The following is a 42,336-nucleotide window of genomic DNA, read 5'->3' on the forward strand; positions in this document are numbered from 1 at the left end:
CAGGGCGCGGCGCCCGCGCCCGAGGCCTCGCAGCCCGCGGCGGCGCCGCAGCAGGACCCGCCTGCCCAGCCCGCGGCCCCGGCGCAGCAGCAGCCACAGCAGCAGCAGCCGACGAACCCGCTGCAGCAGTTCCTGCCCAGGCTGGGCCGCTGAGGGCCAGGGATGCAGCGTTTCTGGTCACGGGCGGAGGCAGCGGAGATCGAAGAGGGCGCGTGCTGCGTCCTGCTCGACGGCAGGCCGATGCGGCTTCCTTCCGGCGCGCGGCTGGCCGTTCCCTCCCGACGGATCGCAGAGGCGCTCGCCGCGGAGTGGCAAGCGGCGGGCGGCGAGAAGGGGAGGGAGTTCAGCCTCGAGCAGCTGCCGCTGACGCGCCTCGTCGGCACGGCGATCGACCGTATCGCGCCCGACCCGGCGCTCGCGGTCGCGACCGTCGCGCGCTACGGCGAGACCGACCTTCTGTGCTACCGGGCAGACTTCCCGCCAAAGCTCGCCCAGCGCCAGGCGGCTTCCTGGCAACCGCTTCTCGACTGGGCTGCGCTCGCCCTCGATGCGCCGCTGTCGGTGACCTCAGGGGTGGTCGCCGTCGCCCAGCCCCAGGCCGCCCTTGCGTCGCTCGCGCGTGCGGTGGCCGCGCACGAGCCTGTCGCGCTCTCCGCACTGGGGCAGATCGTGCAGTCCACCGGCTCGCTCGTGCTCGGCCTTGCCGTCTCGCACCGGCGGATCGACCCCGACGAGGCGCACGCGCTCGCCGTGCTCGACGAGACCTTCCAGGAGGAGGAGTGGGGCGAGGATGCCGAGGCGGCCGCGCGGCGCGCCGCGATCCGGGCCGACATCCTCCGCGCCGCCGAGCTTCTCGCTCTCGCGAGGGAGACGGCGTGAGCGAGGCGCGGCGGTTCATCGTGTCGGGACGCGTGCAGGGCGTGGGCTTCCGAGCCTTCGTCGTCGATGCCGCGCGGCGCGGCGGCGTCGCCGGCTGGGTCAGGAACCTGCCGGACGGGCGCGTCGAGGTGTTCGCCGAAGGCCCTGCCGGGGCGATCGAGACGCTCGCAGAGGCCTGCCGGCGCGGGCCGATGCTCGCGCGCGTGGATGCGGTCGCGCAGCACGAGGCCTCGGCGGAGGGGCGGGAAGGGTTCCGTCAGGTGGCGGACGGATGATCGCCTTCCTGAGGATGCTGCTCGGTTCGGGCTGCGTCGTCCTCGGGACCGTCATGATCGCCGTGGCGCTCCGGCAGTACCGGCGCGAGATGACGTGGCGTCGCACGCTCGCCACCGTGCGCAGGCGGCCGGGCGTCGCCGATGCCGAGCTTTCCTATATCGACGAGCTGGGGCGCGAGCGCCTTGCCCAGCACTGGGGGGTGCGCAGCACCGTGGCGTCCGGCGCCCGGGTGCCCGTTCTCGTGCACCGCACGCGGCCAGAGCGCGTGGCGATGCCCTTCGGCGGCGGCGTGCTCGCCGTGCTCGTGTTCGCCGGCATGCTCGTCGGGCTCCTCGGCCTGCTCATGCTCGCCAACGCCTTCTGGAGCTAGGCTCCCCCGAACGCCTCGGCGAAGGACGCCATCAGCGCGGAATCGACCTCCTCCATCGAGGCGGCGATGCCTTCGTTCCAGAGGCTCGTCACGCCATGCTCGCGCACGCCGCAGGGCACGATGCCATCGAAATGATCGAGGTCGGGGTCCACGTTCAGAGCGAAGCCGTGCCAGGTGATCCAGCGCGTCACGCGCACGCCGATGGCGCCGATCTTGGCGTCGCGCCCGGGCTGGCGCCTGTCCGCCACCCAGAGGCCGACGCGGCCCTCGCGGGTGCCCGCGCGGATGCCGAGCCGGTCGAGCGCGGCGACCAGCCAGGCCTCGAGCCCGTGTACGTAGGCCCGGATGTCCTGCCCGCGCTGGCGCAGGTCCAGCATCACGTAGCCGACGCGCTGGCCGGGCCCATGATAGGTCCACTGCCCGCCGCGGCCTGCCCGGTAGGTCGGGAAGCCGCGGGGGTTGAACAGGTCCTCCGCCCGCGCGCTGGTGCCGGCGGTGAAGAGGGGCGGATGCTCGAGCAGCCAGATGCGCTCGCCCGCCTCGCCGGCCGCCATGGCGGCGACGTGCCGCTCCATCTCCGCCATCGCCTCGGGGTAGGCGACGGGCGCGTCCGAGACCTGCCAGGAAGGCGGGCCGAGCGCGATTGCCGAGGGAGACAGCATCGGTTATATCCCCCGCCCTGGCTGGGTGCGCGGTCGTGGCGGAACTGGTAGACGCGCAAGCTTGAGGTGCTTGTGGGGGAAACCCCGTGGAAGTTCGAGTCTTCTCGACCGCACCAGCCTGATCCTTCCTCTCATGCACTCCGGATCGCCGCGGCCAAGGCCGGGGCCGCTCCCGCGCCCAGCCGGCGCAGGAGGGCAAGCGTATCGGGCACGGTGAGGCCGAGCAGCACGATCCGCCCTTCCTCCATCACCGCGACGCTGCCGGAGGTCGCGCTCGGCGCTCCGGGGAGATAGACCGTCGCGAAGCCGCCTTCCAGGCGTTCGACGACGAAGCCGATCTGGAATGCGTCGTCGTAGCGGAGCAGGGCGGGCACGAAGCTTCCCTCCTTCTCCAGCCCGACGAACCCTTCGGCCGTGCTCTTGATCAGCCCGTAGGCCGGAAAGCGCGAGAGGATGCGTTCCTCGAGCGTGTCGGCCAGGCGGTTGGCGAGCCGGCCGCGGGCCAGCAGGCCGGCGACGAAGCAGAGGATGAACAACGCGAGGATCGACCCGCCGGTGGCCGCGATCGCCGCCGAGACGCCGGGCAAGGGCAGCATTCCCGCGACAGGCCGCACCAGCTTCACCGCGATGGCCAGCGCCTGCTGGATGACGACGACGGCGAGCACGACCGGCACGAGGAACAGCACCCCGCCGATCACCGTGGTCTTCACGAAGGACATCACCGCGCGCATCCCGCTCTCCCCCTGTCCAGGGGGCAAGTCTGCTCCCGGGACGAGAGCCGGCGCCAGTTGCCTATCCGCTCCGGCCCGTGCATCTCTGCGGTGACGCTCGACCACGGGGAAGGGAGAACGATGGACCGCGAGGATTTCCGCAAGGCGGCGCTCGACTACCACCGGCTCCCGCGGCCCGGGAAGCTCTCGGTCGAGGCGACCAAGCGGCTTTCCTCCAACCGCGACCTGTCGCTCGCCTACTCGCCAGGCGTGGCCGTCGCCTGCGAGGCGATCGTGGCCGACCCGGCGACGGCATTCGACTACACCGCCCGCGGCAACCTCGTCGCCGTCATCACCAACGGCACGGCCGTGCTCGGCCTCGGCGCGATCGGCCCGCTCGCCGGCAAGCCGGTGATGGAGGGCAAGGCGGTGCTCTTCAAGAAGTTCGCCGGCATCGACGTGTTCGACATCGAGGTCGACGCCAACGACCCGGACAAGTTCATCGAGGTCGTCGCCGCGCTCGAGCCGACCTTCGGCGGCATAAACCTCGAGGACATCAAGGCGCCCGAGTGCTTCGTCATCGAGGCGAAGCTCCGCGAACGGATGAAGATCCCCGTCTTCCACGATGACCAGCACGGCACGGCCATCATCGTCGCCGCCGCCATCCGCAACGCGCTCGTGGTGCAGGGCAAGCGCATGGAGGAGGCGCGCCTCGTCACCTCCGGCGCCGGTGCCGCCGCGCTCGCCTGCCTCGACCTCCTCGTCGCGATGGGCATGAAGCGGGAGAACATCACCGTCACCGACATCAAGGGGGTGGTGTTCCAGGGGCGGAACGAGCTGATGGATCCGTGGAAGGAGAAGTGGGCGCGCGACACCGAGGCGCGGACGCTCCCCGAGGTCCTGCCCGGAGCCGACATCTTCCTCGGCCTCTCCGCCCCGCGCGTGCTGAAGCCCGAGTGGCTCGCGACGATGGCGCCGAACCCGCTGATCATGGCGCTCGCGAACCCCGAGCCGGAGATCACGCCCGAGCTCGCCAAGGAGGCGCGGCCGGACGCGATCGTCGCGACGGGACGAAGCGACTATCCGAACCAGGTCAACAACGTCCTCTGCTTCCCGTTCATCTTCCGTGGCGCGCTCGATGTCGGCGCGACGACGATCAACGACGAGATGAAGATCGCCGCCGCCGACGCGATCGCCGCGCTCGCGCGCGAGGAGGCCTCCGAGGTCGTGCAGGCCGCCTATGGCGGCCAGGCGCCCTCCTTCGGACCCGACACGATCATCCCCAAGCCGTTCGACCCGCGGCTGATCCTCCGCATCGCCCCGGCTGTGGCGAAGGCGGCGATGGAAACGGGGGTGGCGACGCGGCCGATCGAGGATTTCGAGGCCTACAAGGCGCGCCTTGCCGGCTTCTCCTATCGCTCGGGCCAGCTCATGCGGCCGGTGTTCGAGGCAGCCCGGGCCCATCCGGCCAAGGTGGCCTATGGCGAGGGAGAGGACGATCGGGTGCTGCGCGCGGCGCAGATCGCGGTCGACGAAGGCATCGCCCATCCCGTCGTCGTCGGTCGCCGCGCGATCATCGAGGGCAAGATCGCCGCCATGGGCCTGCGCATGAAGCTCGGCGAGCAGGTGACGATCCTCGATCCGTCCGAGGACACCACCGTGTTCGACCCGCTGGCGGAGGCCTACCACGCGCTCGTCGAGCGGAAGGGAACGCCGCCGGAGAGTGCGGTAACGCGGGTGCGCACGCGCACCACGGTGGCGGCCGCGATGCTTCTCGCCACCGGCCAGGTCGACGCCGCGATCGTCGGCGCCACGGGCCAGTGGATGCGCCACTGGGAGCTCGTGCGCGACATCATCCCCCGCCGCAAGGGCGTTGGCCGCGCCTATGCGCTTTCGGCACTGATCGTCCAGTCCGGCACGCTCTTCATCGCCGACACGCACGTGAACCCCGACCCGACGGTGGAGCAGGTCTGCGAGATGACGGGCCTCGCCGCAGAGGCGGTACGCCGTTTCGGTGTCGAGCCGAAGATCGCGCTCGTGTCGCACTCCAATTTCGGCTCCTCCGGCACGCCGTCCGCGCGGAAGATGCGCGCGGCCCTGCCGATGATCCGCGCGCATTTCCCCGAGCTCGAGGTGGAAGGCGAGATGCATGCCGATGCCGCCCTGGTCGAGGCGACGCGGTCGCGCATCTTCCCGCGATCGGCGCTCAAGGGCAGCGCCAACCTGCTCGTGATGCCGACGCTCGATGCAGCGAACATTTCCTTCGAGCTTCTCAAGGCCGCAGCGGATGGCCTCGCCGTCGGCCCGATGCTGCTCGGCCTGGCGCGCCCCATGCACGTCGTGACGCCCTCGATCACCGCGCGCGGAATCCTCAACGTCACTGCGCTCGCGGTCCTGGAGGCGGCCGCGCACGGCGGTGGCTGAGCAGCGTCCAACGACCCCTCTGGTCATCGATTGCGACCCCGGGGCGGACGACGCGCTTGCCCTGCTGATGGCGCTTGCCGCGCCGTCTCTCGACCTCCGCGCCGTGACGGTGGTCGCCGGCAACGCGCCCGTGGATGTGTGCGCCGCGAACGCGCGGCGGGTGCTCGACCTTGCCGGCCGGGGCGACATCGCCGTCCATCGCGGCGCGGCGGCGCCGCTCGGCGGCGGGCGGGTCGAGGATGCGGTGGTGCACGGGGAGGACGGGCTCTCGGGCCTTGCCCTTCCGAAGCCCTCGCGCGGGCCGGACGGCACGGATGCAACCGCGGCGCTCGCGGCAGCGATGCCGGCCACCGTCGCCGCGATCGGGCCGCTGACCAACATCGCCGTCGCGCGCGAGGCGGGGCTCGCCCCGCCACGCCTCGTCGTGCTCGGCGGCGCGATCGGCGCGGGCAACACGCGGTCCGGCGCCGAGTACAATCTCGCCGTCGATCCGCTTGCTGCGGCTCTCGTCCTCGCCGGGCCGGTGACGCTCGTGCCGCTCGACATCGCCCGCGCCGCGCTCGCCACGCCCGAGCGTGTCGCCATGCTTGCCGCCACCGGCGCGGTCGGGAGGCGGATCGCGCCGATGCTCGCGGCCTATGCGGCGGCAGACAGGCGCCAGCACGGGCTCGTGGGCGGCATGCTTCCCGACGCGCACGCCATCGCCGCCCTGGTCGAGCCCGGCCTCTACACCTGGCGCCGGGCGGCGATCGAGGTTGACGGCGCCGGGCGCACGGGGTTCGACTGGCAGGCAAGGGAGGAGACGGCGGAGGTCGCCGTCGCGGTCGATGCCGAAGGGTTCTTCGCGCTGGTTGCGTGGCTTCTTGGCATGCTTTGAACAGGGGGGAGACACCCCCACATGAAGGCGTATGGGACGGGACAGCCAGCTACCTGACAAGGCCAAGCGCGCGGACGTGAACGCGTTCCTCCGCCGCGTCGAGACCATGCCGGCGGTGCGCGCGGGCACCGGGCGGCGCGGGCGGCTTCTTTTCGCGGTCGATGCCACCGCAAGCCGGCAGCCGACCTGGGACCGCGCCTGCTTTCTCACGGGCGCGATGTTCGACGCGACGCGCGGCCTTGGCGGGCTTTCCATGAGCCTCTGCTACTACCGCGGCTATGGCGAGTTCGCCGCAACGCCCTGGCTCTCCGACACCGACGACCTGACGCGGCGGATGACGGGCGTTTCCTGCCTCGGCGGGCAGACGCAGATCGCCCGCGTGCTCCGCCATGCCGCGGCAGAGACGCGGAAGGATCGGGTGAACGCACTCGTCTTCGTCGGCGATGCCGTGGAGGAGGACATCGACGCGCTTGCCCATCTCGCGGGCGAGCTCGGCATGCTCGGCTGCCCCGGCTTCTTCTTCCACGAGGGCGGGGAGCCCATGGCTGCCCGCACCTTCCGCGAGCTCGCGCGCCTCTCGGGCGGCGCCTACGCGCCGTTCGATCTCTCCTCGGCCGACATGCTGCGCGACCTGCTCACCGCCGTCGCCGTCTATGCAGCGGGCGGGCGCGAGGCGCTGGCGCGGCTGCCCTCCGCGGGTGCGGGGCGCGCCGCGACGCTCCTGACGCACCAGCTCCCCGGACGCCGGTGACCCGCGACCGATGACCTGGCGCCCATGACCTGGCTTCTCGTCGGCCTCGGCGCGCTCGGGCTCATCTTCTACGCCGCCTCCGCCTTCGCCAATGCGCGGATCGAGGCCCTGAAATCGGCCCTCAAGTGGGTGGGCATCACCCTCGGCGGTGCGCTCGCGCTGTTCCTTCTCGTCACCGGGCGGGGCGGCCAGGCGCTGATGCTCGCCGTCGTGCTCGGCCCCCTCGCCATCCGGTTCTGGAACCAGGCCAAGGCCGCACGCACCTTCTCGCGCGGCGGCCGGCCAGGCGAGGGCCAGGCGAGCGAGGTGGCCACCGCGTTCCTGCGCATGCGGCTCGACCATGACACCGGAACGATGAGCGGCACGGTCCTGGCTGGCGAGTTCCGCGGCCGCGAGCTCGCCGAACTCGCCTTGCCCGACCTGATCGCGCTGTGGCTCGCGCTCCGCGCAGAGGACCCCGAAAGCGTGCCGCTCCTCGAGGCCTGGATGGACCGCCGCTTCGGCGAAGCCTGGCGAGGTGCCGCGGCGGACGCTGCCGGCGATTCGGAGGAGGGACCCCGCGCGGCAGGCGGCCCTCTCACCCGCGCCGAAGCATTTGCCATTCTCGGCCTTCGCGAGGGGGCGACCGAGGAGCAGATCCGCGACGCCCATCGCCGCCTGATGCGGGCCGCGCACCCCGACAAGGGCGGGTCGGACTGGCTTGCCGCCCGGATCAACGAGGCCCGCGATGTGCTGCTCGGGTGATGGTCCTGCCGCCCACGGCGCTGAACGATCGGGCCGCTGAGGCGTTAACCGCTCGTCGGTTGCGGTGGCGGGGCCCGTATGGCAGGAACCGCGTCACATCCCGACACTGCCGCGCCTTCGCCGGCAGGGTTCAGCCAGACAGAAGGGTAATGAGATGAAGAGCTTGCGCAAGGCCGTGCTTCCGGTCGCCGGTCTCGGCACGCGCTTCCTCCCCGCGACCAAGGCGATGGCCAAGGAGATGCTGCCGGTCGTCGACAAGCCGCTGATCCAGTATGCCGTCGAGGAGGCGCGGGCGGCCGGCATCGAGCAGTTCTGCTTCGTCACCGGCCGCGGCAAGGTCTCGCTGGTCGAGCATTTCGACGTCGCCTTCGAACTCGAGGCGACGCTGAAGGAGCGCGGCAAGCTCGACACGCTGAAGCAGCTCGAGGGCGCCTCCGCCATCCCCGGCTCGATCGTCTCGGTGCGCCAGCAGGTACCGCTCGGCCTCGGCCACGCCATCTGGTGCGCCCGGGCCTTCATCGGCGACGACCCCTTCGCCATCATGCTTCCCGACGACCTGGTGCTGGCCGAGACGTCCTGGGTGAAGCAGCTCGCCGATGCGTACACCGAGACTGGGGGCAACGTCGTCGCGGTCGAGGAAGTGCCGCGCGAGCACACGAACCGCTACGGCATCCTGAAGGTCGGGAAGGACGATGGCCGGATGGCCGAGGTGCTCGGCCTCGTCGAGAAGCCGAAGCCGGAGGAGGCGCCGTCGAACCTCTCCATCGTCGGCCGCTACGTGCTGATGCCGGAGGTGATCGCGGAACTCGCGCGCTTCGAGAAGGGCGCGGGCGGCGAGATCCAGCTCACCGACGGCATGGCCAGGCTGATCGGGCGGCAGCCCTTCCACGGGCTCCGCTGCACCGGCCGCCGGTTCGATTGCGGGGACAAGGCGGGGTATCTGGAGGCGCAGCTCGCCTTCGCCCTCTCGCGGCCCGACATGGCCGACAAGGTGCGGGCCTTCCTGCCGAACTACCGCTGAGGCACGGGCGATGCGGATCGCGATGATCGGCGGCGGCTATGTCGGCCTCGTCTCCGGTGCCTGCTTCGCCGAGTTCGGCATCGACGTCGCGGTGGTGGAAGCCGATCCCGCCAAGCTCGCCGCGCTGCGGGCCGCGAAGATGCCGATCTACGAGCCCGGGCTCGAGAAGCTCGTGGCGGAGAACGTCGCCGCCGGGCGGCTCTCCTTCGGCGACGACATCGCCGCCGCCGTGAAAGGGGCGGAGGCGGTGTTCATCGCCGTCGGCACGCCGACGCGGCGCGGCGACGGCCACGCCGACCTCACCTACGTCTATGCCGCCGCGGAGCAGGTGGCCAAGGCGATGACCGACTATGCCGTGATCGTCACGAAATCGACCGTTCCGGTCGGCACGGGTCGGCGCGTCGCCGAGATCGTGCGCGCGACGCGGCCAGACCTCGAATTCGACATCGCCTCCAACCCCGAGTTCCTGCGCGAGGGCAACGCCATCGGCGATTTCATGCGCCCCGACCGGGTGGTGATCGGCGCCGACAGCGACCGTGCGCGCGAGGTGATGAAGCGTCTCTACCGTCCGCTCTATCTCATCGAGACGCCGATCGTGTTCACCGGGCTCGAGACGGCCGAGCTCATCAAGTACGCCGCCAACGCGTTCCTCGCGATGAAGGTCACCTTCATCAACGAGATGGCCGACCTTGCCGAGAAGGTGGGGGCCGACGTGCACGACATCGCCCGCGGCATCGGCCTCGACGGGCGGATCGGGCGCAAGTTCCTGCATGCCGGGCCGGGCTTCGGCGGCTCGTGCTTCCCGAAGGACACGCTCGCGCTGGTGCGCACCGCGCAGGACCACCAGGCGCCGACACGGCTGATCGAGACGGTCGTCGCGGTGAATGACGCGCGCAAGGCGCTGATGGCCTCGCGCGTGGTCGCGGCCTGCGGCGGGTCGGTGCGCGGCAAGCGCATCGCCGTGCTCGGCCTTACCTTCAAGCCAGAGACGGACGACATGCGCGACGCGCCGTCGCTCACCATCGTGCCGCGGCTTGTCGAGGACGGCGCCATCGTCTCTGCCTACGACCCCGAGGGCATGGAGCAGGCGAAGCCGCTGATGCCCGGTTCGATCCGCTGGTGCAAGGACGCGATGGACGCGGCGAAGGATGCCGACGCGCTCGTCCTGATCACAGAATGGAACGAGTTCCGCGCCATCTCGCCCGCGCGGCTGAAGGCCGCGATGGCAGGCGATGTCGTCGTCGACCTCCGCAACGTGTGGGACCCCGCGGCGATGCGCCAGGCGGGGTTCCGCTACTCCTCGATCGGCCGGCCCTGAGCCGCCCCCGGACCTGAGCTTTCGAAAGGATTGCGCATGGCCTTCTCGCACCGCTTCGACCCGACGAGCCTTCGCGAGTACGACATCCGCGGCATCGTCGGCCGCACGCTCTCGGAGAAGGACGCCTTCGCCATCGGCCGCGCCTTCGGCTCGATCGTCGCGCGCAAGGGCGGCAAGCTCGTCGCTGTCGGGCGTGACGGGCGCGTCTCCGGCCCCGCGCTCGAGCAGGCGCTTGTCGACGGGCTGAAGGCCTGCGGGCTCAAGGTCCTGCGCATGGGCGTGGGCCCGACCCCGATGCTCTACTACCTCGGTGTCGCGCGGAACTGCGACGGCGCGGTGCAGGTGACGGGAAGCCACAACCCGCCCGACTACAACGGCTTCAAGATGGTGCTCGGCGGCAAGCCGTTCTTCGGCGCGCAGATCCAGGAGATCGGCCGCATGGCGGCCGCGGGCGACGTGGTGGCGGAGGCCGCGGGAAGCGACGAGACGGTCGACATCGCCGCGGAGTACGTCGCGCGGCTGATCAAGGACTGGGACGGCGGCGACCGTGCGCTGAAGGTCGTGTGGGACAACGGCAACGGCGCGGCCGGGGACGTGCTCAGGCAGCTCGTCGCGAAGCTTCCCGGCAAGCACGAGATTCTGTTCCCCGAGATCGACGGCCGCTTCCCCAACCACCACCCCGACCCGACGGTGCTGAAGAACCTCGAGGCCCTCGTCGCGCGCGTGAAGGAGACCGGCGCCGATCTCGGCATCGCCTTCGACGGCGACGCCGACCGCATCGGCGTGGTCGACGACGAGGGGCACATGCTCTTCGGCGACCAGCTCCTGATCGTTCTCGCCCGCGACGTGCTGAAGGCGCATCCCGGCGCGACGATCATCAGCGACGTGAAGGCGAGCCAGGTTCTGTTCGACGCGATCGGCGAGGCGGGCGGCAAGCCGCTCATGTGGAAGACAGGGCACTCGCTGATCAAGGCGAAGATGGCCGAGACGGGCTGCCCGCTCGCAGGCGAGATGAGCGGCCACGTGTTCTTCGCGGACAAGTGGTACGGCTTCGACGACGCGCTCTATGCCGGCGTGCGCCTGCTCGGCATCGTCGCGCGGATGGAGGGCAGGCTGTCTGCCGTGCGCAAGGCGCTGCCGGCCGTGCTGAACACGCCCGAGCTTCGCTTCGAGTGCGACGACACGCGGAAGTTCGACGTGGTGCGCGAGGTCGCCGCCCGGCTCAAGTCGGCGCAGGCGAAGGTGTCCGACGTCGACGGCGTGCGCGTCTCCACTCCCGATGGCTGGTGGCTCCTCCGCGCCTCGAACACCCAGGCCGTGCTCGTCGCCCGCGCCGAGGCGACGACGGGCGAGGCGGGGCTCGAGAGGCTGAAGGCGGCGCTCGGCGAGCAGCTCAAGGCCTCGGGCGTGGCGCTCGACTTCGAGAGGGCCGCCTCCGGGCATTGAGCCAGGGCGCGCCGCCAGGGCGCGCGTCCAGGGGGCGCGGCATGCGCGTCTTCCTCTACGGCTCGCTGATGGACCCGGCCGTGTTCGCCCGCCGTGCAGGCACGGCCGAGCCGCTCGCCTCCGCCCGCCCCGGCCTTCTCGAGGGATGGCGGCGTGTGACGCTGCGGGGAACCCCGTTCCCAACGCTGTTGCGCGCCGCAGGAGAGGCGGTCGACGGCCTCGTCGCCGACATCCCGCCGGCGTTGCTTCCACCGCTGCACGCATACGAAGGCGCGCTCTACCGGTTCCTGCGCGTCAGGGTGTTGAGCGAGGGCCAGTACCTCGCCGCCCGCGCGTGGATTTCGCGGCCGGACAGGGCTGACGCGCGCCGCCCATGGTCCCCACGCCCGACGAGCGAGCTCTGATCACGAGTTCGTGACATCGCCTTGCATGGCTGTCATGCAGGGGCCTCATAGTCGCGGTCCAAGGCTGCAACGAACATCTGGGAGCACTTCATGCGCATTGCCGCAACGGCCGCGTTCGCCCTCGCCCTCGGCCTCGCTGCACCCGCCGCCGTCGCGCAGGCGAGCTGGGAGCCGACCAGGCCCGTGCAGTTCATCGTGCCCGCCGGAACCGGCGGCGGGGCCGACCAGATGGCCCGCGTGATCCAGGGCATCGTCTCCAAGCACAACCTGATGCGGCAGCCGATCGTCGTCGTGAACAAGGCCGGCGGCGCTGGCGCGGAGGCGTTCCTCGAGACCAAGGCGGCGCGGGGCAACCCGCACATCCTGCTCATCACGCTCTCGAACCTGTTCACCACGCCGCTTGCGACCGGCATCCCCTTCCGCTGGACCGACCTCACCCCGGTCGCGATGCTCGCGCTCGACGAGTTCATCCTCTGGGTGAACGCCGAGGCGCCGTACACGACCGTTCCCGCCTTCCTCGACGCCGCGCGGGCGAACCGGCTCCGCATCGGCGGTACCGGCTCGAGGCAGGAGGACCAGATCATCGCCGCAGCCATCACCAAGGCGACGGGCGTGAACTTCACCTACATCCCCTACCAGGGCGGCGGTGCCGTCGCGGTCGCGCTCGTCGGCAAGCATGTCGAGGCGACGGTGAACAACCCGATCGAGGCGGTGACGCATTGGCGCGCCGGCGCGCTGCGCCCGCTCTGCGTGTTCGACGGCAGGCGCCTGCCGGTGACCGAGAAGATGACGGAGACGCAGGCCTGGAGCGACATCTCGACCTGCGCGGAAAGCGGCCTCGATGTCGAATACCTGATGCTGCGCGGCATCTTCATGGCCCCGGGCGTGAGCCAGGCACAGGTGGCCTACTACATCGGGCTGCTCGAGCGCGTGCGGGCGACGCCGGAGTGGCAGGAGCTGATGCGCCAGGGCGCCTTCAACACCACCACGCTCACCGGCGAGGAGTTCAAGGCCTGGCTCACCCGCGAGGAGGAGCGTCACCGCACGCTGATGACGGAGGCCGGCTTCGTGGCCTCGCGCTGAGCGCGGGGCAGCGATGGCGCGCCGCTTCACGGGCATCGGCCTCCGCACCGCCGAGGTCGGCCTTGCGCTTCTCTTCGCCGCGGTCGCCGCGCTCGCGATCGCCGATGCGCTGGATATCGGCGCGGGCTGGAGCGAGGACGGCCCGCGCTCGGGTTACTTCCCGTTCTGGATCGGGCTGATCCTGCTCGCCGCGTCGCTGTGGCAGCTCGTCGGCGCGCTCGGGATTCCGCGGCGCCTCGGCTTCGCCACACGCGAGGAGCTCGGCCGCGTCGCCTCGGTGCTGGTCCCGGCGGCGCTGCAGGTCGCGGCGATGCCGTTCGTGGGCCTCTACGTGTCCTCGGCGCTCCTGATCACCTGGTTCATGACGCGGCTCGGAAGCTTCGCCATTCCCGTCGCCGCGGCCACGGGCGTCGCGGTGGCGATCGTCGCGTTCGTCGTGTTCGAGATCTGGTTCCTCGTCGCACTTCCGAAGGGGCCGATTGAACAGTGGCTCGGCTACTGAGCGTGGTGCAGCGGGGGCTTTGATGGATCAGTTCGGGCTGCTGCTCGGCGGCTTCGCGGTCGCGCTCGACCCGTGGAACCTGGCGCTGATGGTGATCGGCATCGTGCTCGGCGTCGTCATCGGCGTGCTGCCCGGGCTCGGCGGTGCGAACGGCGTCGCGATCCTGCTGCCGCTTACCTTCTCGCTGTCGCCGGTCAGCGCGATCATCCTGCTGTCCTGCATCTACTGGGGCGCGCTGTTCGGCGGCGCGATCACCTCGATCCTGTTCAACATCCCGGGCGAGCCGTGGTCGGTCGCGACCACGTTCGACGGCTACCCGATGGCGCAGCAGGGCCGCGCGGCGGAGGCGCTGACGGCTGCCTTCACCTCCTCCTTCGTCGGCGCCTTCGTGGCGATCGTGATGATCACCTTCGTCGCGCCGCTCGTCGCCGGCTTCGCGCTGCGCTTCGGCCCGCCGGAGTTCTTCGCGGTGATGTTCCTCGCCTTCGCAAGCTTCATCGGCATGGGCACCGGCTCGCCGCTGAAGACGCTGATGGCGACGATGGCGGGGTTCCTTCTCGCCTGCGTCGGCCTCGACAGCGTCACCGGCACGCTCCGCCTCACATTCGGAACGACCGAGCTGATCCGCGGCTTCGACTTCCTCGTCGCGGTGATCGGGCTGTTCGGCATCGGCGAGATCCTCACCTCGATCGAGGAGGGGCTCGCCTTCCGCGGCGCGAATGCGCGCATCGACCTCTCGGTGGTGCGCCGCACCTGGGCGGAACTGCCGCGCCACTGGGCGCTGTCGCTCCGCTCCTCGCTGATCGGCTGCTGGATGGGAGTGACGCCCGCGGGCGCGACGCCCGCCTCGTTCATGAGCTACGGCGTGGCGCGGCGCCTGGCGAAGCCGGGCGAGGTGCCGTTCGGCAAGGGGCGCATCGAGGGCGTGATCGCGCCGGAGACGGCGGCGCACGCTGCCGGAACGAGCGCGCTTCTGCCGATGCTCGCGCTTGGCGTTCCCGGCTCGCCCACCGCTGCCGTGCTGCTCGGCGGGCTGATGATGTGGGGGCTGCAGCCGGGGCCGATGCTGTTCGTCGAGCAGGCCGATTTCGTCTGGGGCCTGATCGCCTCGATGTATCTCGGCAACATCGTCGGGCTCGTTCTCGTGCTGGTCGCCGTGCCGTGGTTCGCTGCGATCCTGCGCGTTCCCTTCGCGGTGATCGCGGCGCTGATCCTCGTGATCTGCTCGATCGGCGCCTACACGGTGAACAACGCCTGGTTCGACGTGGTCGTGATGCTCTGCTTCGGCGTGCTCGGCTACGCGATGAAGAAGCTCGACTACCCGCTCGCGCCGCTCGTGCTCGCCCTCGTGCTCGGCAACCGCACCGAGCAGGCCTTCCGGCAGTCGATGCTCTCCTCGCAGGGCGATCTCGGCGTGTTCTGGTCGAACTGGCTGGTCGGCTCGATCATGACGGTGGGACTCATGCTCCTGTTCTGGCCGGTGATCAGCCGCGTGCGCGGCGCAATCTCGGTGCAGCTCGCCCGACGGGAAGGGTGAGGCTGGGGGCGTTCTTCAACACGCAGGAAGGCGGCAACGGCTCTGGCGTGCAGCTCAGCGTCACGGTCGAGGTGGATTTCGTCTCGCAGGGCGTGGTGATCGGCACCGTCGGCGCGGGGACTGACCCGAACAACGGGTTCCTCGGCTTCCGCAGCGACACGGCGTTCGACACGGTCACGATCCGGTCGGTGTCGCCTGGCAGCGACACCTACCTGCTCGACAACATGCGCTACGCGGTGCCCGAGCCGGGCACGCTCGCGCTTCTCGGCGCGGGGCTGTTCGGCCTCGGGCTCGCGCGGCGGCGCCTGCGCGGCTGAGCAACCACAGCCTGGCTTTCGGCAGGCGGCCCGTCCGGCACCGGACGGGCCGCTTCCATGTCCGGCCCCCGGCGGGTCAGGTCCGGAAGTCGGGCTCCTCACTCGTCAGCGTGCGCACCACCGCCGTCATCAACGTGCGGCCGTAATTGGTGAAGCGCTTCGGCTCCGAGGCCTTGATCAGCTTCGGGTCGATCGGCGCGAGCTTCGCCCCGCCCGCCTCGGCCAGAAGCTGCATCTTGCAGGTGTCCTCGAGATAGATGAGCCGCAGCAGCGCCTCGCCGACCGTGGTGCCGACGACGATGGGCCCGTGGTTCTGCATCATCAGCACCGTCGCATCGCCGATCACGCCGGCGAGGCGGGCGCCTTCTGCCGGGGTGAGCGCGGCGCCGTCGAAGGCGCGGTCATAGGCGATCTTGTCGTAGAAGCTCATCGCGGAGAGGTAGCTCTTCGCGATCTCGCCGCCCTCGCGCATGCAGATGGCGGTGGCGTGGTGCATGTGCGTGTGCAGCACCGCGGTGGCCTGCGGCAGGGCAGCGTGGATCGGCGCGTGGATGCAGAACGCCGTGAGCTCGACCGTGTTGCCGTTGGTCGAGAGGATGGTGCCCTTGTGGTCTGCCAGAACGAGGGAGGAGGCCGTGACCTCCGACCAGAAATACCCTTCCGGGTTGATCAGCATCAGGTCCGGCCGGCCGGGCACGGCGACCGAGAAGTGGTTGCACACGCCGGACTGGAAGCCGAGGCGCGAGGCCCAGCGGCACGCGGCGGCGAGCTCGATCTTCGCCTGGGTGATGGCGTCCGTATCCGGGGCGACGTGGGTGTCCATGGGCTCCTCCCTCCCTGTTCGCGGGGGAGGCTAGCGGAAGCCGGCCGCGCGCGCGATCCTCCCCCTCCCGCCACGTTCGAGGTCACCGATGCTCCAGACACCGCCCGCGCTCCCCGGCATGCCCGAGGACGAGATCGACACGCCCGCCCTGGTGCTCGACCTCGATGCCTTCGAGCACAACCTCGACACGATGAAGGCGCTGCTCGCGCCGACCGGCGCGAAGCTGCGCGCGCACGCCAAGACCCACAAATCCGCGACCGTCGCCCGGCTTCAGGCGAGCCGCGGCGGCGCGGTGGGCCAATGCGTGCAGAAGGTCGGCGAGGCGGAAGCGCTGGCTTGGGGCGGCATAGGCGACATCATCGTCACCAACCAGGTCGTCGGCCGCTCGAAGCTGCAGCGGCTGTTCGGGCTCACCAAGCTCGCGCGCGTCTCGGTGTGCGTCGACGATGCCTCGCAGGTCGCGATGCTCGAGGAGGTGGCCGAGGCGGCGGGCGGGCGCATCGAGACGCTCGTCGAGATCGATGTCGGCATGGCACGTTGCGGCGTCGAGCCGGGGCCGTCGGCCGTGGCGCTCGCGGAACGGATCGCCGGCTCGAAGCACCTCGTCTTCGGGGGCCTGCAGGCCTATCACGGCCGCGCGCAGCACCTCCGCAAGCCCGAGGAGCGCGAGGCGGCGATCGCTGCCTCTGCGGACGGCACGCGGCGGACGGTGGAGCAGCTTCGCCAGCGCGGGCTCGAGTGCCGCGTCGTCGGCGGCGCCGGCACGGGCACGTTCGAGCTCGAAGCGGCCACGGGCGTATGGAACGAGATCCAGGCCGGCTCCTACGCCTTCATGGATGCCGACTATGCGCGGAACCTCGATGCGGCCGGCAAGCCGATGAGCACGTTCCGGCATGCGCTGTTCGTGCTCGCGACCGTGATGAGCGCGCCGAAGCCCGGCCTCGCCGTGCTCGATGTCGGGCACAAGGGGGTCGCGGTCGATTGCGGGATGCCACTCGTGTGGGGCATGCCGGATGTTGCCTATGTCGGCGCCTCGGACGAGCACGGCAAGCTCACCTGGGACGGCGGCGCGCGCAGCCTGAAGCTCGGCCAGAAGCTCCGGCTCATCCCCGGCCACTGCGACCCGACGGTCGATCGCTACGACTGGTATGTCGGCCTAAGGGGCGGGCGCGTTGAGTGCGTGTTCCCGGTCGATGCGCGCGGCGCGATGCGCTGAAGGCGCAGGACCTGGACGAGGGCCCCTAGCCGCGCGTCCGGGCGCTCGAGGCGACGTTGCTCGGCGCGATCGTCAGGCAAGGCTGCCGGCGCTTCTTCCGGTCCGCACAGGCCTCGCGCGCCTCGGCCGCGGTAAGGTTCGTCACCTGGGCGCGGAACAGCGTGCCGCGGCGGCCGCGCGTCGGCTGGATCTCCGTCTCCGCCCGCGCGATGCCGAGCGCGCGCTCTGCGCTGCGGGCCGCGGTGAGCGCCTGGTTTCGCGTCGAGAACGCGCCGACCTGCACGGCCCAGTTCGTCGCACCGCCCCCGCGCGCCCGCGTCGTCGCCTGCTCGGTGCGCTGCATCGCCGCCCGGTCCTGGCTTGGCGTGGAAGCGTTGGCGCGGGAGATCAGCGAGATGCCCTCGTTGCGCGAGGCGACGGCGGTGCCGCCCGCGACGCCGAAGGCATCGTCGAGAAGCGCGACCATGTGCCGGTCACGTTCCGGGCCCGAGGAGCCGCCGAACACGACGGCGACGATCCGCCGCCCGTCGCGCTGGGCGGAGGCGAGCAGGTTGAAGCCGCTCGCGCGGATGTAGCCGGTCTTGATCCCGTCCGCTCCGTCATAGCCCGAGAGGATCCGGTTGTTGTGGTTGACGTGGACCTTCCCGCGGAAGCGGAACCGGTCGGTCGAGAAGTAGCGGTAGTCGCTCGGGTGATCGAGGATCAGCCGCCGGCCGAGTGTCGCCATGTCGCGCGCCGTGGTGACCTGCTGCACGTCAGGCAGGCCGGACGCGTTGCGGAACACCGTGTCGCGCATGCCGATCTGGCGCGCCTTGAGCGTCATCGCCCGGGCGAAGTTCGCTTCCGACCCGGCCAGGTGCTCGGCGATCGCGATCGCGATGTCGTTGGCAGACTTGGTGATGATGGCGAGCACCGCGTGCTCGAGCGTCAGCCGCGAGCCGGGCGGCATGCCGATCTTCGAGGGCGGGGCGGCGGCTGCGTTGCCCGAGATCGTCACCTGGTCGGACCAGCGGGCGCGGCCGTCGGAGACGGCATCGAACACCAGGAATGCGGTCATCACCTTCGTGAGGGAGGCGGGGTGGCGCTCCTCGTCGGCATCGACGGCAGAGAGCACGCGGCCGGAGGCGGCTTCGATCACGATCGAGGAATAGCGCTCGCTGCCGATCTGGGCCCGGGACTCGCCTGACACCAGAATTGCAACCAGGGCGATAAGGAAACCTGGAACGATTGAACGCAGGGTTGCAACACGCCCGGGCATCCTGCCTGCCACCATCGTTCCACGCCCTTCCATTGCGCCCGGCGCATGGCCGGCCAGACCCCGGACCCTAGGCGCGCCTGTGCGCCATGTCCACCGGAAAAAACATAAAACGCAGATGGTTAACGCTTGATTCTCTGCCCCTGTGTCCGCTCCGGCAGGCCGGGAGACCAAATTGTGCAGTGCAACAAAATGCTTGACGAAAGCGAACGAAACCGCCATGTTCCGGTCGTGCTGCAGCGCAACATGAAGGCGCCGAAGCAACGGTATCATGCAATGGCGTGCGGGACACCGGCCGCCGAGGAAGGAGTAAGTACATGAGCACGAAGTCCGCCAAGGCAACTGCCGCGATCGAGTCCGGCGTCGAGACGATGGACAGCCTGGTGAAGCAGGGCACCGACGCCGCGACGAAGGGCTTCGAGCAGGCCCAGGCCGCGATGAAGCAGCAGATCGAGGAAGCCCAGAAGCAGGCCGCCTCGGTGCAGAAGACCCTCGAGGAGGCGCTCGCCTTCGGCAAGGGTAACCTCGACGCGTTCGTCCAGTCCTCGACGATCCTCACCGAGGGCATGCAGGAGCTCGCCCGCTCGACGATGGCCTTCCAGCAGGCCGCCTTCGCCGAGACGATCGAGAACGCCAAGGCGCTCGCCGGCGTGAAGTCGGTCCGCGAGGCGTTCGACCTGCAGGCGACGATCGCCAAGGCCTCGACGGAGAAGCTCGTCGCCGAGACGACGAAGTTCTCCGAGAGCTCCGCGAAGCTCGCCGAGAAGGCCTTCGCCCCGGTGATCGAGCGCGTGAACCTCGCGGTGAAGACGTTCGGCAAGCCGATCGCCGCCTGATCCGGCTGAGCGATCGAGAGGCAATCCCTGCCGGCGTTTCCGGCAGGGCACGTGAAGGGGCCCGGGGGATCACTCCCGGGCCCCTTTTCATTGACCCTTTTTGTTCTCGCCCCCTCACGGGCAAGAGATTTACCCTCGCTGAACCCCGCCAGGGCAGGATTGCTGCCATGATGGCTTGGCGGTCGATTCCGGAGGCGCATTCTGCGGCACACCCTTTCGCCGGGCTTGCCGCTTCCGATATCATCCCTGTGCGGCGGCGCGGCATCGTGCCCCCTGCCGGCACAAGCGAAGGCGCAGCGCGGCACCGAGGCGATGAGCGATACGGACAAGCGGGGCAACCAGGGCGGCGAGAACACACCCAGTACGGGCGTGGTCATCAAGGCGCGCCCGAAGACCCGCAAGCCCAGCATGTACAAGGTGTTGATGCTGAACGACGACTACACGCCGATGGAGTTCGTCGTCCATGTGCTCGAGCGGTTCTTCAACAAGAATCGCGAGGAAGCCACGCGCATCATGCTGCACGTGCACAGGCGTGGCGTCGGCGTATGCGGCGTGTTCACCTACGAGGTGGCCGAGACCAAGGTCACCCAGGTGATGGACCTCGCCCGCCAGCACCAGCACCCGCTGCAGTGCACGATCGAGAAGGAGTGAACCTTCTCCGTGCGCGGCGAGGCACGATATCTGCATCGACACCCGGGAAGGCAGGCGGCGGGTCCGCCGTCGGGGCCTCCCCCGGAACGGCCGTGACCTGACACGGCCAGGACAAGGAGAGCGCGCGCATGTTGTCCCGTAACCTCGAACAGACGCTGCACCGCGCGCTCGGCCTGGCAAGCGAGCGCAAGCACGAATACGCCACCCTCGAGCACCTTCTCCTCTCGCTCGTCGACGACAGCGACGCAGCCGGCGTGTTCCGCGCCTGCGCCGTCGACGCCGAGCGGCTCCGGAGGGAGGTGACCGAGTTTCTCGACAAGGACCTCGCCGGGCTGGTGACCGACCGGACCGGAGACCCCAAGCCGACCGCCGGGTTCCAGCGTGTCGTCCAGCGCGCCGCGATCCACGTCCAGTCCTCCGGGCGGGACGAGGTGACGGGCGCCAACGTCCTCGTCGCGCTGTTCAGCGAGCGTGAGAGCCACGCGGTCTACTTCCTGCAGCAGCAGGACATGACGCGGCTCGATGCGGTGAACTTCATCAGCCACGGCATCGCCAAGGTGCCGGGGCGGAACGAGAAGCGCGCCGTGCAGGGCCAGGAGAACGAGCAGAACGAGGGGCGCGAGGACAAGCCGAACCGGCGCAGCCAGGAGGCGCTCACCACCTACTGCATCAACCTCAACAAGAAGGCCGCCGCCGGCAAGATCGACCCGCTGATCGGCCGCGAATCCGAGGTCGAGCGGACAATCCAGATCCTCTGCCGCCGCACCAAGAACAACCCGCTCTACGTGGGCGACCCGGGCGTGGGCAAGACCGCGATCGCCGAGGGCCTGGCCAAGCGGATCATCGAGGGCGACGTGCCGGAGGTGCTCAGCAAGTGCACCATCTACGCGCTCGACATGGGCGCGCTCCTCGCCGGCACGCGCTACCGCGGCGACTTCGAGGAGAGGCTGAAGGCGGTCGTCTCCGAGCTCGAGGCGCAGGGCGGCTCTGCCATCCTGTTCATCGACGAGATCCACACCGTGATCGGCGCCGGCGCCACCTCGGGCGGGGCGATGGATGCCTCGAACCTGCTGAAGCCCGCGCTCGCCTCGGGCACGCTGCGCTGCATCGGCTCGACCACCTACAAGGAGTACCGCAACTACTTCGAGAAGGACCGCGCGCTCGTCCGCCGCTTCCAGAAGATCGACGTGGCCGAGCCCTCGCTCGACGATGCGATCAAGATCCTGAAGGGGCTCAAGACCAACTACGAGAAGCACCACAAGGTCCGCTACACCGATGATGCCATCAAGGCGGCGGTGGAGCTTTCCTCGCGCTACATCCATGACCGCAAGCTGCCCGACAAGGCGATCGACGTGATCGACGAGGTCGGCGCCTCGCGCATGCTGCTGCCCGAGAACAAGCGGCGGAAGACCGTGACGGTGAAGGATGTCGAGGACATCGTCGCCAAGATCGCGCGCATCCCACCCAAGGCGGTGAGCACCGACGACAAGGAGACGCTCCGCAACCTCGAGCGCGATCTCAAGGCGATGGTGTTCGGCCAGGACAAGGCGATCGAGGCGCTTGCCGCGGCGATCAAGCTGGCCCGCGCGGGGCTTCGCGACGGCGAGAAGCCGATCGGCAACTACCTGTTCTCCGGCCCGACCGGCGTGGGCAAGACCGAGGTCGCCAAGCAGCTGTCGAAGATCCTCGGCATCGAGCTGACGCGCTTCGACATGTCCGAGTACATGGAGCGTCATTCCGTCAGCCGCCTGATCGGCGCCCCGCCTGGCTATGTGGGCTTCGACCAGGGTGGGTTGCTGACGGACGCGATCGACCAGCACCCCCACTGCGTGCTTCTGCTCGACGAGATCGAGAAGGCGCACCCCGACCTGTTCAACATCCTCCTGCAGGTGATGGACCACGGGAAGCTGACCGACCACAACGGCAAGCAGGTCGACTTCCGCAACGTCATCCTGATCATGACGACGAATGCGGGCGCGTCGGACCTCGCGAAGAACGCCATCGGCTTCGCGCGCGAGAGCCGCGAGGGCGAGGACGAGGACGCGATCAAGCGCCTGTTCACCCCCGAGTTCCGCAACCGCCTCGACGCGACCATTCCGTTCGCGAACCTCACCCCCGACATCGTCGGCATGGTGGTGGACAAGTTCGTCATGCAGCTCGAGGCGCAGCTCGCCGACCGCAACGTGACGATCGAGCTGACCGACGGGGCTCGCCATTGGCTCGCCGAGAAGGGCTACGACAAGCTCTACGGAGCCCGGCCGCTCGCGCGCATCATCCAGGAATACGTGAAGAAGCCTCTCGCCGAGGAGCTCCTGTTCGGCCGGCTCTCGAAGGGCGGCGCGGTGCGCGTCGGCGTCGACGAGGAGGGCAAGATTCTCACCTTCGCCTATGTCGAGGCCCCCGTCGCCGCGCTGCCGAAGCCCGAGGGCGACCCGGGCGAAGGCGACGACGAGAAGGCGCCGGAGGTGGTGGAGTAAAAGCGGCTTATCGACGGCGGTTCACCGGGCGTCGAACCGCCGCCGGCTCTTGTTTATGACGTGCCTGGGGTGAAGTGCCCCAGGCGCATAGGCGATCATCCCGATCGCGGGCATTGGCCGCCGTCTGCGCCCACGCTCAGCCCGACCTCCGATCAGCGCATCAGGACCGACGTCGCGTCCCAGTCACGCAGCCAGTTGGGATTCTGGCTGCGATAGATGGTGTTGCGAACTCGCAGCGGAACGCGACGCTGTGGGTCGAGCCAGACGCGCGTGTCGACGCCGAACATGTTGGGTGGCTGCCCCCGTAGAAACTATTCGCGAAGGAGCGCAACGGAGCGTCCGAAGCGGCGAGGCTGCTAACGGCGGAGCGAGCGCCCGGGCAATTGAATCTCTCATCAGGACTGAGCCGATTGAACAGTATGCCGTAACATCGGCTTCGTTCTCTCTGGCGATCAATCAAACCGGATTGTTGTGTCCTACGCGGACCACAGTCACATACGGTAGCCCGGTGCCACTTCGGGACTCGCATTACCTGCGGGTCGGAGGGGGGAGCTACACTTCTCGTGTCGGCAACAAAATAAACCATCGCAATGTAATCTTGGATTTGGTGGCGATACGTGACGAGCGAGCCGTGTTGCTCGCGAGTTGCTGCTGAATCCAATACATTGTCGATGAGCGCCATCGTCAGCGATCGGCGCGGCCCATAGTGCCTGCTTCCCTCCCACCATCGTGACAATATCGTTGCGCTTCCGGGGTTATGCTGCGGTGAAAGCAGGGGGAGGCCGCGATGGGAACCACGCAGGCCAAGGCCGCAGATGTCTATGGCCGTACGTACGAGCTCGATGAGCAGACGCTCGAGGTCATGGTCACGCGCCTGGAGGCGCGCGGGCGGCATCCCGTGTTCATCCAGTCCATTGGCGATTACGGCGAGCAGCTCCGTCTTTCCGGAACCGAGTCGCTTCTCGAGCTCGGCTGCGGCACAGGCGTGGCAAGCCGTCGGATCGCGCTGCGTCCGGATGCGCCCGGGCGCATCGTCGCGCTCGACATAAGCCCCCATCTCGTCGCCGCCGCCAGTCGCCTCGCAGCCGCCGAGGGGCTCGACGGGCGGATCGACTGGCGTGTCGGCGACGCCCATGCGCTCGGTCTCGACGAGCAGTTCGATGTCGTCCTGCTGCACACGCTGATCAGCCACGTTGCCGACCCGGAACGGGTGCTCCACCAAGCCGTCGGTCATCTCACGCCGGGTTCGGGACGGATGGTCGTGTTCGACGCCGATGTCGCCTCGCTCTCCATCGCGACGGAGGCGGAAGATGGCGGCGCGGAGAGCGACCGCCTCATCCGCAAGGGCCTCTTCGCCCAGCCGCGTGCCGTACGCAGCCTGCCGCGCCTGCTCCGCGAGCGCGGGATGCAGCTCGCCTGGTCGCGCGCCTACGCGGTGGCCGATATTGGCAGGCCGGACTATTTCGGCCCGCTGCTCGCGTCGCTCCCCATCCTTCTGCCGAAGGCCGGGGTGATGTCGGAGCAGGAGGCGAGGCGCTTCGTCGACGAACTTGGCGTCATGGCGGCGCGCGACGCGTTCTTCGGGGTGATCACCTTTCACACGATCATCGCCCACCGCGTGGCCTGAGCGCCTCGCTTGCTGTCGTCCCGTCACGCCCCCTCCAGCTCCCATCCCCCGAACACGACTCCGTGAGCCCTCCGCAACCGTTGGGACGGTTGCGAATTGGATCGCTCGTGGCGGCATCCCTCGGGAGCGGCCGCGCCATGGCATCGGAAGCCGTGGCAACGGAACGTGCGGAAGGAGACGGAGCAGAACCATGAGCGGGTCCCCGAACCCCGTTGTCGAGTCGATCCCCCACGCGCGCCGCTACGCGCGCGCGCTCGTCGCCGTGGCCGACGAGGGGGACCGGCTGGTCGAGCGGGCGCTGAGCAACGTCATGGACGCGGGGTCCGGCGCCTCCTTCCCCGGCCACCGGCTCTACACCTCGATCTCGCGCCTGCACCGCGACGCCGCGCAGGGGCCACGCGAGGACACGCTGCGACGGCAGGTGCTGCTGCTCCGCGCGCTCGAGGATCTCGACAACGGCCAGACCGCCGCGGTGGTCGGGCTGGAGGAGGACGTCACGCAGCGCCTGTTCAACGAGGCCATGGCCGATGCGCGGCGGCTCGTATCGGCCGATGCGCTGATCATCGAGGATGAGCCCGTCACCGCTCTCGAGATCGAGCGGTTGATGACCGAGTGCGGCCATCGGGTGATCGGGGTTGCCGCCAACGAGGAGAAGGCCCTCGCGCTCGCCGCGAACTCCCCGCCTGGCCTGATCCTGGCCGATGTGAAGCTTGGCGCGGGCGGGTCCGGCCGCGCTGCCGTCGCACGCATCCTCGAAGGGGCGCCGGCGCCGGTGATCTTCGTCACCGCCTATCCGGAACACCTGCTCACCGGCCAGCACCCGGAGCCGGCCTTCGTTCTCGGCAAGCCGTTCGACCCGACCGCTCTCGCCGCGGCCAGCTTCCAGGCGGTCAGCGCCGGCAAGAAACCGTTCTGACGCACCAAGTGCTGACGCATTGAAGCGTGACCGACAGGCACCTGGGCGTGAGACGGGCCCCGCTGGGTGCGGCGCGGCCTAGTGGAGATAGACCGAGACAGCGTCCCAGCTCTCATATGGAAACGGCGGGTCGCTTCGGTGCATCGCATGCCGTACGCGCAGCGGCGTTTTGTGCCGCGGGTCGATCCAGGCGGTGCTGTCGACGCCGTACATGTTCGGCGGTTGCCCGCGTTCGGTGAGCGTGACGACGAAGGCTTCCGTCGCGTTTATCATCTCGGTACCGGTGACGCGAAACTCGAACGTCCAGAGGAATGTCTCCCCTTCGGTAACCGCCGTGCCCGTTACCGATGCAAACGCGCGATTGCCGACGCGCAACGGAAAGAGGCTGGCCACGGCACGTTCCAACCGTTCGAGCGCCGGGTCGTTGGCCAGATAGAACCGCATCCCCAGAAGCGAGGTGTAATTCCGCCGCCCATCGGGGGTGACGACGCAGAGGCGCCCTGGCGGTGTCGCAACATACACCATTGGGTACAGCCTTCGGCGATCGGGCCAGCTCGCGCGCTCGATGCGTGTGCCAGGCGGCGGGCAGAGATCCAACGGCGCGGCAACGGAGGCGCCGGCAGGAGCCGAACCAGAGGCGTCGGGCGGCGATGAGCAGCCCGTCATTCCCAGCGCCATGATCAGCGCCGAGAACGCGATCACCCTCGCCGCTTTCTCGCGTCGGTACGAGCGGGCGAGCGGTGTGCCGCGTGCGTGTGCAAGGTCAGGCCTGTGAATGCGCTCCGCCGCCTGCCCGCGCGGCGCTGCAAGCATGGCGATGGCGGCTGCGGCGGCGAGGGCGATGCGGGTCATCGGCGCTCCTTCCTGCGCGCCTCGCGTGGCGCTCTTCCCCGCGCTTCTATCCCGCCGCCGCGTCCAGTGTGTTGAGGTGTCTCAAGCTCGCCTGGAGTGCGGCGATAGCAAGCAGGGCGCCCGCCCCTCAGCGTCCCGCGAAGAACGCCTCGAAGGCCCTTTCGGCGCCCGGGTGAAGGGGCGCGCTGAGGCCGCGCGTGCGCATCGCCGCAGGGTCCAGCCCCTCGAGCACAGGGGCGCGGCGGGCGAGGGGGGCGAGGCCGTTGAGCGTCTCGCGCGCGAAGGCTTCCACGATCGCGTCCGGCATCGCCGCCAGCGTCACCAGCGTCGCCGACACGCCGAATGTCCGCACATCCTCCGCGAGCTCGGGGTAGCTCCGGCCCGAGATGACGAGGCTCGTGTAGACCGAGCCGTCATCCACCAGCGCCTCGGCCTCCGGGCCCATGATCGGCGCGATGTCCACCGCGCACTCGCGCAGCGTCCGCGCGATCGCCGCGTTCGGGTGGCCGACGATCAGCAGCGTCGCGTCGATCCGCCCGGCGCAGAGCTCGGCGATCGCCGCGCCGGCCTGCAGCTCGTAGGTCGCGGCGAACGCGTCCAGCGTCATTCCGTAGGCGTGCATCAGCACGCCGATCGTTGCGCGGCGGCCGGAGGAGGGATGGCCGAGATCGACGCGCCTGTTGCGGAGATCGCCGAACCCTCTCACGCCTGCGGCGCGGCGCACGAGAAGCGTCAGCGGCTCGGCGTGAAGCGACATCACCGAGCGAAGCGTCGGCGTCGGTCCCCGTGCCGCGAAAGCCGCCGTCCCGTCCCAGGCATGCCGGTGCCAGTCCGACTGCGCCATGGCGATGTCGAGCTGCCCGTAGCGCAGGGCGAAGAGGTTGTAGATCGAACCCGCCGTGCTTTCCGGCGAGCAGCGGAGCGAAGCGCGGTCGACCAGGTTCACCCGTTCGCAGATCGCCCGGACAGCGGCGAAGTACCCCCCCGACACCTCGCCCGCGCCGACGGAGATGAAGCTCAGCCCACCGCCCGAGGCCGAGGCCGAGGTAGGCGAGGACGAACGAGCCGGCGACGAAAGGGCCGTCGCAGCAAGCACGAGCATCACGAGAGCCAGAACGCGCATCCGCACCTCCTGCACAGCGCGCATGATGCAAGCATCCCCCCGCCGCGTCGCCAAGCAGGGGGCGACACGCGGCGCGCAAGCGGTTCCGGCTTTCTGGCCGGGTCGCTCCTCAGGTAGCATCCGCCGGGATCGTTCGTCAGCGGGCAGCATGCCGGAGTTCATTCACGCCATTCCCGTCACCGAGCTTGCGGTCTATTTCACCGTCGCGTCCGTCGGCCTGGTGTTCGTCGGCCTCATCCTGGTCAAGCCGGTCCTGCGGCTTCTGATCGGCCGCGGCGACCCGACGATCAACGACACGATCAGCCACGGCACGGGCAGCTACGCGCTGTTCTACGCGCTCCTGGTCGGCCTGCTGACGGTCGCTGCCTACCAGAACAAGGTGCAGATCGAGCAGCACATCCTTGCCGAGGCCGCCGCCGTCGGCGGTCTCTACAGCGACATGGGCGTCTACCCAGAGCCGATGCGGTCGGACATGAAGGAGCTCCTGCGCGACTACGTCCTGTTCACAATCCACAAGGACTGGCCTGCCCACCGCGCGGGCGAGGTGATGAACGGCGGCGTCCATCGCGTGGACGCGATGCGGCAGCTTCTGGCGTCGTTCGAGCCGGCCTCCCCCTCCCAGCAGATCGTGCATGCCGAGGTGATCCGCTCCTTCGCCGGGTTCTCGAATGCGCGTCAGCAGCGGCTCGCCGGCGTGGCCACCCGCATTCCGGACATCCTGTGGTACGCGGTGGCCGTCGGCGCGCTGGTGAACCTGGTCATCTTGCTGATGCTGCGGATGAAGCCGCTGGCGCATTTCCTGCTCGGCTCGATCAGCGCATTCTTCCTCGGCGTCATCCTGTTCGTGATCGTCGTGCTCGACGATCCCCTGCGCGGCGAGGCGGGGCTGCGGCCGCAGCCCTTCGAGCTGCTTTGGGAGCGGCAGATGCGCTGGGACGAGCCGCTGGTCTGACGGGGGCGCGGATGGCCGAGTTCAGCGTACGCGAGGTGGAAGGGATGCGGCAGGTCCACATCGACATCCGCGACGAGACGGTACGCGCCGCCGCGGGCGCGCTCTCCAACATGCGCGGGGCGATCACCATGACGGCCGCGCCGCCGCGGCCGGGCGAGTTCATCCGCTCCCTGATCACCCGGGAGGCGCGCGTCCGCCCGCGCTACACCGGCACGGGAAGCGTGCTGCTGCAGCCCTCGCTCGGCGGGTTCTTCGTCCTCGAGGTGTCCGGCACGCGGTGGATCCTCGAGCCTGGCGTGTATCTCGCCTCGGAGGGCGACGTGACGCTCGGCGTTCGGCGCGAGCGGTTCTGGCCGACGCTCTGGGCAGGCGATGGGCTGATGAAGTTCCAGACGACCGTCTCAGGCCACGGCGGCGTCGCGATCAACGCACCGGGGCCGGTGGAGGTGGTGCCGGTGGAGGAGGGCGAGCTGCGCGTGCAGGGCCGCCTCGTTCTCGGCAGAACCGACACGCTGGGCTTCTCCTCGCGCCGCGCCACGTCGTAGCTGCAGAGCTTCATCGCGGGACAGAAGCGGCTCCGCGTCTTCTCCGGCACCGGCCTCGCCCTGGTGTGCTGGACGCCCTACTGGAACCATCACATGTATCGCCGCGTGACCGGCGAGGACATCGAAGGCTCGATCTTCGAATAGGCCGGGGGCGTCGCGTCAGGCCGCCTCGAGCGTGGCGATGTCGAGTTTCACCATGCCCATCATCGCCTTCAGCACGCGGTCGGCCCGCGCGCGGTCGGCGCCTGCGAGAAGCTTCGGCAGGACGCTCGGCACGATCTGCCAGGAGAGGCCCCAGCGGTCGGTGATCCAGCCGCACCGCATCGGCGTGCCGCCACCTGCGAGGATGGCATCCCAAAGGCGGTCCACCTCACCCTGCGTCTCGCAATCGACGCTGAGCGACATGGCCGGCGTGAAGGGAAACTCCGCGTTGCCGTTGATCGCGACGAAGGAGAGCCCCTCGAGCTCGAAGCGCACCGCGATCACCGAGCCTGGCGTGCCTGGCCCCGTTTCGCCCCAGCGTGTCGTCTCGGTGATGCGGGCGTCGGCAAACAGCGAGACGTAGAAGTTGACCGCTTCCTCCGCCGCCTGGCCGGCGAACCAGAGGGACGTCGCGATACGCTGGACCTTCGCCATGGTCGTTTCACTCCCGTGTCCTCGTTGGCGTTGTCGGTGAATGGTCAGTGCAGGCTGCGCGCCACGGCCTCGAGCTGGTCGGCGGCGGTGTTCCACCCCGCGATCAGCCCCATCGCCTCGTGCGCGGCGCGGTCGGCCGCCGTCCAATGCGCGGCATGCTCGGTGTAGTGCGTTCCGTCCGCGTCCGGCTCGAAGGCCACGGTCACGGTCACGAACGGCTTGGTGGCCGGCACCCAGGCTTCGGAGAACGCGTCCGTCCAGACGATGCGCCGCCCCGGATCGACCGCAAGACACACCCCGCGGAACAGCATCGGCTCGCCTGTCCCGGCGTTGCGCATGTCCACGGCGAAGCGGCCGCCGGGCCGGACATCCAGTGCGGCGCGCTCCACTCGCCAGGGCGGCGGGGCGAACCAGCGGGAGATCAGCGCCTCCTCCGTCCAGCAGCGCCAGAGCAGTGCGGGCGGCAGCGCGACATGCCGCGCCACGACCGGCGGATGCGAGAGCGAACCGTCTCGGGAGGTCATCGTTTCGTTTCCTTCCTCTTCGCGGTGTCGAACAGCGACGCGAGATGCGCCGAGAGCTCGTCGATGCAGGCGCCAGCTATCGCCGCGCCGCCCTGTGCCTTGGCCAGGATGAACGCGCCCTGGATCACCGCCTGGGTGTAGAGGGCGAGCCGCCGCGCGCGCGCCTCACCTTCTGCCCCGGAGACGCCCAGCGCGGCGGCGATGTCCGGCACCAGCGTCTCGGCGTGGCCGGCGATCGTCTCCTCGCAGGCGGCGCGGATGGCGGGGTGCGTCTCGTAGGCTTCCTGCACCATCGTTCCGGCGAGGCAGGTGATGTCGGGAAGCGCGCCGGCGAGAAGCGCCTTGCGCAGCGCCAGGTAGCCGAGGATCCGCCCGGCCGGAGTGTTCTCTTCATGGAACGTTGCGCTAGCGAACAGGCGTGCCGCCCCATCCCCGAAATGCCGGACGGCGGCGAGGGCGAGCGCCTCCTTGCTGTCGAAGTGATGGAAGAAGGCGCCCTTCGTCACGCCTGCGGCGGCACAGATGTCATCGACGCGCGTTGCCCCGTAGCCGCGCTCGCGCAGGAGGCGGAGCGCGACATCGAGGATCCTGGTGCGCGTATCGGTGCGGGCTTTCGTGGTGGCCATGCCGAACCATACCAACTGGTCGGTATGTGTCAACCCCGGCGTACACAACCGTTAATTTTCATTCACGATGCGGATCAGAGGTAACAACGCGGGCGGTATGCGGTAGGTTGTTTCGCAAGACCGAAGAGACGTTCGGCATTACGGGTGAGCATAGCCATGGCCGTTCAGGAAGCCTTACGCGTCGTCGCCGAACGAATTGGGAGCCTGCCCCAGCCCTGCGCAAGCTGCGATGCGAGGGAGCGCAACTTCTGCGCTGCGCTCAGCCCGGCCGAGATGGCCGAGTTCGCCCGCACCATGTCGGAGGCGGCGCTGCCGACGGGGGGGATCCTGTTCCACGAGGGCGCGCCGGCCGACCACGTGATGAACGTCACGTCCGGCGCGGTGAAGCTGTTCAAGCTGCTCGGCGACGGGCGGCGGCAGATCCTTGGCTTCCGCTTCGCCGGCGATTTCCTTGGGCTCTCCACTGGGGCGGATTACGTCTACAGCGCAGAGGCGCTCGGCGAGAGCCGGGTGTGCCGCTTTCCCCGCCGCAAGCTCGATGCGCTGCGCGAACGTTACCCGAACGTCGATCGCCGCCTGCTCGCACTTTCGATCGAGGAGCTCGCCGGCGCGCAGGAGCAGCTGCTTCTGCTCGGGCGCAAGACGGCCGAGGAAAGGCTCGTGTCGTTCCTGATCCTGCTGTCGCAGAACCAGGTGCGTCGCGGCCTCGTGGCCGACCCGATCACCCTGGCGATGACGCGCTCCGACATCGCCGACTATCTCGGCCTGACCATCGAGACGGTGAGCAGGACCTTCTCGTCTCTGAAGAAGAAGGGGCTGATCGAGCTCGAGGACACGACACACGTGCACCTCGTCGATCGCGACAGGCTCGAGGACCTCGCCGCCGGCTTCGCCTAACGTCGCCCGCTACGCTTCCGCACATTCCTCCGGCCGCAAGCACCGCGCCCGCGGCGATGCTCAGCGGATGAAGACCTGCACCTCGGTGGCGGGAATGTCGCGGCGCGTCGCTGCCGAGAGCGTCACCCGCTCCGACGGCAGGCCCATCTCGACGAGCGCGCGCGCGACCCCTTCCGCCTGGCGCCGCGCCTCCGAAGCCGCGCGCGCCTGGTCTGCCGGCTCGCCGCGCGCCGGGGCGATCCCGACGAGCTCGAACGAGATCCCGGGGTTGCGGTCGAGCGCCGAGGACACCGCCTCGTAGAGCGGCTGGCGGTAGGCGACGTCGGGGCGGTCGAACCGGATGGAGACGAGCGGGCGCTGCGTCGCCGACACAGGAGCCGGCGGCGGCCGCAGGGCAGGCGAGGTAGCGATTCGCTGCGAAAGCGGCGCGCCGAACATGCGCCCGGAGTTGATCGCAAGAACGAGCGAGCCGAGCGTGCGCCGCTCCGAGGCGAGCGCGGAGGACTGCCGACCGATATCGTCGGTGATCTCGTTCAGCAGCCGGTCGATCGTCACGATCGTGCGGCTCGTATCGTCCTCGAGGAGGTCGAGGTTGCGGTGATCCTGGTCGACGCCGCCGGAGAGCCGGAAGGCGGAGCGGATGGAGCTCTGCAGGAAGCCGGCATTGGAGGCGTTCGCCGCCACGCGCGGCGAGAGCGCCGAGAGTCTCGCGAGGTTCTGGTCGAGCTGGCCTAGCAGCCCCTGTGCCTCGCTTGCCTGCGACAGTAGCTCCGGGTTGCCAGGGGTGGTGCCAACCTGGAGGCGGGCGGTGATGTTGGCGACGAGCGCCTGGTAGCGCGCCGTCTGGTCGGCCATGGCCGAACGGATGACGCGGAATTCCTGGGCGTTGTCGATCACCCCGCCCTTGAGACTGGTGAGTTCGCCGGCGAGCTGCTGCACCCGACCATCGACGACTGTTCCCGTCGGCACGAGCCGAGGCGCTGTGGGCGAGAGGGTGGAGGCGTCGGCCGGCAGGGGGGCGGGCGGAAGCTGCGGCCCCATGCCCGGGAAGCTCTGGCAGGCGCCGAGCGTGCCCGCGAGGACGAGGGCGAGCAGGGCGCGGGCGCGAGGGGTTCCGGCGCAGGCGAGGGCGCGGCCGGCATCCGGGGAGCGGCGCTCTGGCATCGTGTCGGTCTTGTCTCCGTCTCTCGGTGGTTGGCGCGGGCAGGTTGCAGGCGTGCAGAAGTCTCTGGGTTCTCTAGCATCAGCCGCGCCAGGGGGTCGAGGGGGGCAGGCGATTCGGGGGCTCCGGACCAAGCCCACACCCTGGCCCTCTCTGGCAAACGGCACAGGGGACGCCTCGCGCGGCGGTGTCGCGGCGTCGCCTCTCCCCTCATTGGGAGAGAGGGTCCGGTGAGGGAGGCGGGCGTCGCCCTCAGGCGTCCATCTTCAGGGCGGCGAGGAAGGCGGTCTGCGGAATCTCGACCTTGCCGAACTGGCGCATGCGCTTCTTGCCCTCCTTCTGCTTCTCGAGGAGCTTGCGCTTGCGGGTGATGTCGCCGCCATAGCACTTGGCGGTCACGTCCTTCGACAGCGCGCCGATCGTCTCGCGGGCGATGATGCGAGAGCCGATCGAGGCCTGGATGGCGATCTTGAAGAGCTGCTTCGGGATCAGCTCCTTCAGCTTCTCGCAGATGGCCCGGCCGCGCTTCTCCGCCTGGCTCCGGTGCGCGATGAAGGCAAGCGCGTCCACCGGGTCGCCGTTGACCAGGATCGAGATCTTCACGAGCTCGCTGTCGGCGTAGCCGTCCATCGCATAGTCGAAGGAGGCATAGCCGCGGCTGATCGATTTCAGCCTGTCGTAGAAGTCGAACACCACCTCGTTCAGCGGCAGGCGATACACCGCCATCGCGCGATTGCCGACATAGGTGAGGTCCACCTGCTGGCCGCGGCGCTCGTTGCAGAGGGCGAGGATGTTGCCGAGATAGTCGTCGGGCACGAAGATCGTCGCCTTGATCCACGGCTCCTCGATATGGTCGATCGTCGAGGGGTCGGGCATGTCGGCGGGGTTGTGCAGCTCCGTCACGTCGCCCTTGGTCGAATGGATTCGATAGACGACCGAGGGGGCGGTGGCGATCAGGTCGAGATCGAACTCGCGCTGCAGACGCTCCTGGATGATCTCGAGGTGCAGCAGGCCGAGGAACCCGCAGCGGAAGCCGAAGCCGAGCGCGGCCGAGGTCTCGGGCTCGTAGTGGAACGAGGCGTCGTTGAGGCGCAGCTTGCCGAGACTCTCGCGCAGCTTCTCGAAATCGTCCGCATCGGTCGGGTAGAGGCCGCACCAGACGACGGGGATCGAGGGCTTGAACCCGGGAAGCGGCTCGGTGGCCGCCGTGCGGTCATCGGTGATCGTGTCGCCGACATTGCAGTCGGCCACCGTCTTGATGCCGGCGGTGATGTAGCCCATCTCGCCGGGCCCGAGCGATTCGACTGTCACCATCTTCGGCGTGAACACGCCGACCGCTTCGACGGGATGCACCGCGCCCGAGGACATGAACCGGATTCGCTGGCCGCGCTTCAGCCGCCCGTCCTTTACGCGCACGAGGATGACGACGCCGAGATAGGCGTCGTACCAGCTGTCGACGAGCAGCGCCTTGGTGGGCGCCTCCGCCTCGCCCTGCGGCGGAGGAAGCCGCGTCACCAGCGCCTCGAGAACGTCGCCGATGCCGAGGCCCGTCTTGGCGCTGATCATCACGGCATCGTCGGCCGGAAGCCCGATCACGTCCTCGATCTGCGCCTTCACCCTGTCAGGCTCCGCCGCCGGCAGGTCGATCTTGTTGAGCACGGGCACGATCTCGTGGCCGGCATCGATCGCCTGGTAGACGTTGGCGAGCGTCTGCGCTTCCACGCCCTGCGAGGCATCAACGACGAGGAGAGAGCCCTCGCAGGCGGCGAGGCTGCGGCTCACCTCATAGGCGAAATCGACATGCCCCGGCGTGTCCATCAAGTTCAGAACGTAGGTCTGCCCGTCCTTGGCCGGGTAGGTGAGCCGGACGGTCTGGGCCTTGATGGTGATGCCGCGCTCGCGCTCGATCTCCATGTTGTCGAGCACCTGGTCCTTCATCTCGCGGTCGGTCAGCCCGCCGCAGGCCTGGATCAGCCGGTCGGCCAGGGTGGATTTCCCATGGTCGATATGGGCGATGATCGAGAAATTGCGGATGCGGGAAAGCGGCGTGTCGGTCATCTGGCCCTGCATGTCGGGAGCGGGGGCGCTCTCGGCCCTCCCGCACCGCTGTCATTAGGGGAGCGGGGGCGCGATTGGAAGGGCGGAGGCCGGGTGCCAGCCTCCCGCAGGTTGACAGCCCCCTGCCGCGCGATGAGCCTTCGCACCCGGAACGGGGAAGGAGACACCAGAATGGCCAAAGGGAATGGCTCAGGACCGCGGCTTCGCTCGCGCCAGTGGTTCGACGACCCGCACGATCCGGGCATGACGGCGCTTTATCTCGAGCGCTACCTGAATTTCGGGCTGACGCGGGAGGAGCTGCAGTCGGGCCGCCCGATCATCGGCATCGCCCAGACCGGCTCCGACCTCGCCCCCTGCAACCGCCACCACGTTCAGCTCGCGAGCCGGGTGCGCGACGGAATCCGCGACGCCGGCGGGGTGCCGCTCGAATTCCCGATCCACCCGATCCACGAGGGCGGCAAGCGGCCCACCGCCTCTCTCGACCGCAACCTCGCCTACCTCTCCCTCGTCGAGGTGCTGCACGGGTACCCGATCGACGGGGTGGTCCTGACGACGGGTTGCGACAAGACGACGCCCGCCTGCCTGATGGGCGCGGCGACGGTGAACATCCCCGCCATCGTGCTCTCCGGCGGGCCGATGCTGGATGGCTGGTGGAACGGCCGCCTCGCCGGCTCGGGCACGGTGATCTGGGAAGCGCGCAAGCTGCTCGCCAAGAGCGAGATCACGCCCGAGCAGTTCATGCAGATCGCCGCCTCCTCCGCCCCCTCGGTCGGGCACTGCAACACGATGGGCACCGCGCTTTCGATGAACTCCCTCGCCGAGGCGCTCGGCATGAGCCTGCCTGGCTGCGCCGCCATTCCCGCGCCCTATCGCGAACGCGGCTGGATGGCCTACGAGACCGGCAGGCGGATCGTCGGCATGGTCAACGAGAATCTCCGTCCCTCCGACGTGATGACCCGCGAGGCGTTCGAGAACGTCATCGCGGTGGCCTCCGCCATCGGTGCCTCGTCGAACTGCCCGCCGCACATCATCGCCATCGCCCGCCACATGGGCGTTGAGCTCACGATGGAGGACTGGCAGCGCATCGGCGCAGACCTTCCCCTTCTGGTGGACTGCCAGCCCGCGGGCCGCTTCCTCGGCGAGAAGTTCCACCGGGCAGGCGGTGTGCCGGCTGTGATGCGCGAGCTGCTTGGCGCGGACAGGCTGCATGGCGGGGCGATGACCGTGAGCGGCAAGAAGGTCGCCGACAACCTTGCCGACCTTCCCGAGCCCGACCGCGAGGTGATCCGCGCCTACGCAAACCCGATGAAGGAGAATGCCGGGTTCGTCGTTCTCTCGGGCAACCTGTTCGACAACGCGGTGATGAAGGTCTCGGTCATCGACCCCGAGTTCCGCCAGCGCTTCCTCTCGAACCCCGACGCGCCGGACGTGTTCGAGGGCAAGGCGATCGTGTTCGAGGGCCCGGAGGACTATCACGCCCGAATCGAGGACCCAGCACTCGGGGCGGACGAGCACTCCATCCTCGTCATCCGCAATTGCGGGCCTGTCGGCTACCCGGGCTCTGCGGAGGTTGTGAACATGCAGCCGCCGACCGCGCTGATGAAGAAGGGCGTGACGGCGCTGCCGACGATGGGAGACGGGCGGCAGAGCGGCACGTCGGGCTCGCCCTCGATCCTCAACGTCTCGCCCGAGGCGGTGGTGGGCGGCGGCCTCGCTCTGCTGCGCACGGGAGACCGCGTACGGCTCGACCTCAAGGCGCGCAGCGTCGACGTGCTGATCCCCGAGGCCGAGCTCGCCGCGCGACGGGCCGCCTGGAAGGCGCCGGAGCTCGAGCACAAGACGCCGTGGGAAGAGATCTATCGCTCCATGGTCGGCCAGCTCGGCACGGGCGCCTGCCTCGAACCCGCGACGCTCTACCTCAACATCGTCGAGGAGCGTGGCGAGAGCAGGCACAGCCACTGAGGGCGGCACCGGCCTTACGCACCCAGGACCGGAGGCTTCCCGCGTGAGCGCATTCTCCGTCGTGGCGATCGCTGTGCTGGCGCTCGCCGCAGCCGTCATCGGCTACGTCATCGTCACCTACAACGCGCTCGTTCGCGGCCGGACCATGGTTGAGGAAGGCTGGAGCGGCATCGACGTGCAGCTCCAGCGCCGGGCAGACCTCGTTCCGCCGCTCGTCGATGTCGTGCGCGCGCATGCGGCACATGAGCGCGGCATCTTCGAGGAGATCGCCGAGAAGCGGGCCGCTGCGATGTCCGCCAGGGGGAGGGAGGACCGCGCAGCCGCGGAGCAGGGCCTGACCGGCGCGCTCGGTCGCCTCTTCGCGCTCGCCGAGGCCTACCCGACGCTGACGGCAGACAAGAGCTTCCTGAACCTGCAGCAAAACCTCTCCGAGGTGGAGAACACGCTGCAGGACGCGCGCCGCTACTACAACGCGACGGTGCGGGACCAGAACGTGCGCGTGCAGTCCTTCCCCTCCTCGCTCGTCGCCTCGGGCTTCGGCTTCGGCACGGCGAGCTTCTTCGACGCGGGGCCCGACGAGGCGCTCCGCCGGCCGCCGCGCATCGCGCTCGGCGGCCCGGGAGGCATTCCGGGCGCGTGATGGCCCGCCTCGTCGCGGCGCTCGTTCTCCTCCTCGTCGCGCTGCGCCCGGCCGCCGCGGCGGAGGAGATCACGCGCTTCCTCAGCGCCGTGAGCGTCAATGCAGACAGCACACTCATCGTCACCGAGACGATCGACGTTCGCGCAGAGGGGCGGGAGATCCGCCGTGGCATCCTGCGCGAGCTGCCGCTCTGGCGAAGCGCGCCCGACGGCGCGTCCTGGCGCACGCCCTACGAGGTGGTCGAGGTGCTGCACAACGGCCGGCGCGCCACCTGGCAGGTCGAGCAGGAGACGGGGCTGTTCCGCATCCGCATCGGCGACGCATCCGTGTTCCTGCCGCACGGGCTGCACCGCTACACCATTACCTACCGCACCGGCGCTCAGGTGCGCGCCTTCCCCCTGCATGACGAGCTCTGGTGGAACGCGACCGGCGACGAGTGGGTGTTCCGTATCCTCCGCGCGGAGGCGACGATCCGCCTGCCCGCCGGCGCGCGGGCCGAGCGCGTGATCGCCTGGACGGGGCCGCGGGGCACGCAGGAACAGGGTGCGGCGATCCGGCAGGGGGCCGAGGGGGAGGTGATCGTCACCGCCCGCCGCGCGCTCGACCCTGGCGAGGGGCTCACCATCGCCGTTGCCTTCCCGAAAGGGTTCGTCACCTTCCCGCCACCGACGCTCGGCGACCGCATCGGCGTCTGGCCGCCCACGCTCGCCGCAACCGCGCTGTTCGCCGGGCTGCTCGGCTTTGCCTGGTGGCGCGTCGGGCGGGAGCCGGATGCGCGCGCCATCGTGCCACGCTTCGCCCCGCCCGCTGGGCTCTCCGCCGCCGCTTGCCGCTACGTCTCCCGCATGCGCTATGACCGGACGGTGCTCGCCGCGGGCCTGCTCGGGCTTGCGGCGAAGGGTCATGTCGCGCTCGAACGCGACGACGGCACGACATGGACGATGCAACGCCTCTCCCCGCCCGACGGCGCGCCCGCGCCGGACGAGGCCGAGCGTGCGCTGCTCGCCCGCATCCCGACGACCCTGACGCCCATCGCACGGCCGAAGAGTGGCGACAGCCCGCTCGTCGGCGCCGAGGGCATGCTGAGCCGCGCCCTGTCGCAGGCCTATTCCGCCTCGCTGTTCCGAGCCCGGCCTGGCGCGGCGTTCCGCGTCAATGGGCTCTACTTCTTCGCCTTCGTCGTGCTTGGCGTGGCACTCGCCGCAGCACTGACGCTGCTCGGCCGTCCGGGAACCGATGCCCAGGGCTGGCTCGCCTCGATCGGCTGGCGCTTCCACGCACTGATCAGCGAGGTCGGCGAACCGCTCGGCTTCATCTTCCCGCTCGCCTTCGGGTTGATCATCGCCAACATCCTCGCGAGCTCCGGTGCGATCACGAACCGGTTCGTCGTGCTGCTCCTTCGGGTGCTTCTCGTCGTCATCGCCGCGGTGCTGCTCGGCCCCGTTCTGCTCGTCGCCGCGATGCTCCTTCTGGGAAGCTACGGCCCGATCTGGTGGGGTTTCGTTCTCGCCTGCCTCGCCGCGCTCGCCTGGGCGCGGCGCGCCCTTCCCGCGCGCACGAAGGAGGGCCAGCGCCTCTGGGAGGAGATCGAGGGATTCCGCCGCTTCCTCTCGCTCACAGAGAAGGACCGGCTCGAGGCGCTGCATCCGCCCGAGATGACGGCGGAGCTGTTCCACCGCTACCTGCCCTACGCGCTCGCGCTCGATGTGCTGAACAAATGGAGCCGCCGCTTCGCCGAGGCGGTCGCGGCAGGAACGATCGCGGCGGCCGAGCTTGCCAACCGCCGCGGCGCCTGGCCGTCCGCGCGCGACGCGGGGTCGTTCTCGCGCGAGATGGGCCGTTTCGCATCCGATCTCTCGCGCGCCGTGTCCTCCGCGGCCGCGCCGCGAAGCAGCGGCGGCGGCTCGGGCTTCAGCAGCGGCGGCGGAGGCGGCGGCGGCGGTGGGGGAGGCGGCGGAAGGGGCTGGTGAGCGGCCTCACCGCGGGATGCGGCCCTCGAGCGGATAGGCGGGGTCGTTGTAGCCGGGGGTGGAAGGGTGGCCGGCAGGAACGAGCCCATCGACCAGGGCCTCGTCCTCGGCCGTGAACGACACGTCGAGCGCCCCGGCATAGTCGTTCCACTGCTCGAGCGTGCGGGGCCCTGCGACCACGCCGGTGACGAGGCGGTTGGCGAGCAGCCAGGCGAGTGCGAACTGCCCCGGCGTGACGCCCTTCGCCTCTGCGCGGTCCGCGAGCTTGGCCGCTGCCTCGAGGCTCTCGGTCCGCCACTCGGTCTCCATCATCCGCTTGTCGCGCCGCGCGGCGCGCGAACCCTCCGGCGGCGCGACGTTGGCGCGGTACTTGCCGGTGAGAACGCCGCGCGCGAGAGGCGAGTAGGGGAACACGCCCAAGCCCAGCGCAGCGCAGGCGGGAAGGTGCTCGACCTCCACCATGCGGTTCAGCGCGTTGTAGAGGGGCTGGCTGACGATGGGCCGCCCGATGCCGGCCTGGTCGGCGAGCCGGCAGATCTCGGCCACACGCCAGGCGCGATAGTTGGAGACGCCGAAGTAGCGCACCTTGCCCGCGCGGATGAGGTCTGCCAGCGCGCGCACGGTCTCCTCGAACGGCGTCGCGTGGTCCTCCTTGTGCAGGTACAGGATGTCGATCACATCGGTGCCGAGGCGTTCCAGGCTCGCATCGACCGATTCGATCGCGTGGCGCCGCGAGGTGCCGCGTGCGTTCGGTCCCTCGCCGTTCGGGTTTGCGAACTTGGTCGCAAGAACCCACCAGGAGCGGTCGGACGCGATGGCGCGGCCGACGATCTCCTCCGACCGGCCCTCGGTGTAGGTGTTGGCCGTGTCGATGAAGTTCACGCCCTGCTCGCGCGCGCGGGCGACGATGCGGGCGCTGTCGGCCTCGTCGGTCGCGCCGCCGAACATCATCGTGCCGAGGCAGAGCGGCGACACCCTGAGCCCGCTGCGGCCGAGATTGCGGTATTCCATTCCGGTCATTCCTTGCCCTGTGCCGCCCATTGCGCGACGAGCTTCAGGCACACGCGCGCGGCGGCCTGCATGTCCTGCAGGCTCACCCATTCGAGCGGGCCGTGCACCTCCTGCATGCCGACGAAAAGGTTCGGCGTAGGCACGCCGAGCTCGGTCAATCGCGACCCGTCCGTGCCGCCGCGTATCGGCGCGAAACGCGGCGTGAGCCCGGCGGCCTCGTAGGCTGCCTTGGCGACGTCCACGGGCCGCATGTCCTTCTCGAGCCAGTAGCGCATGTTGCGGTAGCGTGGCGTGATCGTGCAGGTGACCTTGGCGCGCGGTTCCGTCGCCGCGACCGCCTCGCACACCGTGCGCAGCATCGCCCCGCGCGCGGCGAGCCCCTCGCGCTCGAAGTCCCGCAGCAGGATCGTCATCTCCGCCTTCGCCGCGCTGCCGCCTGCGAAGGCGACATGCCAGAACCCCTCGCGCCCCTCCGTCACTTCCGGCGTCTCCGTCGCCTGGGGGAGCGTGTCGATGATCGTCGCCATCAGGTGCAGCGCGTTGACGAGCTTGCCCTTCGCCCAGCCCGGATGCACCGAGACGCCCTCGATCACCACATGCGCCTGGTCTGCCGAGAAGGTCTCGTAGACGAGCTCACCGAGGTCCCCGCCGTCGAGCGTGTAGGCGAACTCGGCGCCAAGCGCCTTCGGAAGGTCTGGGTGGACGCCGCGGCCGATCTCCTCGTCGGGCGTGAAGCAGAGGCGGATCGTTCCGTGCGCGATGCCAGGGTTCGACAGCAGGTGGCGCGCTACCGTCATGATGATCGCCACCCCGCCCTTGTCGTCGGCCCCGAGCAGCGTCGTGCCGCTCGCGGTGACGATGTCGTGGCCCGTACGGCTTGCGAGATAGGGGAGGCGGGCAGGCGAGAGAACCTGCGAGGGGTCGTCTGGCAGCACGATGTCGCCGCCGTTCCAGGCGCGGTGGACGATCGGCTTCACGCCCTTGCCGGTGAACTGCGGCGTGGTGTCGACATGGGCGCACAGCGCGATGGTCGGCACGGCGTGCGCGACGGTTGCGGGAATGGTCGCGAGCAGCGCGCCATAGGGCGTGATGCCGATGTCCTTCGCCCCCATCTCGGCAAGCTCGCGCTCAAGGAGCCGGAGGAGGTCGTACTGCTTCTCCGTGCTCGGCGAGGTCTTCGAGTTCGGGTCGCTTTCGGTGTCGATGCGGCAGTAGTGGACGAGCCGGTCACCCAGCTCGTCGACGAACTCACGATCCATGCGTCACTCCCCGCGCGGGCGAATTACGATCGAAGGACGGCTCCGGTGGCCTTGGCAACGGCGGCAACGATCTTCTGCGCCGCGGCGTCGATCTCGGCCTCCGTCAGCGTGCGCTCCTTCGGCTGAAGCGTCACCGCGATGGCGAGGCTCTTGCGGCCCTCGCCGATGGCGGCGCCGCGGTAGACGTCGAACAGCGAGACGCCCTCGATCAGGCTCCGCTCCGCGCCCTTCGCCGCGCGAAGCACGGCATCGGCCGTGACGGCCTCGTCGACCACGAAGGCGAAGTCACGCACCAGCGGCTGGAAGGCGGGAAGGCTGGGGTTGCCGCGGCGCTTCCGCTTCGGCTCGGGGACGGCGAGAAGGTCGAGCTCGAAGGCAGCGACGGGCCCGTCGAGGTCGAGGGACTTGAGCACGCGCGGATGCAGCTCGCCGAACGTGCCGAGCACCGTCTTCGGCCCGAAGCGCAGCGTGCCCGACCGGCCAGGGTGGTACCAGGCGGGCGCATCGGGCGTGACCTGCACGCCATCGAGATTCATCCCGAGGGCGGACAGCACCGCGAGGGCATCGGCCTTCGCGTCCAGCGCATCCGGCCCGCGTGTAGGGGCGGCCCAGTGGCGCGGCGAGGCGCCCGCACGAAGCCCCGTCGCGGCCAGGGTTTGCTCGCCCGACTCGCCGCCGGAAAAGATCGGGCCCGTCTCGAACAGCGCGACATCGGGAAGACCGCGCGCGGCGTTGCGCGCCGCGGCGAGGGCGAGGTTGCCGATGATCGAGGGGCGCATCGCGTCGAGATCGGACGCGATGGGGTTGGCGAGCATGCGGGCCGCGTCGCCGCCGCCGAACAGGGCTGCCGTCTCGCGCGCCATGAAGCTGAAGCTCACGGCCTCGACCATGCCGCGGCCGGCAAGCACGCGGCGCGCGGCGATCGCGCGGCCCATCGCCGGCGTGACGGCGACGGGCGGAACGGCGCGCGCGCGGCCCTCCGCGTCGGTGAGCGGCG

Annotated in this window: 42 protein-coding genes and 1 tRNA gene; 28 read left to right on the top strand and 15 right to left on the bottom strand. The window is 69.7% G+C overall.

The features are described 5' to 3' along the window. Positions 1-162 precede the first annotated feature (162 nt). Genes FIF60_RS17005 through FIF60_RS17015 form a run of 3 tightly spaced genes read left to right on the top strand, consistent with a single transcriptional unit; the run spans position 163 to position 1,525 of the window. Positions 163-879, top strand: a complete 717-nt coding sequence (locus FIF60_RS17005; protein WP_144299485.1) for an ATP12 family chaperone protein — start codon at positions 163-165, stop codon at positions 877-879. Continuing rightward, a complete protein-coding gene (locus FIF60_RS17010; RefSeq protein ID WP_144299486.1) occupies positions 876-1,154 on the top strand; it encodes an acylphosphatase in 279 nt (92 codons plus the stop codon). The genes FIF60_RS17005 and FIF60_RS17010 overlap by 4 nt, the downstream gene beginning before the upstream one ends. Continuing rightward, a complete protein-coding gene (locus tag FIF60_RS17015; protein ID WP_144299487.1) occupies positions 1,151-1,525 on the top strand; it encodes a hypothetical protein in 375 nt (124 codons plus the stop codon). The genes FIF60_RS17010 and FIF60_RS17015 overlap by 4 nt, the downstream gene beginning before the upstream one ends. Here FIF60_RS17015 and lipB read toward each other — a convergent pair. Then, the gene (lipB, locus tag FIF60_RS17020) at positions 1,522-2,187 is read right to left on the bottom strand and encodes a lipoyl(octanoyl) transferase LipB (RefSeq protein WP_144299488.1); all 666 of its coding nucleotides are present in this window, start codon (positions 2,185-2,187) and stop codon (positions 1,522-1,524) included. The genes FIF60_RS17015 and lipB overlap by 4 nt on opposite strands. 29 nt (positions 2,188-2,216) lie before the next feature. On the opposite strand from lipB, the gene FIF60_RS17025 reads away from it, so the two are divergent. Further along, positions 2,217-2,303, top strand: a tRNA-Leu gene (locus FIF60_RS17025). Positions 2,304-2,318: 15 nt separating this feature from the next. Here the strand turns inward: FIF60_RS17025 and FIF60_RS17030 are convergent. Continuing rightward, the gene (locus FIF60_RS17030) at positions 2,319-2,918 is read right to left on the bottom strand and encodes a DUF502 domain-containing protein (protein ID WP_144299489.1); all 600 of its coding nucleotides are present in this window, start codon (positions 2,916-2,918) and stop codon (positions 2,319-2,321) included. A 120-nt stretch (positions 2,919-3,038) separates the two neighbouring features. Here FIF60_RS17030 and FIF60_RS17035 point away from each other — a divergent pair, with 120 nt between their 5' ends. From FIF60_RS17035 to FIF60_RS21945, 12 genes are all read left to right on the top strand, one after another. Beyond that, positions 3,039-5,321 (top strand): NADP-dependent malic enzyme, encoded by a 2,283-nt coding sequence (locus tag FIF60_RS17035; protein WP_144299490.1) that lies wholly within the window; start codon positions 3,039-3,041, stop codon positions 5,319-5,321. Further along, complete coding sequence (locus FIF60_RS17040; protein WP_158639273.1) at positions 5,314-6,198, top strand: nucleoside hydrolase; 885 nt, start codon at positions 5,314-5,316, stop codon at positions 6,196-6,198. Before FIF60_RS17035 ends, FIF60_RS17040 begins: the two co-directional genes overlap by 8 nt. 31 nt (positions 6,199-6,229) lie before the next feature. Then, positions 6,230-6,949, top strand: coding sequence for a vWA domain-containing protein (locus tag FIF60_RS17045; RefSeq protein ID WP_144299492.1), 720 nt, complete (start codon positions 6,230-6,232; stop codon positions 6,947-6,949). A 24-nt stretch (positions 6,950-6,973) separates the two neighbouring features. Beyond that, positions 6,974-7,693, top strand: coding sequence for a DnaJ domain-containing protein (locus FIF60_RS22140; RefSeq protein ID WP_144299493.1), 720 nt, complete (start codon positions 6,974-6,976; stop codon positions 7,691-7,693). A 154-nt stretch (positions 7,694-7,847) separates the two neighbouring features. Next, complete coding sequence (gene galU, locus FIF60_RS17055; protein WP_144299494.1) at positions 7,848-8,714, top strand: UTP--glucose-1-phosphate uridylyltransferase GalU; 867 nt, start codon at positions 7,848-7,850, stop codon at positions 8,712-8,714. 10 nt (positions 8,715-8,724) lie between these two features. After that, entirely contained in the window at positions 8,725-10,032 is a 1,308-nt protein-coding gene (locus tag FIF60_RS17060) for a UDP-glucose dehydrogenase family protein (RefSeq protein ID WP_144299495.1), read from the top strand. 36 nt (positions 10,033-10,068) lie between these two features. Beyond that, positions 10,069-11,478 (top strand): phosphoglucomutase/phosphomannomutase PgmG, encoded by a 1,410-nt coding sequence (gene pgmG / locus FIF60_RS17065; RefSeq protein ID WP_144299496.1) that lies wholly within the window; start codon positions 10,069-10,071, stop codon positions 11,476-11,478. Between the two features lie 41 nt (positions 11,479-11,519). After that, positions 11,520-11,882 (top strand): gamma-glutamylcyclotransferase family protein, encoded by a 363-nt coding sequence (locus FIF60_RS17070; protein WP_144299497.1) that lies wholly within the window; start codon positions 11,520-11,522, stop codon positions 11,880-11,882. Between the two features lie 90 nt (positions 11,883-11,972). Beyond that, entirely contained in the window at positions 11,973-12,965 is a 993-nt protein-coding gene (locus tag FIF60_RS17075) for a Bug family tripartite tricarboxylate transporter substrate binding protein (protein WP_144299498.1), read from the top strand. Positions 12,966-12,978: 13 nt separating this feature from the next. Continuing rightward, entirely contained in the window at positions 12,979-13,467 is a 489-nt protein-coding gene (locus tag FIF60_RS17080) for a tripartite tricarboxylate transporter TctB family protein (protein ID WP_144299499.1), read from the top strand. 22 nt (positions 13,468-13,489) lie between these two features. After that, the gene (locus tag FIF60_RS17085; protein WP_144299500.1) at positions 13,490-15,004 is read left to right on the top strand and encodes a tripartite tricarboxylate transporter permease; all 1,515 of its coding nucleotides are present in this window, start codon (positions 13,490-13,492) and stop codon (positions 15,002-15,004) included. After that, the gene (locus FIF60_RS21945; protein WP_204251231.1) at positions 15,001-15,321 is read left to right on the top strand and encodes a PEP-CTERM sorting domain-containing protein; all 321 of its coding nucleotides are present in this window, start codon (positions 15,001-15,003) and stop codon (positions 15,319-15,321) included. The genes FIF60_RS17085 and FIF60_RS21945 overlap by 4 nt, the downstream gene beginning before the upstream one ends. Positions 15,322-15,397: 76 nt before the next feature. Here FIF60_RS21945 and FIF60_RS17095 read toward each other — a convergent pair whose 3' ends face one another. Next, entirely contained in the window at positions 15,398-16,144 is a 747-nt protein-coding gene (locus tag FIF60_RS17095; protein WP_144299501.1) for a class II aldolase/adducin family protein, read from the bottom strand. Between the two features lie 88 nt (positions 16,145-16,232). Between FIF60_RS17095 and FIF60_RS17100 the strand changes: the two genes are divergently transcribed. Beyond that, positions 16,233-17,360: a DSD1 family PLP-dependent enzyme gene (locus tag FIF60_RS17100; protein WP_144299502.1), complete on the top strand. Its 1,128-nt coding sequence runs from the start codon at positions 16,233-16,235 to the stop codon at positions 17,358-17,360. Positions 17,361-17,385: 25 nt separating this feature from the next. Here FIF60_RS17100 and FIF60_RS17105 read toward each other — a convergent pair whose 3' ends face one another. Beyond that, positions 17,386-18,549 carry a D-alanyl-D-alanine carboxypeptidase family protein gene (locus FIF60_RS17105; RefSeq protein ID WP_239451686.1) on the bottom strand — a complete coding sequence of 388 codons (1,164 nt, stop codon included), beginning with the start codon at positions 18,547-18,549 and terminating at the stop codon, positions 17,386-17,388. 383 nt (positions 18,550-18,932) lie between these two features. Between FIF60_RS17105 and FIF60_RS17110 the strand changes: the two genes are divergently transcribed. The 3 genes from FIF60_RS17110 to clpA all read left to right on the top strand — a co-directional run bounded on the left by FIF60_RS17110 (position 18,933) and on the right by clpA (position 22,579). Next, positions 18,933-19,451, top strand: coding sequence for a phasin family protein (locus FIF60_RS17110; protein ID WP_144299504.1), 519 nt, complete (start codon positions 18,933-18,935; stop codon positions 19,449-19,451). Between the two features lie 312 nt (positions 19,452-19,763). Next, entirely contained in the window at positions 19,764-20,102 is a 339-nt protein-coding gene (gene clpS, locus FIF60_RS17115) for an ATP-dependent Clp protease adapter ClpS (protein ID WP_144299505.1), read from the top strand. Between the two features lie 128 nt (positions 20,103-20,230). Then, positions 20,231-22,579, top strand: a complete 2,349-nt coding sequence (gene clpA / locus FIF60_RS17120) for an ATP-dependent Clp protease ATP-binding subunit ClpA (RefSeq protein ID WP_144299506.1) — start codon at positions 20,231-20,233, stop codon at positions 22,577-22,579. Positions 22,580-22,731: 152 nt separating this feature from the next. Here the strand turns inward: clpA and FIF60_RS22290 are convergent, their stop codons facing one another. Further along, positions 22,732-22,866: a hypothetical protein gene (locus FIF60_RS22290; RefSeq protein ID WP_275426725.1), complete on the bottom strand. Its 135-nt coding sequence runs from the start codon at positions 22,864-22,866 to the stop codon at positions 22,732-22,734. 500 nt (positions 22,867-23,366) lie between these two features. Between FIF60_RS22290 and FIF60_RS17125 the strand changes: the two genes are divergently transcribed. Together FIF60_RS17125 and FIF60_RS17130 are read left to right on the top strand one after the other, a co-directional pair. Further along, positions 23,367-24,206, top strand: coding sequence for a methyltransferase domain-containing protein (locus FIF60_RS17125; protein WP_144299507.1), 840 nt, complete (start codon positions 23,367-23,369; stop codon positions 24,204-24,206). Between the two features lie 190 nt (positions 24,207-24,396). Then, on the top strand, positions 24,397-25,122 hold the full coding sequence (locus tag FIF60_RS17130) for a response regulator (protein WP_144299508.1): 726 nt from the start codon (positions 24,397-24,399) through the stop codon (positions 25,120-25,122). Positions 25,123-25,200: 78 nt separating this feature from the next. Here the strand turns inward: FIF60_RS17130 and FIF60_RS17135 are convergent, their stop codons facing one another. Together FIF60_RS17135 and FIF60_RS17140 are read right to left on the bottom strand one after the other, a co-directional pair. Next, a complete protein-coding gene (locus tag FIF60_RS17135) occupies positions 25,201-25,974 on the bottom strand; it encodes a hypothetical protein (RefSeq protein ID WP_158639274.1) in 774 nt (257 codons plus the stop codon). Positions 25,975-26,101: 127 nt separating this feature from the next. Next, positions 26,102-27,121: a TAXI family TRAP transporter solute-binding subunit gene (locus FIF60_RS17140; protein WP_158639275.1), complete on the bottom strand. Its 1,020-nt coding sequence runs from the start codon at positions 27,119-27,121 to the stop codon at positions 26,102-26,104. 124 nt (positions 27,122-27,245) lie between these two features. Here FIF60_RS17140 and FIF60_RS17145 point away from each other — a divergent pair, with 124 nt between their 5' ends. Together FIF60_RS17145 and FIF60_RS17150 are read left to right on the top strand one after the other, a co-directional pair. Continuing rightward, a complete protein-coding gene (locus FIF60_RS17145; protein WP_158639276.1) occupies positions 27,246-28,049 on the top strand; it encodes a bestrophin-like domain in 804 nt (267 codons plus the stop codon). Positions 28,050-28,060: 11 nt separating this feature from the next. Next, positions 28,061-28,594, top strand: a complete 534-nt coding sequence (locus FIF60_RS17150) for an AIM24 family protein (protein WP_144299512.1) — start codon at positions 28,061-28,063, stop codon at positions 28,592-28,594. Positions 28,595-28,753: 159 nt separating this feature from the next. On the opposite strand, the gene FIF60_RS17155 is transcribed toward FIF60_RS17150, so the two are convergent. From FIF60_RS17155 to FIF60_RS17165, 3 genes are read right to left on the bottom strand one after another with little or no spacing between them, the layout of a single operon-like run. Beyond that, the gene (locus FIF60_RS17155) at positions 28,754-29,230 is read right to left on the bottom strand and encodes a VOC family protein (RefSeq protein WP_144299513.1); all 477 of its coding nucleotides are present in this window, start codon (positions 29,228-29,230) and stop codon (positions 28,754-28,756) included. Positions 29,231-29,274: 44 nt separating this feature from the next. Continuing rightward, positions 29,275-29,754, bottom strand: a complete 480-nt coding sequence (locus FIF60_RS17160; RefSeq protein WP_144299514.1) for an SRPBCC domain-containing protein — start codon at positions 29,752-29,754, stop codon at positions 29,275-29,277. After that, complete coding sequence (locus FIF60_RS17165; protein ID WP_144299515.1) at positions 29,751-30,380, bottom strand: TetR/AcrR family transcriptional regulator; 630 nt, start codon at positions 30,378-30,380, stop codon at positions 29,751-29,753. Before FIF60_RS17165 ends, FIF60_RS17160 begins: the two co-directional genes overlap by 4 nt. A 273-nt stretch (positions 30,381-30,653) precedes the next feature. On the opposite strand from FIF60_RS17165, the gene FIF60_RS17170 reads away from it, so the two are divergent. Beyond that, a complete protein-coding gene (locus tag FIF60_RS17170; RefSeq protein ID WP_239451687.1) occupies positions 30,654-31,277 on the top strand; it encodes a helix-turn-helix domain-containing protein in 624 nt (207 codons plus the stop codon). Positions 31,278-31,337: 60 nt separating this feature from the next. Here the strand turns inward: FIF60_RS17170 and FIF60_RS17175 are convergent, their stop codons facing one another. Together FIF60_RS17175 and lepA are read right to left on the bottom strand one after the other, a co-directional pair. Continuing rightward, complete coding sequence (locus FIF60_RS17175; protein WP_144299517.1) at positions 31,338-32,441, bottom strand: hypothetical protein; 1,104 nt, start codon at positions 32,439-32,441, stop codon at positions 31,338-31,340. Positions 32,442-32,691: 250 nt separating this feature from the next. Then, positions 32,692-34,497: a translation elongation factor 4 gene (lepA, locus tag FIF60_RS17180; RefSeq protein WP_144299518.1), complete on the bottom strand. Its 1,806-nt coding sequence runs from the start codon at positions 34,495-34,497 to the stop codon at positions 32,692-32,694. Positions 34,498-34,668: 171 nt separating this feature from the next. On the opposite strand from lepA, the gene FIF60_RS17185 reads away from it, so the two are divergent. The 3 genes from FIF60_RS17185 to FIF60_RS17195 are packed head-to-tail and all read left to right on the top strand — an operon-like array spanning position 34,669 to position 39,069. Then, complete coding sequence (locus tag FIF60_RS17185) at positions 34,669-36,459, top strand: IlvD/Edd family dehydratase (RefSeq protein WP_144299519.1); 1,791 nt, start codon at positions 34,669-34,671, stop codon at positions 36,457-36,459. Positions 36,460-36,502: 43 nt separating this feature from the next. Then, the gene (locus FIF60_RS17190; protein ID WP_239451688.1) at positions 36,503-37,099 is read left to right on the top strand and encodes a LemA family protein; all 597 of its coding nucleotides are present in this window, start codon (positions 36,503-36,505) and stop codon (positions 37,097-37,099) included. Continuing rightward, entirely contained in the window at positions 37,099-39,069 is a 1,971-nt protein-coding gene (locus FIF60_RS17195; protein WP_239451689.1) for a DUF2207 domain-containing protein, read from the top strand. The genes FIF60_RS17190 and FIF60_RS17195 overlap by 1 nt, the downstream gene beginning before the upstream one ends. A gap of 6 nt (positions 39,070-39,075) precedes the next feature. Here FIF60_RS17195 and FIF60_RS17200 read toward each other — a convergent pair whose 3' ends face one another. The 3 genes from FIF60_RS17200 to FIF60_RS17210 form a co-directional block, all read right to left on the bottom strand. Beyond that, positions 39,076-40,080: an aldo/keto reductase gene (locus FIF60_RS17200; RefSeq protein WP_144299521.1), complete on the bottom strand. Its 1,005-nt coding sequence runs from the start codon at positions 40,078-40,080 to the stop codon at positions 39,076-39,078. Between the two features lie 5 nt (positions 40,081-40,085). Further along, positions 40,086-41,339 (bottom strand): peptidase T, encoded by a 1,254-nt coding sequence (gene pepT, locus FIF60_RS17205; protein ID WP_144299522.1) that lies wholly within the window; start codon positions 41,337-41,339, stop codon positions 40,086-40,088. A 23-nt stretch (positions 41,340-41,362) separates the two neighbouring features. Further along, the coding region (locus tag FIF60_RS17210) for a phenylalanine--tRNA ligase subunit beta-related protein (protein WP_456305157.1) at positions 41,363-42,336 on the bottom strand (974 nt) is incomplete at its 5' end.

The organism is Elioraea rosea (assembly GCF_007644105.1).
Lineage (GTDB): Bacteria > Pseudomonadota > Alphaproteobacteria > Acetobacterales > Acetobacteraceae > Elioraea_A > Elioraea_A rosea.

Bases quoted from the DNA above. Each gene is read 5' to 3' on its own strand.
- FIF60_RS17005 (WP_144299485.1), top strand. From the start codon at position 163: ATGCAGCGTTTCTGGTCACGGGCGGAGGCAGCGGAGATCGAAGAGGGC.
- FIF60_RS17015 (WP_144299487.1), top strand. From the start codon at position 1,151: ATGATCGCCTTCCTGAGGATGCTGCTCGGTTCGGGCTGCGTCGTCCTC.
- lipB (WP_144299488.1), bottom strand. From the start codon at position 2,187: ATGCTGTCTCCCTCGGCAATCGCGCTCGGCCCGCCTTCCTGGCAGGTC.
- FIF60_RS17030 (WP_144299489.1), bottom strand. From the start codon at position 2,918: ATGCGCGCGGTGATGTCCTTCGTGAAGACCACGGTGATCGGCGGGGTG.
- FIF60_RS17035 (WP_144299490.1), top strand. From the start codon at position 3,039: ATGGACCGCGAGGATTTCCGCAAGGCGGCGCTCGACTACCACCGGCTC.
- FIF60_RS17045 (WP_144299492.1), top strand. From the start codon at position 6,230: ATGGGACGGGACAGCCAGCTACCTGACAAGGCCAAGCGCGCGGACGTG.
- FIF60_RS22140 (WP_144299493.1), top strand. From the start codon at position 6,974: ATGACCTGGCTTCTCGTCGGCCTCGGCGCGCTCGGGCTCATCTTCTAC.
- galU (WP_144299494.1), top strand. From the start codon at position 7,848: ATGAAGAGCTTGCGCAAGGCCGTGCTTCCGGTCGCCGGTCTCGGCACG.
- FIF60_RS17060 (WP_144299495.1), top strand. From the start codon at position 8,725: ATGCGGATCGCGATGATCGGCGGCGGCTATGTCGGCCTCGTCTCCGGT.
- pgmG (WP_144299496.1), top strand. From the start codon at position 10,069: ATGGCCTTCTCGCACCGCTTCGACCCGACGAGCCTTCGCGAGTACGAC.
- FIF60_RS17070 (WP_144299497.1), top strand. From the start codon at position 11,520: ATGCGCGTCTTCCTCTACGGCTCGCTGATGGACCCGGCCGTGTTCGCC.
- FIF60_RS17075 (WP_144299498.1), top strand. From the start codon at position 11,973: ATGCGCATTGCCGCAACGGCCGCGTTCGCCCTCGCCCTCGGCCTCGCT.
- FIF60_RS17080 (WP_144299499.1), top strand. From the start codon at position 12,979: ATGGCGCGCCGCTTCACGGGCATCGGCCTCCGCACCGCCGAGGTCGGC.
- FIF60_RS17085 (WP_144299500.1), top strand. From the start codon at position 13,490: ATGGATCAGTTCGGGCTGCTGCTCGGCGGCTTCGCGGTCGCGCTCGAC.
- FIF60_RS17095 (WP_144299501.1), bottom strand. From the start codon at position 16,144: ATGGACACCCACGTCGCCCCGGATACGGACGCCATCACCCAGGCGAAG.
- FIF60_RS17100 (WP_144299502.1), top strand. From the start codon at position 16,233: ATGCTCCAGACACCGCCCGCGCTCCCCGGCATGCCCGAGGACGAGATC.
- FIF60_RS17110 (WP_144299504.1), top strand. From the start codon at position 18,933: ATGAGCACGAAGTCCGCCAAGGCAACTGCCGCGATCGAGTCCGGCGTC.
- clpS (WP_144299505.1), top strand. From the start codon at position 19,764: ATGAGCGATACGGACAAGCGGGGCAACCAGGGCGGCGAGAACACACCC.
- clpA (WP_144299506.1), top strand. From the start codon at position 20,231: ATGTTGTCCCGTAACCTCGAACAGACGCTGCACCGCGCGCTCGGCCTG.
- FIF60_RS22290 (WP_275426725.1), bottom strand. From the start codon at position 22,866: ATGTTCGGCGTCGACACGCGCGTCTGGCTCGACCCACAGCGTCGCGTT.
- FIF60_RS17125 (WP_144299507.1), top strand. From the start codon at position 23,367: ATGGGAACCACGCAGGCCAAGGCCGCAGATGTCTATGGCCGTACGTAC.
- FIF60_RS17130 (WP_144299508.1), top strand. From the start codon at position 24,397: ATGAGCGGGTCCCCGAACCCCGTTGTCGAGTCGATCCCCCACGCGCGC.
- FIF60_RS17135 (WP_158639274.1), bottom strand. From the start codon at position 25,974: ATGACCCGCATCGCCCTCGCCGCCGCAGCCGCCATCGCCATGCTTGCA.
- FIF60_RS17140 (WP_158639275.1), bottom strand. From the start codon at position 27,121: ATGCGCGCTGTGCAGGAGGTGCGGATGCGCGTTCTGGCTCTCGTGATG.
- FIF60_RS17145 (WP_158639276.1), top strand. From the start codon at position 27,246: ATGCCGGAGTTCATTCACGCCATTCCCGTCACCGAGCTTGCGGTCTAT.
- FIF60_RS17150 (WP_144299512.1), top strand. From the start codon at position 28,061: ATGGCCGAGTTCAGCGTACGCGAGGTGGAAGGGATGCGGCAGGTCCAC.
- FIF60_RS17155 (WP_144299513.1), bottom strand. From the start codon at position 29,230: ATGGCGAAGGTCCAGCGTATCGCGACGTCCCTCTGGTTCGCCGGCCAG.
- FIF60_RS17160 (WP_144299514.1), bottom strand. From the start codon at position 29,754: ATGACCTCCCGAGACGGTTCGCTCTCGCATCCGCCGGTCGTGGCGCGG.
- FIF60_RS17165 (WP_144299515.1), bottom strand. From the start codon at position 30,380: ATGGCCACCACGAAAGCCCGCACCGATACGCGCACCAGGATCCTCGAT.
- FIF60_RS17170 (WP_239451687.1), top strand. From the start codon at position 30,654: ATGGCCGAGTTCGCCCGCACCATGTCGGAGGCGGCGCTGCCGACGGGG.
- FIF60_RS17175 (WP_144299517.1), bottom strand. From the start codon at position 32,441: ATGCCAGAGCGCCGCTCCCCGGATGCCGGCCGCGCCCTCGCCTGCGCC.
- lepA (WP_144299518.1), bottom strand. From the start codon at position 34,497: ATGACCGACACGCCGCTTTCCCGCATCCGCAATTTCTCGATCATCGCC.
- FIF60_RS17185 (WP_144299519.1), top strand. From the start codon at position 34,669: ATGGCCAAAGGGAATGGCTCAGGACCGCGGCTTCGCTCGCGCCAGTGG.
- FIF60_RS17195 (WP_239451689.1), top strand. From the start codon at position 37,099: ATGGCCCGCCTCGTCGCGGCGCTCGTTCTCCTCCTCGTCGCGCTGCGC.
- FIF60_RS17200 (WP_144299521.1), bottom strand. From the start codon at position 40,080: ATGGAATACCGCAATCTCGGCCGCAGCGGGCTCAGGGTGTCGCCGCTC.
- pepT (WP_144299522.1), bottom strand. From the start codon at position 41,339: ATGGATCGTGAGTTCGTCGACGAGCTGGGTGACCGGCTCGTCCACTAC.